Origin of the sequence: Xanthomonas sp. NCPPB 1068, from assembly GCF_041479385.2 — a bacterium.
Classification (GTDB): domain Bacteria; phylum Pseudomonadota; class Gammaproteobacteria; order Xanthomonadales; family Xanthomonadaceae; genus Xanthomonas; species Xanthomonas cannabis.
On sequence record NZ_CM192986.1, the window covers coordinates 1 to 57,671 of the forward strand.

Genomic DNA, 57,671 nt, shown 5'->3' on the forward strand with positions numbered 1-57,671 from the left:
ATGGATGCTTGGCCCCGCTGTCTGGAACGTCTCGAAGCCGAATTCCCGCCCGAGGATGTCCACACCTGGTTGAAACCCCTGCAAGCCGAAGACCGCGGCGACAGCATCGTGCTGTACGCCCCGAATGCCTTCATCGTCGACCAGGTGCGCGAACGGTACCTGCCGCGCATTCGCGAATTGCTGGCCTACTTCGCCGGCAATGGCGAGGTGGCGCTGGCGGTGGGTTCGCGCCCGCGTGCGCCCGAGCCGGCTCCCGCACCGGTGGCCGCGCCCAGTGCGCCGAGCGTTGCGCCGATGGTGCCGTTCGCCAGCAACCTGGATTCTCACTACACCTTCGCCAACTTCGTGGAGGGTCGCAGCAACCAGCTTGGCCTGGCGGCGGCGATCCAGGCAGCGCAGAAACCCGGCGACCGTGCGCACAACCCATTGCTGCTGTACGGCAGCACCGGCCTGGGCAAGACCCATCTGATGTTTGCCGCAGGCAACGCGCTGCGTGACGCCAACCCGGGCGCCAAGGTGATGTACCTGCGCTCGGAACAGTTCTTCAGCGCGATGATCCGCGCACTGCAGGACAAGGCGATGGACCAGTTCAAACGCCAGTTCCAGCAGATCGATGCACTGCTGATCGACGACATCCAGTTCTTCGCCGGCAAGGACCGCACGCAGGAAGAGTTCTTCCACACCTTCAACGCGCTGTTCGACGGTCGCCAGCAGATCATCCTGACCTGCGACCGCTATCCGCGCGAAGTCGAGGGTCTTGAGCCGCGGCTGAAGTCGCGCCTGGCCTGGGGCCTGTCGGTGGCGATCGATCCGCCGGATTTCGAGACCCGCGCGGCCATCGTGCTGGCCAAGGCACGCGAGCGCGGCGCCGACATTCCCGACGACGTGGCGTTCCTGATCGCCAAGAAGATGCGCTCGAACGTGCGCGACCTGGAAGGCGCACTCAACACCCTGGTGGCACGCGCCAATTTCACCGGCCGCTCGATCACGGTGGAGTTCGCCCAGGAAACGCTGCGCGACCTGCTGCGTGCCCAGCAGCAGGCCATCGGCATTCCCAACATCCAGAAGACCGTGGCGGACTACTACGGCCTGCAGATGAAGGACCTGCTCTCCAAGCGCCGCACGCGCTCGCTGGCGCGCCCGCGTCAGGTCGCCATGGCGCTGGCCAAGGAGCTCACCGAACACAGCCTGCCGGAGATCGGCGATGCGTTTGCCGGCCGTGACCACACCACCGTGCTGCATGCCTGCCGGCAGATCCGCACCTTGATGGAGGCCGACGGCAAGCTCCGCGAGGACTGGGAAAAGCTGATTCGCAAGCTCAGCGAATGAGGCACTGACGCCGATCGCGGTCCACGTGGAAAAAAGCGTGGATGAGTTGGGGTCAAATGCGGGAGAATCTGTGGATAACGTTGCCCTGCAATCCGGGCGGAAAACTATCCACAGGTTTTCCTACCAGACCAGGGGCATTAGTCCAACGGCTTTCGGGTGCTGAAATTCCTTTGGGAACAAAGAGTTATGGTGGTTATCCGCTGAAAACGGCCCTACCATCACCACCAAGCTTTTGATTTATCCATTATTTTTTAAAGCATAGGGGCACGGAACCACATGCGTTTTACACTGCAGCGCGAAGCTTTCCTCAAGCCGTTGGCCCAGGTGGTCAACGTGGTCGAACGCCGCCAGACCTTGCCGGTTCTTGCCAACCTGCTGGTGCAGGTCAAGGACGGGCAAGTCTCGCTGACCGGCACGGACCTGGAAGTGGAAATGATCTCGCGCACGATGGTGGAAGATGCGCAGGATGGTGAAACCACGATCCCGGCGCGCAAGCTGTTCGATATCCTGCGTGCCCTGCCCGACGGCAGCCGCGTCACCATTTCGCAGACTGGCGACAAGGTTACGGTGCAGGCCGGGCGCAGCCGCTTCACCCTGGCGACGCTGCCGGCCAACGATTTCCCGTCTGTCGACGAAGTCGAAGCTACCGAGCGCGTGGGCGTGCCGGAGGCAGCGCTGAAAGAGCTGATCGAGCGCACTGCGTTTGCGATGGCGCAGCAGGACGTGCGGTATTACCTCAACGGCTTGCTGTTCGACCTGCGCGAAGGGCTGTTGCGATGCGTGGCCACCGATGGCCATCGCCTGGCTCTGTGCGAAACCGAGCTTGAAAAGGCCGGCGGTGCCAAGCGTCAGATCATCGTGCCGCGCAAGGGCGTGACCGAGCTGCTGCGCCTGCTGGAAGCAGCAGACCGTGAGGTCGAGCTGGAAGTTGGCCGTAGCCATATCCGCGTCAAGCGCGGGGATGTCACTTTCACCTCGAAATTGATCGACGGCCGTTTCCCTGACTACGAGGCAGTGATTCCGATCGGTGCCGACCGCGAGGTCAAGGTCGACCGTGAAGCCCTGCGTGCGTCGCTGCAGCGTGCGGCAATTCTGTCCAATGAGAAATACCGTGGCGTCCGCGTCGAGGTATCGCCGGGGCAGCTGAAGATCAGCGCGCACAACCCCGAGCAGGAAGAGGCGCAGGAAGAGATCGAGGCGGACACCAAAGTGGATGACCTGGCGATCGGCTTCAACGTCAACTATCTGCTCGACGCGCTTTCAGCACTGCGCGATGAGCACGTCGTTATCCAGTTGCGTGATGCAAATTCCTCGGCCTTGGTGCGCGAAGCCAGCAGCGAGAAGTCCCGTCACGTCGTGATGCCGCTGCGTCTCTGACCTAGCGTTCCACGTGGAACACAAATGCCCGGCGAAAGCCGGGCTTTTTTATGCCCGAGTGCGGACAACACGAAATGCCGTAGGGCCATGGCTAAAGCCGACATGAGCGGGGATCCAGGTAGCTGCAATCCCACGAGCATGCCCGGGAGCAGTAGTTCTGGGCGTGCGCGTCTCCCGACAGTCGCCTGGTCGAAGCAGACAACGCAGGTTAGTTGAGTACATCAGCTTCTACGGGCAGAGCCGCGCTCTTGAGGTGCCAGCTTTTGCCGCCGAACCCGCTGGTCACAGGCCTACTCCCAACAGGTGCCTTCACTCCAAGCATCACGTGCCAGGTATCGGGTATGCGCCGATGACAGAGAGCCCGAGTGATGCGCATAGCAGGGGAAGCCTTGTCCCTCCGGCTGCTCCAGCGACGGCGGGTTTGCAATCCGTCTGTCCAGCACCGTTGGCGCAGTCCTCAAGCGAGGGGATTACCGCCCGCTGCGTCTACCAGCCAGAAAGGCGTGACTGGTCCAGTCCGTGCAGACTCATCTCGAATCGTGTTTTGGCAGAACCGGTCGCGCTGTCGGGGGAGCTATGAACAATCCAAGGAGCGTAAACCTGTTCATATTTCTGCAAACCGCCCGGGAGGATTGGAGCCTTCTTCCGGCGCAAGGAAATCCCCGGTTTAGTTATGCACACCCTGCTCAGCTTTTAAATCTATAAATAACTTAAGAGCTTTGTGGTGATGGTAGGGCCAGATTTCGCCGAAAAGTATACCAACCACTTGTTTCTAAACGAATTTCTTGGGTCGAAACCCTGTGGTCTAACCGGCTTTTGGTGATGTGTAACCTGTGGACAAGGGTCTGCCAACCGGTCGCTGTCGTTTTTGTCCCCAAGTTATCCCCAGGCGGCCCTCAACAATCGATCCCCCGTCGCCGCGCGGACGTCGGGTCAATCACGTATCCTGCGCACCGACCGGACGCTCCGGATCACAGCCCGGAGCACACTCAGCGATGCACGTAGTGCGGTTGTCCATCCATCGACTGCGTCGGTTCGAGACGGTCGAGCTGCACCCTGCCAGCGCGCTGAACCTGTTGACCGGTGACAACGGTGCCGGCAAGACCAGTGTGCTCGAAGCGCTGCACTTGATGGCCTATGGGCGCAGTTTCCGCGGGCGGGTGCGAGACGGCCTGATCCGCCAGGGCTGCAACGATCTGGAAGTCTTTGTGGAGTGGCGCGAGCGCAACGGCGAAGCGTCCGAACGCACCCGCCGCGCAGGTCTGCGACATAGCGGGCAGGAGTGGACCGGGCGGCTCGACGGCGAGGATGTCGCCCAACTGGGTTCGTTGTGTGCAGCGCTGGCGGTCGTCACCTTCGAGCCGGGGAGCCACGTGCTGATCAGCGGCGGTGGCGAACCGCGCCGTCGCTTCCTCGATTGGGGTTTGTTCCACGTGGAACCAGACTTCCTGGCGCTGTGGCGTCGCTACGCCCGGGCGTTGAAGCAACGCAACGCGTTGCTGAAACAGGGCGCGCAGCCACGACTGCTGGACGCTTGGGATCATGAACTCGCCGAGTCGGGTGAAACGCTCACGTCCCGGCGCCTGCGCTACCTCGAACGCCTGCAAGACCGCCTGGTTCCGGTGGCTGCCGCAATCGCCCCGTCGCTAGGCCTGTCTGCCCTGACGTTTGCACCGGGATGGCGACGTCACGAGGTCTCCCTCGCAGACGCATTGTTGTTGGCACGCGAGCGGGACCGCCAGAATGGCTACACCTCGCAAGGTCCGCACCGCACCGATTGGGCGCCCAGCTTCGAGGCGCTTCCCGGCAAGGACACCTTGTCCCGCGGACAGGCGAAATTGACCGCTCTGGCGTGCCTGCTGGCCCAGGCAGAAGATTTTGCCCATGAACGCGGCGAATGGCCGGTCATTGCATTGGATGACCTGGGCTCGGAGCTCGATCGGCACCACCAGGCGAGCGTGCTGCAGCGCCTGGCGGCCGCGCCGGCGCAAGTGATGATCACCGCGACGGAAGTGCCGCCAGGTCTCGCCAACGCAAGCGAACTGCTCACGTTGTTCCACGTGGAACACGGAGCCGTCTCCCGTCAACCGGCGTCAGGCTAAGACCACGGCCGACGCGGGCCGACTGGTATAATTTGCCCCGCTATCCCCCTTTTTCCACGGTGCGAAGCGGCTCGCTGCCGCTGGCGCCCGTGTTGTGGAGCCAACGGCACGCGCATGACCGACGAACAAAACATCCCGACGACACCCAACGGCACCTACGACTCCAGCAAGATCACCGTGCTGCGAGGCCTGGAAGCCGTCCGCAAGCGGCCCGGCATGTACATCGGCGACGTCCATGACGGCACCGGCTTGCACCACATGGTGTTCGAGGTGGTCGATAACTCGGTCGACGAAGCGCTCGCCGGCCATGCCGACGACATCGTGGTGAAGATTCTTGTCGATGGCTCGGTCTCGGTGTCCGACAACGGGCGCGGCGTCCCGGTCGACATTCACAAGGAAGAGGGCGTTTCCGCAGCCGAGGTCATCCTGACCGTGCTGCACGCCGGCGGAAAGTTCGACGACAACAGCTACAAGGTGTCCGGCGGCCTGCACGGCGTGGGCGTCTCGGTGGTCAATGCGCTGTCCGAGCATCTGTGGCTGGACATCTGGCGCGACGGCTTTCACTACCAGCAGGAATATTCGCTGGGCGAGCCGCAATACCCGCTCAAGCAGCTGGAAGCCTCCACCAAGCGCGGCACCACCCTGCGCTTCAAACCGGCGGTCGAGATCTTCAGCGATGTCGAATTCCATTACGACATCCTGGCCCGACGCCTGCGCGAGCTGTCCTTCCTCAACTCCGGCGTCAAGATCACGCTGATCGACGAACGTGGCAAAGGCCGGCGCGACGACTTCCATTACGAGGGCGGCATTCGCAGCTTCGTGGAGCATCTGGCCCAGCTCAAGACCCCGTTGCACCCGAACGTGATTTCGGTGACCGGCGAGCACAACGGCATCGTGGTGGACGTGGCCCTGCAATGGACCGACGCCTACCAGGAGACGATGTACTGCTTCACCAACAACATTCCGCAGAAGGATGGCGGCACGCACCTGGCCGGCTTCCGCGGCGCCCTCACCCGCGTGCTCAGCACCTACATCGAGCAGAACGGTATCGCCAAGCAGGCCAAGGTCTCGCTGACCGGCGACGACATGCGCGAAGGCATGATCGCGGTGCTGTCGGTCAAGGTGCCCGACCCCAGCTTTTCCTCGCAGACCAAGGAGAAGCTGGTCAGCTCGGACGTGCGCCCGGCGGTGGAAAACGCCTTCGGAGCACGGCTGCAGGAGTTCCTGCAGGAGAACCCGAACGAAGCCAAGGCCATCACCGGCAAGATCGTCGATGCCGCGCGCGCGCGCGAGGCCGCCCGCAAGGCGCGCGACCTGACCCGCCGCAAGGGCGCTCTGGACATCGCCGGCCTGCCCGGCAAGCTGGCCGACTGCCAGGAAAAGGACCCGGCGCTGTCGGAGCTGTTCATCGTCGAGGGTGACTCGGCCGGTGGTTCGGCCAAGCAGGGCCGTAACCGCAAGAACCAGGCGGTGCTGCCATTGCGCGGCAAGATCCTCAACGTCGAACGCGCGCGTTTCGACCGCATGCTGGCGTCCGACCAGGTCGGCACGCTGATCACCGCACTGGGCACCGGCATCGGCCGCGACGAGTACAACCCGGACAAGCTGCGCTACCACCGCATCATCCTGATGACCGACGCCGACGTGGACGGCTCGCACATCCGCACCTTGCTGCTGACGTTCTTCTACCGGCAGATGCCGGAGCTGATCGAGCGCGGCTACATCTACATCGGCCTGCCGCCGCTGTACAAGCTCAAACAGGGCAAGAGCGAGCTGTACCTGAAGGACGACGCGGCGCTCAATGCCTACCTGGCCAGCAATGCGGTCGAAGGCGCGGCGCTGATTCCGGCGACCGACGAGCCGCCGATCACCGGCGAGGCGCTGGAAAAACTGCTGATGCTGTTCACCAGCGCCCATGAAGCGATTGCCCGTAACGCGCACCGCTACGACCCGGCGCTGCTTACCGCCCTGATCGATCTGCCGCCACTGGATGTGGAGAAGCTGCAGGCCGAAGGCGACCAGCATCCCACCCTGGATGCACTGCAGGCCGTGCTCAACCGCGGCACGCTGGGCACTGCCCGTTACCAGTTGCGTTTCGATCCGGCAACCGAGAACGCCCCGGCAACGCTGGTGGCTGTCCGTCGCCACATGGGTGAGGAATTCACCCAGGTGCTGCCGATGGGCGCGTTCGAAAGCGGCGAACTGCGTCCATTGCGTGAAGTCTCGCTGGCCCTGCACGACCTGGTGCGCGAAGGCGCCCAGATCGTGCGCGGCAACAAGAGCCACCCGATCACCAGCTTCGCACAGGCACACGCCTGGCTGCTGGACGAAGCAAAGAAGGGCCGCCAGGTGCAGCGCTTCAAGGGCCTGGGCGAAATGAACGCCGAGCAGCTGTGGGAAACCACGGTCAATCCCGATACGCGCCGTCTGTTGCAGGTGCGCATCGAGGACGCAGTGGCCGCCGACCAGATCTTCAGCACCTTGATGGGCGATGTGGTGGAGCCGCGCCGCGATTTCATCGAAGACAACGCGCTGAAGGTGTCCAACCTGGATATCTGAGCCGCCTGCGTACCGGCACAGCGTCACGGCGCTGTGCCGGCGACCCGGTAGTCGCAGGACGATGATGAGCACAGCCCTCCCCCCTCCTCCGGCAGCGCGCCGTGCTGCCGGCCGGCCGCCCTTGCTGTCCGTGCTGACCGGCTTCGGGATCGACGTGTTGATCGCCGTTGGCCTGTTGCTGACTCTGAGCGTGGCAGGTTTTGCGGTCTGGGGCGCCATCCGTGGTATCGGCTACGTGCAGGCGGCCAAGCCGCAGGGCCTGACGCCCTCCTCTGCCGAGGTGATGGCGGCAGTCGGTCAGCCGGGAGTGGTGGTGCAGTTGCTCACTGCATTGGTCAGCACCGCGACGCCCGCTATCCTGCTGTATTTCTGGCGCCGCCGTGCCACCGCCGGTGAACAGGCCGCCTCGCGCGCCGCCGTGCGCCGTTCGTCCACCTGGGGCTGGACGGCGTTGATCGCTGCAAGCGTGTTCCTGCTCAGCAATCTGGTCAGCGTCGCTGCCTCGGCACTGGGCATCAAACCGGTGCCGACCAATCTGCCGCTGATGGAAGAAGCCATCAAGCAGTGGCCGCTGGCCCTGGCGCTGTTTGCGGTGGTGATCGCTCCGGCCTACGAGGAACTGCTGTTCCGTCGCGTCTTGTTCGGCCGCCTGCTGGCCGCTGGCCGCCCCTGGTTGGGGATCGTACTCAGCGGCGCACTGTTCGCCCTGGTGCACGAAGTGCCCGGCATCAGCGGAAACGGCCCGGCGGCCATCGCCCAACTCTGGCTGGTCTACGGCAGCATGGGTGCCGCCTTTGCCTGGCTGTATTGGCGCACCGGCACGCTGTGGGCGCCCATCGCCGCACACGGCATCAACAACGCAACCGCGCTGGCGGCGCTGTACTTTTTCGGCATTGGCTAGCACGACCGACTGTCGCAGCTGGGTTTCTGGCGCGCCCAATGGCAGGCCGGCCGCATTGCGCACTGGCGCAGACGCCACCATCCGCGCGCACGATCCACGCTCCAACACGTCCGGTTCCCTGCGTTTTCCTGTTCGATCCAGGCGGCTTGACGAAAAGTTAAGACGAGCCTGCCAAAATGTCCCCAGGGTTCTAGGGGGATCGAATGAAAGCCAGGCTGTTGATCGTTGTTGCCGTCCTTGCACTGACGGCGTGTGCCACCACAACTTCGCCGACCGGCCGCCGACAGGTGGTGGGGGGCGTATCGCAACAGCAGCTCGACCAGCTTGGCGCGCAGTCGTTCGCGCAGACCAAGGCAAAGGAAAAAGTCAGCACCGACGGCAAGCAGAACGCCTACGTGCAATGCGTGGTCAATGCGCTGGTGGCGCAGTTGCCGCCGCAGTGGCGCGAAACCCGCTGGGAAACCGCACTGTTCGTCGATGACGAGCCTAACGCGTTCGCCCTGCCCGGCGGTAAGGTCGGCGTAAACACCGGCATCTTCACCGTCGCCAAGACCCAGGATCAGCTCGCGGCCGTGCTTGGGCACGAGATCGGGCACGTGATTTCGCGCCACCACGAAGAACGCATCACCCGCCAGCTGGGCGCCCAGACCGGCCTGGGCATCATCGGCGCGCTCGCCGGGGCCGCCTATGGCGACGGCGCGGCCAGCGCGGTCAATCAGGTTGGCGGTATGACCGCCCAGACAGTGTTCCTGCTGCCTGGCTCGCGCACGCAGGAGAGCGAGGCCGATGTGGTCGGGCAGCGCCTGATGGCCCAGGCCGGCTTCGACCCGGCACAGGCAGTGACCTTGTGGCAGAACATGATGGCCGCCAGCGGCAGTCGTCAACCGCAATGGCTCTCGACCCATCCGGACCCAACCAACCGCATCCGCGAGCTCCAGGCCGACGTCAACCAGCTCGAACCGGTGTATCAGCAGGCCAAGCAGAACGGACGCGTGCCGCGCTGTGGCTAGAGCAACTAACGGCAACTGCTGTGCCCTTGTTGACTCGTGCCGGCACTGACCTGGCATCAACGCGCCGCCCACTACACTGCGGCCGCGGGCGCAGCGAGCGGTCGCTTGCTGTTAGCCATGCTAAGACCTTTTTTCGTAACTTCCCTTGCCGCACCACAACATGGAAACCGTTTTCGGGAACTGAGACTTTCTGCTAAGTTTGCCGGCTCAGATTTTTCGTACAGCGTCCATTCCGCTTTTCGCACCGCCCAACGGCGGCTCGTCCGAGGTGAAACATGAAACTGCTCAACCGCAAGCAAGCCCTGTTGTCCCTGTTCATCGCAGCGTCCCTGGGCGGGGCTGTCGTCACCGATGCGGTCGCGCAGTCGGACCGCTCGTCCGAGCGTGCCGCGCGTAAGTCCAAGGGCAACGGCAAGGCCGAAGAGCTGTACCCCCAGTCGACCCGTCAGGCACCGACCATCAAGCCTTCGTCCAAGTTGAGCAGCAAGCTGCAGAAGCTGATCGAAACCTTCAACAAGGGCGAAGACTATCCGGGCGTGCGCACCCAGGCCGACGAGATCCTGGCCAACAGCGCCGCCAACGAGGCCGACAAGGCGCTGGCTGCGCAGCTCGCCGCGCAGGCCGCCTACAACCTGGACGACACCGCTGCCGCCAAGACCTACCTGCAGCAGGCAATCGGCCTGAACGCGCTGGACAACAACGGCCAGTTCCAGTCGATGCTGATGCTGGCGCAGCTGCAGATGCAGGACGACCAGCAGGCCGAAGGCCTGGCCACGCTGGACAAGTATCTGGACGAGAGCAAGTCACAGCGTCCGGAAGACCTGATCCTCAAGGGCCAGGCGCTGTACCAGGCAGAGCGCTACAAGGAAGCGATTCCGGTGCTCAAGCAGGCCATCGCCGCCTCGCCCGAGCCGAAGGACACCTGGAACCAGCTGCTGATGGCGTCCTACGCCGAGGCCGGCCAGACCGGCGAAGCCGTCGCCGCCGCCGAGGCGCTTGCCGCCAAGACGCCCAACGACAAGAAAGCCCAGCTCAATCTGGCCAGCATGTACATGCAGGCCGACCAGATGGACAAGGCCGCAGGCGTGATGGACAAGCTGCGCGCTTCCGGGCAGTTGACCGAAGAGAAGGAATACAAGCAGTTGTATTCGATCTACGCCAACACCGAGAACAAGGAAAAAGACGTCATCGCGGTGATCAATGAAGGTATGCAAAAAGGCATCCTCAAGCCTGATTATCAGACATACCTTGCGCTGGCCCAGTCCTATTACTACAGCGAGGACGTGCCGAAGGCGATCGAGAACTGGCAGAAGGCCGCACCGCTTTCCAAGGATGGCGAGACCTATCTGAATCTGGCCAAGGTGCTGCATTCGGAAGGTCGCATCCCGGAGGCCAAGCAGGCCGCACAGCAGGCGATCGCCAAGGGCGTTAAAAAACCAGAAGACGCGAAGAAGATCATCAACCTGAAGTAAAAAAAGAAAATAAACCCCCGAAATCCCTGTGTTTTTAGTGGTTACAGGACTCGGGATTGGTATAAGCTTGGGAGTTCCTGCGGTGTCAAAGCCGTCCGAAAACCTGGGGATCATCACAGTGATCCGGGCCCCCACTGAAAGAGCCATTGGCGCATGACGGAACAACTCGTTATCCACAGGCATGACTATGATGCCGGGAACCAGGGTCTGAGCTGGGCCCGCATTATCGGTATTGCTTTTGTAATTGCCCTGCACCTCACTGCACTGATGATGTTGCTGATCCCTGCAGTGGCGCCGAAGGCTCCGGCAGAGAAGGAGCGCACCACCATGGTTACCCTGGTGGATGCACCGCCTCCTCCCCCGCCGCCGCCGCCGCCGCCGCCGCCGGAAGACAAGCCGCCACCGCCGGTCAAGAATCTGTCGCCGCCGAAGCCGTCACCGGTTCCGCCGCCGCCGGAAGCCCCGGTGGTCGACGTTCCCGAACCGCGTCCGAGCGATATCGTCACGCCGCCGAGCCCGCCGGCTCCGCCGCAACCGCCGAGTGACATCGGCGCCAGTGTCGATATCTCGTCCAAGAACATGAACCCGCCGAAGTACCCACCGGCTGCATTCCGTGCCGGCGTCCAAGGTGAGGTCATCCTGATCGTGGATGTGGATGCCAGCGGCAACGTGACCAACGTGTCGGTCGAAAAGTCCAGCCGCAACCGCGACCTTGACCGTGCCGCGATGGACGCAGCACGCAAGTGGAAGTTCAACGCCTCCACTGTCAACGGGCAGAAAGCCGCCGGACGTGTCCGCGTCCCGGTCAACTTTGCTCTGAACTGATCCCACGGGCCGGTCACGGCCGGCCCAGGATCCTGTCTTCCTTTCGCTCCACCCTTCATCACCACACACAACAAAGGTAAGCGTCATGCTGCAGGAATTCTTTATCGCCGCCGCTGCAGGGGGCTCCAATCCGTCGGCCGCTCTGTCGCAGATGGGCTTCGAGCACTTGATCACCGAAATGACCTCCAGCCCCGGCGACTTCGCCGTGTCGTGGGTCGTGTTGATCACCCTGATCGCCATGTCCGCCGCTTCCTGGTACTGGACTGTCATCAACATCTTCCGCGCCACCCGCCTGAAGAGCGCGGCTGACCGCGTCACCACCGCGTTCTGGGATGCCCCGAATGCACAGGACGCCATCCGCGCGATGGAAGAACAGCCGGCTTCCGAGCCGTTCTCGAAGATCGCACTGGACGCAGCGCAGGCTGCTGCTCACCACCAGCGCGCCGAAGGCAGCACCGGTGGCCTGGGCGAGAGCCTGAGCCGTTCGGAGTTCGTCGACCGCGCCCTGCGTCAGGCCGTGACCCGCGAAAGCACCAAGCTGCAGTCGGGCATGACCCTGCTGGCCACCGTCGGTGCGACCGCGCCGTTCGTCGGTCTGCTCGGTACCGTGTGGGGCATCTACGGCGCGCTGATCAAGATCGGTGCAACCGGTTCGGCCTCCATCGACGCCGTTGCCGGCCCGGTGGGTGAAGCGCTGATCATGACCGCGATCGGTCTGTTCGTCGCCATCCCGGCCGTGTTCGCGTTCAACTTCTTCTCCAAGGTCAACAGCTCGGTGATCGCCAAGTTCGACACCTTTGCCCACGACCTGCACGACTTCTTCGCCACCGGTTCGCGCGTTCGCTAATCCGGTTGTAAAGAACGCCTTCGCAACGATTTAGACGGAGCCCGTTATGGCCTTCAGTAGTGGAAACAGCGGCGGCCCGATGGCCGACATCAATGTGACGCCCCTCGTGGACGTGATGTTGGTGCTGCTGATCATCTTCATCATTACGGCACCGCTGATGTCCCACAAGGTCAAGGTGGAGCTGCCAGAGGCCAACTTGATCCAGAAGGAAGATGCGGAGAAACGCGCCGCGCCGATCACCCTGGCCGTCAAGGAAGACGGGTCGCTGTACTGGAACGATGAGCCGATCTCCAAGGAAGCCCTGGAGTCGCGCCTGTCCACCGCCGCACAGCAGACCCCGCAACCGCCGCTCAACCTGCGCGGCGACCGCACGACCAAGATGCGTACGATCAACGAGATCACCAAGATCGCGCAGGGTCAGGGCATGCTGGACGTCGGTTTCGTTGCAACCAAAGTGAAGGGGCAGTAAGCCATGGCATTTAGTACTGGTGGAAGCCGTGGGCCGATGGCCGACATCAACGTCACGCCCCTGGTGGACGTGATGCTGGTGCTGCTGATCATCTTCATCGTGACCGCGCCGATCATGACGTATCCGATCGCCGTGGATCTGCCGCAGCGGGTGCTCAACCCGCCACCGCAGACGACCGAACCGCCGCCGCCGATCGAGCTGCGTATCGACGCCAGCAACCAGGTGTTCTGGAACAACAGCCCGACGCCGGTTGATCAGCTGCAGCAGAAGATGGAAGAAGTAGTGCAGGCCGATCCGACCAATCAGCCGGAACTGCGCATCGATGCAAATCAGGATGCGGAGTACGAGGTGATGGCGAAGGTGCTGGCCGCTGCGAAGAACTCGCAGATGAAGAAAATCGGCTTCATGCAGCAGTAAACGCATCTGCAAGACCGCAACACAACAGTCATGACGCGACTGCAACGCCACCGGAAACGGTGGCGTTTTTTTATGCCTGCTGCGTGACCCGAAGTGCTTGCCGCCAATCCGGCAGATTGCTCACTGATCGATCCGGGCGATGATCGAACGCCGGCATCACCCGGCCAAACTCAGGCGCTAGCGCGGGCGGTATCCAGGAGCCGGACGTAGGCGCGCACGGTCGCATCCAATCCTTGATACAGCGCTTCGCTGATCAGGGCGTGGCCGATGGACACTTCCAGCACGCCCGGGACAGCGGCGAGAAAATCGCCAAGGTTGGCTTGCGACAAGTCATGCCCGGCATTGATGCCCAGCCCGGCGGCGCTGGCGCGCTGCGCGGCACCGGCGAACAGTGCGAGCGCTGCATCCGCTGGCCCGCCCGCATGCGCGTACGCGTACGGACCGGTATACAACTCGATGCGGTCTGCACCGAGCATGGCGGCGCGTGCGATGTCCGGGTTGCCCGCGTCGACGAACAGGCTGACGCGGCTACCGAGATCCTTGAACGCGGCGATCAACGCGGCAAGTTGGGTGGTGTCCTGCGCGAAATCGAAGCCATGGTCGGAGGTCAGCTGCCCATCACCATCGGGCACCAGCGTGACCTGTTGCGGCCGCGTGGCACGGCACAGCTCCAGCAGCCCCGGATAGCCGGTGCGCGGAGGGGCGAACGGGTTGCCTTCGATATTGAATTCCACGCCGTGCTCGCGCGTGAGTGCGCTCAACGCCAGGACATCGTCGGAGCGGATGTGGCGTTGATCCGGGCGTGGATGCACGGTAATGCCGTGTGCGCCGGCTCCCAGGGAGGTGCGGGCGGCCTCCACCACGTCCGGGTCGGTGCCGCCGCGCGAATTGCGCAGCACCGCGATCTTGTTGACGTTGACGCTGAGTTGGGTGGTCACGGTCGTGCGCTCAGGCCTGCGGCTCGCCATCGCGGGCGGCGGCCAGTGCCGCGGCCTTGCGGGCCTCGGCCACCTCGCGCAGCCGGCGCAGTTCGGCCGGGTCGATCATGCTGCTGGTGTCGCGCTGGGTGTCGTCCATGCGCGAGGCAAACCAGCCACGCGTCCACAACAGCAACAGCACCAGTGCCACCAACAGCGACACCACCAGCAACCACACGTGCGGCGTGCTGAACGCCAGCACGAGCGCACCTAGTGCCATAAGCAGAAACAGCCAGTGCATGACGAGCTCCCCGATGAGTGGCGGCAGTGTAGCGCTGCGTCCGGTTCGGTTCCACGTGAGCCGGGGGCGTTTCAGAGCAGTGGCGACAGCAGCCGCGCAAAGGCTTCGGGCAGGCGCGAACGCAGCAGCGGGCGATGGCGCGCAAAGCGCACCTCCTGGGCGTGTTGCAGGTCGGTGCCGATCAGGCCGGCCAGCTCGGCGGCCACTGCCTGGTCGCGGAACAGCATCGACAGTTCGAAGTTGAGGCGGAAGCTGCGGCTGTCGAAATTGGCGCTGCCGACGATGCTGACATCGTCGTCGGCCAGCAGTGCCTTGGTGTGCAGCATGCGCGGGCCGTACTCGTAGATGCGCACGCCGGCTTCGAGCAGCTCATCGAAATACGAGCGCGCCGCATAGGTCACCAGGCGCGAGTCGCTGACCCGCGGCACCAGCAGGCGCACATCCAGACCGCCCAGCGCAGCCGAGGTCAGTGCCATGCGCGCGGCTTCGCCCGGAACGAAGTACGGCGTCACCAGCCAGACCCGATGCCTGGCCTCGTGGATGGCGGCGACCATCAGCCGGTGGATGGATTCCCAGGAGGAATCTGGACCGGACACCAGCACCTGTGCATCGACCGTGCCCTGGGCGCGCGTGGGCATGTCCTCCGGCCACAACTGCTGGCCCTGGAAGGCGGCGCGCCCCTGCCGGGTGGCATAGAGCCAGTCTTCCAGAAACACCAGTTGCAGGCTGCGCACCACGTGGCCCTGCAGCCGCACATGCAGGTCGCGATAGGCATCGCCGCGCACCTGCTCGTTCTCTTCGTCGGTGACATTGATGCCGCCGGTGAAACCGACCCGGCCATCGATGACGATCACCTTGCGATGGGTGCGCAGATTCAGCCACGGCCGTTTGAACGGCTTGAGAAATTGCGAGGGATGGAACCAGGCAGTTTCCACGCCGGCCTCGCGCAAGGTGCGCAGCGCCCGGCGGGTCATGGCCGACGAGCCGATCGCATCCAGCAGCAGGCGGACCTTGACCCCGGCGCGTGCACGCTCCATCAGCGCAGCGCAGATCGCGGTGCCGCTGTGGTCGGGCTGGAAGATGTAGTACTCCAGGTGGATATGGTCGCGTGCGCTGCGGATCGCCTCGATGATGGCGGCATAGGTTGCCGCGCCATCCACCAGCCAGTGCACTTCGGTGGCGCTGCTTGGCGCAAGCCCGGTGGTGGACTGGGCGATCTTGGCCAGCTCGGTGCAGTCGGCATCTGGCGGGCAGACGCTGCTGTAGCTTTCCATGCCCGAGCGGGAGCGGCCGCGACGCAGGCGTTGCCGCTTCACCTTCTGCGGGCCGAGCCAGTAATAGATCAGCAGCCCCAGGTAGGGCAGCGCAGCCAGCGACAATACCCAGCTCAGCGTCGCCACCGGCTCACGCTTTTGCAGCACGATCCAGCCGGCGATCCATAGCAGGTAGAGCACGTAGGCGGCGAGGAGGAGCGCTTCGAGGTGGGGAATAGTGGCCAGCCAATCCCACGCGCCCTGGACCAGTGCGAGCATGTGCGGATTCTACGGGGCGTACGCGGCGCTGCGCTGACCGCGGCGCCAACGCACCGCACTGGCAGCGGTCTGAAAGCTTCATCGTGTTGAACGCCCGGTCGCGGCGGATGAGACGCGACCGCCCTACGATGGCGCAATGGCAAGCGCAATCAAGGGCCGCGGTGCGACCGGCCACCTGCCCGGACGGTTCGAGGTCACCACACCGCAGGCCGTGGACGACGGCTGGCACGTGGACGACAGCGAAGAGTTCGCTGCCGGTGTGTTGCGCACGCAGGTCACCGAAGAAACCGCGCGCAGCATCATCAGCCGCAACCAGTCGCCGGACATCGGCTTCTCGCAATCGGTCAATCCGTATCGGGGGTGCGAGCACGGCTGCAGTTACTGCTTTGCGCGGCCCTCGCACGCGTACCTCAATCTGTCGCCCGGGCTGGATTTCGAGACCAGGCTGTTCGCCAAGACCAATGCGCCGGATCTGCTGCGGCGCGAGTTGTCGCGACCGAGTTATGTGCCCAGCCCGATCGCGCTGGGCATCAACACCGATGCCTACCAGCCGATCGAACGCAAACGCGCGTTGACGCGTCGGTTGATCGAGGTGCTGTGGGAGACGCGGCATCCGTTCACGCTGATCACCAAGAACGCATTGGTCACCCGCGACCTGGATCTGCTGGCCCCGCTGGCGCGCGAGAACCTGGTCAACGTGCATTTCTCGGTGACCACGCTGGACCCGCATCTGTCGGCCAAGCTCGAACCGCGTGCGTCCGCGCCGCATGCACGTCTGCGTGCGATGCGCACCCTGCACGAGGCGGGCGTGCCGGTGGGGGTGATGGCAGCGCCGGTGATCCCGTGGATCAACGACCATGAGCTGGAAGCGATTCTGCAGGCCGCCGCCGAGGCCGGCGCCAGCAGTGCCGGATACGTGCTGCTGCGGCTGCCACACGAAGTGGCGCCGTTGTTTCGCGACTGGCTGCAGACCCATCACCCGCAGCGCGCGGCGCACGTGATGAGCACCATCCAGCAGCTACGCGGCGGCAAGGACTACGACAGCAGCTTCGGTACCCGCCTGCGTGGGCAGGGCGTGTATGCGGACCTGCTGGCGCGCCGTTTTGCGCTGGCCCACCGCCGCGCCGGCTTCGACACGCGTGAGATGCCGGCGCTGGACTGCAGCGCCTTCCGCCGCCCCGCTCCACCGGCCAAGCCGGTGCCGCAATCGCCGCAAGGCAGTCTGTTCTAGGGGCGGGGAATCGGGATTGGGGAATCGAGAATCGGAACAGCAAGAGCCGCGCTGCTGCGAATTGCTGTTGCCGTTGCGATTCCCTACTCCCGATTCCCTATTCCCCGCCGTACAAGGCCCCTGCCGACTGGAACAGGATCCAGCTGGTGGCGATGAACTTGTCGCCGCCGACCGGGCGGTTGCCACGGTGGGTATGGGTGAAGGCAGTGGGAGCGATCAACAGGCTGCCGGTGCGCGGGCGCGCCTTGCGCTGCTGGAACAGGAATTCGGTTTCGCCCTGCTCGAATTCGTCGTTGAGGTACAGCGTCCACAGCAGGTGCCGGTGCAATGTGTCGGCACTGGCATCGCGTGGATACAGCTCGCAATGCCAGTACGGGTAGCCGCCCTGATCGGCGGCATACCACTGCAGATTGATCGCGCCCGGACGCAGGCAGGTGCGTGCCAGGTCACCCAGCGCCTGGTCGCTCATTTGCGCGATGTCTTCGGCCACCAATCGATGCGGGGTGCCGTCGGCGGTGGTGACCTGCAGCATCAACGGCGAGATCAAGGCCTGTGGATAGTGCCGCAGATAGCTCAGCACCCCGTCGAAGACCGCCTGTTGAAGGCGCGCTTCGACGTCTGCCCATTCGGCGATGCCGCTGATGCGCAGGTCGCGGCTGTGCTTGAGGTCTGGAAACACGCCGCCACCGATGCGCCCGGGATGCAGCTGCTGGCTGTCGCGCATGCGGTGCACGATGGCCGCGCAATCGGCGCGCGAAACGGCGTTGTCGGTGACCTGGATGAAGTCGGGTTGGCTCATGCGCACGACCATAGCAATCTGCAGCACCCCTGCACAGCTCGCCTGTCCCCCCTGCGCTGCCGCTACGTGTGTCGCTTTGTATTCGTGGACGAGTGACACCGGCGCACGGCCTGACGCCGCGTATGCGCGCGCATCGCGACAAAAAAAACCCCGCCGAAGCGGGGTTTTTCAGCATCCAACGCGGGTTGCGACGATCAGAACTTGTAGTTGACCGATGCAGCCAGGATGTTGCCCTGCACATCATAGGTACCGGCCAGACGGTCGCCGGTGGCGCTGACCGTGTCGCTGCTCGGGTCGCTGACGAACAGGTGGGTGTAGCCGAAGTTGTACTCGGCCTGCTGCGACGGACGCCAGCTCAGACCCACCGACAGCCACTTGCGGCTGTTGTCGGGCACGCGCACGTCGCGGTGTTCGGCAGTGGTCGGGGTCTGGTCGAACGCTACGCCGCCACGCAGGGTCAGCGTCTCGCTCATGCGGTAATCGGCACCGATCGAGGCGAAGGTGGTGTCGCGGTACGAGAAGTCCAGCACGGTGTTGGGCTGGTTGGAGGCGAAGTCCAGCGTCACCTGGTCGAACTTGCTCCAGGCGGTGCGGGTGACGTCGGCCATGATCGACCACTGCTCATTCACGTTGTGCGTGAAGCTGGCGGTGGCGCTGGCCGGCAGCTTGACGGTGGCGCGGCCACTGGTGTCGATGAAGGTGCCTGGGGCGGCACGTGCGAACACGGCCGACGCATTCGGCGGAATGGTGAAGTCGACATCCGCGCCGGTGATCTTGTGCTCTACCTGCGAGCGGTAGCTGAAACCGAGGTGGGTGTTCTCGTCGATGCTGAACAGGCCACCGAGGGTGAAGCCCACTTCGGTGCTGTGGCCCTTCATCTTCAGCGAGCCGTCGGCGTTGCCCGGTGCAAAGCCCGGAACGCGCGAACGCGCCAGGATCGAGCCGGCATCCACTGCGTTGCCCAGTTCGATATCCAGGCGCTCGGCGAACACCGACGCACCGAAGGACACGTACGGGTTCACGTCGTAGGAGAACGCCACGTTGAAGTCGATTGCCTGCAGCTCGGTCTTGGTGCCGTGGTAGCGGCCGACCCAGTCACGGTCGTAGTCGGTCTTGAAGCCGAACGGCACGGTGAGCGAAGTGCCCAGGTGCATGTTGTCGTTCTCGCCGAACGGCACGTGGAAGTACATCGCCGGGACCGGCGCGATCATGCCGGCATCGCCGCCGTTGCCGCCGGACACCGGGGCGCCGTTGGCGTAGGTCGCGGTGTCGGGCTGGAACTTGGCCGAGAACTGGATGGCGCTGACGTCGGCCTGGAACAGGCGGCCGTCGAGCTGGCGCATGCCGGCCGGGTTGTTGACGATGATCGAGGCATCGTCCGGGGCGCTGCCCGAGCCTGCAAACGCGCGGCCCAGGCCCTTGGCGCTGTTTTCCTTCAGCTGAAATGCGGCGCCGTGCGCCTGGCCAACGGCCAGCACACCGGCAATCCCAACGGCCAGCAGGGTGGCGCGGCTAAGAGTGGAAGCGGTAGACATAAGTTGTAGCTCTCCGGATAAGGACTGCAATGGTCGGTTCAGCGCCCGCGCCCAGCACCAATCCAGTGCCTGGAGCGCGCCGGAGACCCCCCCCCGACATACGACGCCGTACGCAGTATACCCACGACGATTAACCGAACAATAACGACCGGCACGCTGAACGCGCCGGTGGGTTAGGGCTGGGTTCAGGACGGTGGACCGGCTATTGTGCGTCTCCGATGTTCGTCTCCCTCCCCTCCCGCAAGAAACCCACCCCACGCTGGGCGGTGCCTCTGCTGTTCGCCGCGGTATGGCTGGCCTATCTGTGGTCGATCAGCCGCCCCGGAGAGGCGCGCAATACGCTGTGGCTGGACTGGGGCGCATTGTCCAGCGGCGTCTCCAACCTGGGCGACTGGTGGGCGACCCTGCGCGACGGCAGCGTGCTGCGGTTGTTCACGGCGCTGTTCCTGCATGCGGACTGGTCGCATCTGCTCGGCAACCTGGTGTTCCTGTTGATCTTCGGGCTGCCGGCCGAGCGCATCCTGGGGCCGTGGCGATTGCTGCTGCTGTTCCTGCTCGGTGGGGCCGCGTCCAACCTGGCGGCGATCTTTGCGATCGGCACGCCGGACCGGGTGATCATCGGCGCCTCCGGCGCAGTGTCGGCGCTGATCGGCACCTACCTGGCGCTGTTTCCCGGCGCCAAGCTCGGCGTGGTGCTGCCGCTGGGCGTGTTCCTGGAATTCATCCGGGTGCCGGCACCCCTGCTGATCGGGGCGTGGGCGCTGCTGCAGGTGGTGTTTGCCTACATCGGCCCGGCCTTCGGCATGGTGGCGTGGTCGGCGCACATCGCCGGCTTCGTGTTCGGCATCGTCTACGGCTTGTACGTGCGCGCGGCGATCGCACGGCGGCTGCGCAAGCGCCACGGGTTCTAGCGCAACGCGCACATAGGTGCGTGTCGGCGCGCTCTGCGCACGGTTGCCGACCACCTGGCGCTGCATGCACTGCAATGGCGCGCCTATAATCGGGCGCATGTCCAAGCCCCTGTACAAAGTCACCTTCCTCAATCACGGCAAGGTGTACGAGCTCTACGCGCGTGAGGTCACCGGCAGCCATCTGTGGGGCTTCAACCAGATCGGCGAGCTGGTGTTCGACGTGCACGACGGGCTGGTGGTGGACCCCACCGAAGAACGCCTGCGCGAAGAGTTCGGCAACACCAAGACGCTGCACCTGCCGATGCAGAGCATCGTGCGGATCGAAGAAGTGGAGAAGAAGGGCCAGTCGGTGATCCGCGACGCGGCCACCGGCGACAAGGTGGTCACTCCGTTCCCGCTGCCGGGCAAACCGCGCTGATGCGCATCCTGGTGCCCGACGACTATCAGGGCGCCGTGTGCCAACTGCCCTGCCTGCAGCGGATGCAGGGCCATGATGTGCAGGTGCTGGGGGCGCTGGCCACCGATCCCGACGAGCGCGCCGAGCAGCTGGCCGACGCCGATGCGCTGGTGTTGATCCGCGAGCGCACCGGCGTGGATGCCGCGCTGCTGCAACGGCTGCCGCGACTGAAACTGATCAGCCAGACCGGGCGCGTGGGCGCGCACGTGGATGTGGCTGCATGCACGCAGTCTGGCGTCGCGGTGGCCGAAGGTGTCGGCTCACCGGTGGCGCCGGCCGAGCTGACCTGGGCCTTGATCCTTGCGGCCAGCCGCCGTTTGAGCGAGTACCAGCGTGCCCTGCATCAGGGCCGCTGGCAGGCGCTGGGCGACCCTGGCTTGGGCCGTGTGCTGCACGGCCGCACCCTCGGTCTCTGGAGTTACGGACGCATCGGCCAACGCGTGGCCGGGTTCGGACGCGCATTCGGCATGCAGGTACTGGTGTGGGGCGGCGATGCGTCCTGCGCGCAGGCTGTGCGCGACGGCTTTGCGATCGCGGGCAGCCGCCAGGAATTGTTTGAACGTAGCGATGTGCTGTCGCTGCATCGGCGCCTGACGGCGCAAACGCGTCACGACGTCACTGCGCAGGATCTGGCGCACATGCGTGGCGATGCGCTGCTGGTCAACACCAGCCGCGCCGAACTGATCGCCCCCGGCGCCCTGCTGGCCGCGCTGGATGCTGGCCGGCCCGGGCAGGCGGCGGTGGATGTGTTCGAGCACGAGCCGGTGCTCGACCCGCGCGATGCGCTGCTGCGACACCCGCGGGTGCTGGCCACCCCGCACCTGGGCTATGTGGAACGCGACAGCTACGCGCTGTATTTCGAAGCGGCATTCGACAACGTGCTGGCGTTTGCGGCCGGCACGCCGCGCAATCTGGTCAATCCGGACGCGCTGGCCATCGCGCGCTGATGCGGTTCATGCGTGGCGAGTGGGCTCACGTCAGCCGATGACACAGGTCCGATGCCACCGGCCGATGAGATCGGGCGGTGCAGACAGCGCGGCAGGTATACGCGGACGTTGAGCGCGCATGACGTTGAGGCGGCGCCGTACCCATGCCGCTGGTCATGCGCGCACCATTGGGCACGCTACGAACCGGAGTGATCGCGCAAGTTGCGTGCATGCCCGGGCAGGTGACGAGGCATGAACACGTGCGCATTGCAGATTCCAATGCGCAGGCGGGTATCAGCCGACCTGCGCTTGCACCAGCTCGCTGCTTACTTGGCCGGTTCGGCCGGAGCCGGCGTGTCTGCCGGCGGTACCGGGTCCGCAGAGGGAGCGGGCTTGGCTTTCTCGGCGGGTTCTGCCGGCTTGGCCTTGTCGGTCGCCGCCGGGCGCGGCGCTGCCGGCTTGGCCTCGGAGGCGGGCTTGGTCGCTGCCCTGGCCTTCTGGGCGGCCTGGGCCTTGGCCTTGCGGGCCGCTTGCGCCTTGGCCGCCGAACCGGGCTGCTTGAGTTCGGCCAGCGCCGCGGTGATCGGGCCGTCGCCCGGCAACACATCGCCGGCGCTGTAGCCTTCTTCGCCCTCGTCGTCGCCACGCAAATGGCCGGGCAAGGTGGCTTCGCTGTAGTCGGTCAGGCTGGCCGGCACATCGGCGTCGCCCGGCTGCGGTTCGGGGGTCAGGAGCACTTCCGGCACGATGCCGCTGGCCTGGATCGACTTGCCGCTGGGCGTGTAATAGCGCGCGGTGGTGAGCTTGACCGAATCGCCGTTATCCAGCGGCAGCACGGTCTGCACCGAGCCCTTGCCGAAGGTGCGGCTGCCGATGATGCGCGCGCGCTGGTTGTCGCGCAGCGCGCCGGCCAACACTTCCGAGGCGCTGGCCGAGCCGGCGTCCACCAGCACCACCACGGGTGCGCCGCCGAGCAGATCGCCCGGGGTGGCGTCGAACTTGGCATCGCTGATGGAGATCCGCCCGCGGGTGCTGACGATGTTGCCCTTGTCGAGCAGATCGTCGGCCACCTGCACCGCCGAGGTCAGCAGGCCGCCCGGGTTGCTGCGCAGGTCCAGCACCAGGCCGCGCAACTTGCCGCCGGCCTGCAGCTGCTTGAGGTTCTTCTGGAAATCGGCACCCGTATCGGCCTGGAAGGTGCTGATGCGGATGTAGCCATAGCCGGGCTCCAGCAGCTTGCTGCGCACGCTGGCCACGCGGATGGTCTGGCGCTGCAGGGTCACATCGAAGGGCTTGGGCGCCTTGTCGCGCACGATGGTCAGGGTGACCTTGCTGCCGGATTCGCCGCGCAGCGGCTCCATGGCCTTGCTGGCATCGATCGGCTTGCCGTCGATGGCCACGATGACATCGCCGGCGCGGATGCCGGCACGCGCGGCCGGGGTGTCATCGATCGGTGCGATCACCTTGAGCGTGTTGTCCTGTTGCTGCAGCAGCTCCACGCCGATGCCGTCGTAGGCGCCGCTGGCCTGCTCGTCGAAGGCCTCGGCGTCTTCCTTGTCGAAGTAGGTGCTGTGCGGGTCCAGATCCGACAGCAGGCCACGCACGGCGGCGTGCATCAGCTTCTTGTCTTCGACCGGGTCCACGTAGGCCTGCTTGACCCCGTTGTACACCGCCACAAAGCGGCGGATCTCGTCCAGCGGCACCTTTGAGACGGCGGCTTCATTGGCTTCCGGGTCGTCCGCAGTGGCCTGGGCAGCGGCGGCGGGACGGGCGGTCTGCGCCCAACCAGGCGACGCGAACAAGGCCAGCGACAAGGCAACGGACAGGACGGCTACGCGCATGAAGCACTCCGACAAAGAAATAAGACGCCCCGCACGACGGAGCTGACCGGATTATGCGCGAAGCAGCGGTAAATCCGCGTTGAATCGCGCGCCGGCCACGCCGGCAGTTCGACAGCCGCCAGCGGGCAAGGCAGCGCAGCATCGGAGGACGTCGGCACCATCGTGGAGACCACGGCATCCGACTGACGTGGTGAACCTGCATGCTGCCGACACGCCGACACGCCAGGAACGTTGCCCGCAACAGCGATGTGTCGGTAAGCGATGTCCCGGCGAACGCCTGGCTATCATCGTGCGTCGCGTGCTGCTGCCGCGGCCAAGCACTACCGCCGTTGCAACCAGCTCGAAGGATCGACCGGCTGGCCATTACGCCGCAATTCGAAGTACAGCGCCGGCACGCCCTGCCCGCCCGAGCTGCCGACCTTGGCCACCGCCTCGCCGCGCTTGATCGCTGCGCCGGCGTCGCGCAACAACGTGTCGTTATGCGCATACAGGCTCATGTAGCCGTTGCCGTGGTCCACGATCAGGATCATGCCGTAGCCGGTCATCCAGTCGGAAAACACCACGGTGCCGTCGGCCACTGCGGTCACCGTGGTGCCCTTGGGCGCGCCGATCAGCACGCCCTTGCTGGTGTGGCCATCGGGCAAGGTGGCATTGAAGCGTGCCAGCAGGTTGCCCGACACCGGCCAGCTCAGCCCACCGACCTTGGGCGCCGGTGCAGTGGCGACCACCTTGGGCGGCGTCTTGCCGGGACGCTCGGGGCGATCAGATTTGCCACGCTTGGCCTGCGCGGCGGCTTCGGCAGCGGCGCGTTTGGCGGCGGCGCGACGTTCGGCCTCGGCCTTGGCGGCAGCCGCGCGCAGGTTGGCCAGCAGCTGTTCCAGCGATTTGGCGTCCTGGCCCAGCGCCTTTTCGCGTTCGGCGCGCTGTTTGTAGCGATCGTCCAGCTGCGCGACCGTGGCCGCCTGCTGCGAGCGGTCCTTCTGCAAGGTCGCGGCCTGGGCCTTTTGTTGCGCGCGCGCCGCATCCAGTGCCTGGCGCCGGGCGGCGATGTCCTGTTCCACCCTGGCCAGGGCATCCAGCTGCGTGGCCAGCGCCTGGATGCGCTGTGCGCGGGCGTTCTGCACGTAACGGTGATCGGCCAGCATGCGGCTGGCATCGCCCACCGTGTCCTGCGACAGCAACACCTTCAGCGGCGCGTTGCGACCGACCTGGTCGGCTGCGCGCAGCAGCGCCGCCAGCTGCGCACGCTGCGTCTGCAGGCCACGCTGCAATTGCGCGCGGTCCTGCTGCAGCGTGGACAGGCGCTGCTCCTGTGCGCGCATAGCCGCTTCGGTGTCGCTCAGGGCACGCGCGGTCTTTGCCACCTTTTCGTCGGCCTGGCGCAGTTGCTGGGCCGCGGTGCCGCGCTTGCCTTCCAGCGCGCGCCGATCGGCGCTGATGGTCTTGAGTTCATCGCGCAGCTGTTGCAGCTTGCGCTCGGTCTCGCGCTGGCTTTGCGCCGCCACTGCGCCGCTGCCCAGCAGCGTGCACGCCACCAGCGCGGCTGCCAGCCAATGGCGCGCGCAGCCAATGGCTGGGGCAAGCGATGGGCGCGGCAGCGGGACGGGCAACGGGGGCAACGGGGGCAACGAAAGATCCAGTGACTTCAGGCAGGTGCGCGATTGTAGCCACCCATGGTGTGATCACCGCCACGCCCCAGACAGCCGCCACCGCGCGAGGTTCAGCATGAAGCCCCAATCTCTTCTCCTGGCGTTGTCCCTGCTCAGCACGAGCGCCTGGGCCGACGAGGACATCAGCAAGGTCAATGGCCGCATCAGCGCCGAACCTGGCCGCAGCTACGGCGATCTGGAAACGGTCAACGGTTCCATCGAGGTGGGCGCCGGTGCGCAGACCAGGGACGTGGAGACCGTCAACGGTGGCATCCGCATTGGCGAGAACGCGCGCACCGGCGGCGTGGAAACGGTCAACGGCTCGATCACCGTGGGCCAGAAAGTGACCGTGTCCGGCGGCCTGGAAACGGTCAACGGCAGCATCCTCACCGAGCGCGGCAGCCAGATCAGCGCCGGGGTGGAAACCGTCAACGGCAGCATCGGCCTGGTGGCAACCGAACTCGGCAAGGGGATCGAGACGGTCAACGGCGACATCACCGTCGGGGTGGATTCGCACGTACACGGCGGCATCAAGGTGACCAAGCCGAACTTCGGCTTTTCCTTCAAGCCGGCGCGCAAGCCGCGGGTGGTGATCGGTCCCAAGGCCGTGGTTGACGGACCCCTGGAGTTCGAGCGCGAGGTCGACCTGTACGTGCATCGCACCGCCAAGGTCGGCGCGGTCACCGGCGCCACCGCGCGCAGCTTCGATTCGGACGTGGCGCCCAAGGACTGACGCGCTCACCACGCGCACGCTCTAAGATCGGAACTCTGTCGCACGAGGAGTTCCGATGCCCCGCAAGATCCTGTTGTGCCTGGCCGCAACCCTGGCCCTGGCCAGTTGCAAGCGCGACGCTGCCGACACGCCGGCCACACCGGCGACGCAAACGCCGGTGGACATCGCACCCAGCGCACCGGTCAGCCGGCACGCGTTCTCGCCGGAGCTGACCGCCGGCGACTTTGCCGAGCTGGTCAAGACACTGGCTTCGGACGACTTCGAAGGCCGCGGCCCGGGCACGCCCGGCGAAGAAAAGACCGTGACCTACATCCGCGACCAGATGCAGCGCATCGGCTTGCAGCCGGGCAACGGCGACAGCTGGTTCCAGGATGTGCCGATGGTGGAAACCACCGCCGATGCGGCCACCGCACCGAGCCTGCGCAGCGGCGAGCAGACCCGCACCCTCGTCTTCGGCACCGACATCGTGGTCGGCACCCGCACCGGCCAGCCGGAGGTCAAGCTGGACAACAGCGAGCTGGTGTTCGTCGGCTACGGCGTGGATGCGCCCGAGCAGCAGTGGAACGATTACGCCGGCCAGGACTGGAAGGGCAAGACGGTGGTGATGTTCGTCAACGACCCCGGCTTCCACACCGGCGATGCCAAGCTGTTCGACGGCAAGCGCATGACCTACTACGGGCGCTGGACCTACAAGTTCGAGGAAGCCGCACGCAAGGGCGCGGCCGCCGCGTTGATCGTGCACGACACGCCTGGTGCCAGCTACGGCTGGGACGTGGTGAAAAATTCCTGGTCCGGCCCGCAATACGACCTGCCGGCCAAGGACGACCCGGACCCGCGCCTGCCGGTGCAGGGCTGGATCAGCGCCGACACCGCCAAGCAGCTGTTCGCCAATGCCGGGCTGGACCTGGCACAGGCCTACAAGGACGCCAGCAAGCGCGGCTTCAAGCCGGTGCCGTTGAAGGCCAGCTGGTCGGTGGACCTGAAGAGCACCATCGCGCAGAAGACCTCGCGCAACGTGGTCGGCGTGCTGCCCGGCAGCAGCCATGCCGACGAGGCGGTGCTGTACATGGCGCACTGGGACCACTTGGGCAAGCATCCGGGCGAAAGCGGCGACAACATCTACAACGGCGCGGTGGACAACGCCACCGGCGTGGCCGGGATTCTGGAAATTGCCGACGCCTTCGCGCACCAGGACCCCAAGCCGGCGCGCTCGGTGGTGTTCGTGGCGGTGACGCTGGAAGAATCCGGCCTGCTCGGCTCCAAGTACTACGTGGCCAACCCGAGCTTCCCGCTGGACAAGATTGCCGCAGTGATCAACCTGGATGCGATGTCGGTGGCCGGGCGCGCGCGCGATGTCACCGTGGTCGGCATGGGCAGCTCGGAGCTGGAAGACATCCTCAAGCCGATTGCCGCGATGCAGGGCCGCAGCCTGCACGCCGAAGCCACCCCGGAAAGCGGCTCGTACTTCCGCTCGGACCACTTCAACTTCGCCAAGGCCGGCGTGCCGGCGCTGTATGCCGATGGCGGCGAAGACCTGCGCGAGGGCGGCACCGCTGCCGGACGTGCCGCGGCCGAGGACTATGGCCGCCATCGCTATCATGCCCCCGGCGACGAATACGACGCAGCCACCTGGAAGCTGGACGGAACCATCGAAGACCTCCAGGTGGTCTACGGCGTCGGCAAGGAGGTCGCCGCCGGCGAGCGCTGGCCCAACTGGTATCCCGGCAACCCGTTCAAGGCCGCCCGCGACCGCATGATGGCCGACAAGCCAGCCGCAGGCACGGCGGCGGCGGCCGAGCAGGCCGATGGCGACGCGGACGCAGCGCGCATGAGCACGCCAGGCGCCAAATCGAAGGACACCGCGCCTGCCCGCTGAGTCATGCGGATGCGCTGCCGGCCCCACGGCGGCGCATGGGTGGCAAGTATCAGTGCGGTAGATGACCAGTGGGTGCCGCCAACGCAAAGGGCCTCCCGATCGGGAGGCCCTTTTTTTACAGCGACTGCGTGCGCATTGGTCGCAACCGTTCGCAGGCTGGCGGCTCAGTCGCCGCTAACAAAGCGGCTAGGCGGCCTGGCTGTCGCATCGTGCACGCTGCACCTTGCAACAGCGCACCGCCCTACCCGCTCAAACGCCTACGCGTCGATGCACGTTGAGCGTGCTCAGTCGTTATCCACGCTGACCACATGCCCATCGTCGGGGTCGACGTGCAGCTCGACCTTTTGCCCGTTGCGCTTGGCGTCGGCCTTCCACAAGCCGTCCTTGAATTTCAGGTCGTGCACGTCGGCATAGCCGCCGGTGGACAGCGCGGCGCGGACATCGGCTTCGCTCAGGCGCGAGGTGGTCTGGTCGCCATACACACGGCCAGTCACCGGGTCGATGTGGACATCCACATCCTTGCCGTCGCCGCTACGGGCATCGGCCGTCCAGACACCGTGCTCGAACTTGACGTCGTGCACCTTGGTGTAACCCTTGGCGGCCAGCATGCTGGTGACTTCGTTGGAAGTCAGTGCCTTGGCCGGCTTGGCGGCTTCCTGTGCGACGGCGCCTTGCGAAACGAGCGCCAGCGCGCCGATCAGTGCGGTGGTCATCATGCGATGTGCCATGAGAGGCTCCTGCTGTGAAGTGCCGCCATGCTCGCCGCGGGTGGATCGTGACAGGGTGAAAACCCGGCCTCTTCCATGCGGGAAATTCAGTTAACTGACATCACCATGGGCTGTTTCACCTGCCCTGCACTGTCGATTTACATCCTTGCGCCTGGCGGATTTGCCGAGCGGGTTTCCGTCACTTCAGCGTGCTCAAAAAAGCCGCCTTGCGGCGGCTCGACGATACGGGTCTGGTCAGCGTGTTTTACCCGCAACCGGTACGCGGGCGGCAGCAACCGGTGCGCGCGTGGCGCGTGCCGCCTGCGGCGAGAGGATGGTCATCTGCGGTTTGTCGGTGCCGTCCTTGTTCGGATGCACGTTGTAGGCATACGACAGGTTCCACCACGAGCCGGCGGCCCACCAGGTCCAGCCCAGCCACACGTCCGCATTGCTTTCCATGTACCCGAGCATGCCGCGTAGCGCCTCGTTGCAGACCGCGTTGTTGGCGGTGCCGAATTCGCCGAGGAAGCCGCGCTTGCGATTGATGCGCAACCATTCGGTGAAGTTGCGCAGGCGCTCGGCGCCGATGGTGGAGCTGACGCAGACGCTGGACGTGCCGCTGGAATCGATATCCAGATATTGATGCACTTCGAACGCATACCGATTGAGCGGATCGTAGATGGAGGCCAGTGCGGTGGCGTTGGAATACCCATCGTTGGTCGGCGAATACCAGCTGTGGGCACCGGTCCACAACGCGCCGGGCACCAGGATCAGATTGGTGGCGCCGGTCCTGCGGATGGTATCGATGGCAGCCTGCGCCGCGCCCGCCCACTCGCTGGCGGAGATATTGTTCGGCTCGTTCATCAGCCCGAAAATCACCGCGTTGTCGCCGTTGAATGCCAGCCCCAGGCGCCGCCACAGATCGGTGAACGTGGCCACCGGAACTTCCGGCCCGCCGATCTTGTAGCCGTAATACTTGGCGTAGTTATGGATATCGATCACCAGATACATGCCAGAGGCCTTGGCACGCGCCACGGCCTGCTGCACCAGTGCCAGCTGTACCGGGTCCAGTTCGCCGCGCGCGCTGGGTTGCAGGCGTTCCCACAGGATGGGCAGGCGGATCGTATTCATGCCGACACCAGCGAAATACGTGTAATCGCTGGCAGCGGCATACATATAGTCCTTGTTGAGTACGCCGGGTTTTTTCGACGATGCGAATTCGGCGCCTGACAGGTTGACGCCGGCATACGTGAGCACGCGCGTTTGCGCGTTGGCCAGCGGCAGAATGCACAGCATGGAGAACAACAGCGCGCCACGGATCAAATTGAGCAGCGCAAGAGGCACAGCAGACATGGAACAACTCCTTCGACGGCGGGGGGCGATGCGTGCGACCCGCTGTGGACGATCTGCGCGAGGTGCGCCGCATCTGTCCCTTCCAATGCATCTGCTGTGCCCAAATGCCTAGCCGAGTAAATGTGAAGTAAATGTGTGCACTGGATCGCAGTCACAGATCTCGAAATGGTCTGCGCGTAATAGCGCGTTGATACGACCGCCGCCATTGCAAGGTGGTCTAGCGCCTTCGCTGCTGCGGCGACGGCGCGAATTGTCGAGATAACGTCGTACGGACGCGCTTGCTGCCGATCACATGGCGCCAGTGCACTGGCGCCATGACGCCGCCATGCGGCTGGCGCACGGTGGAGGCGAGGTGCTGCAGGTCACGGCGGTGCCTCGCACCTCCGCGTGGGACTAAGGGATCCTGGTCACCCGCCTGGCATGCGGGCTCAGGATCGACATCTGCGGCTTGTCACGTCCCTGCGCGTCCGGATGCACGTTGAAGGGGTATTTGCCGTTCCACCATTTACCCGCAGCCCAGAAGGTCCAGCCGGTCCATACATCGTTGTTGGTTTCCATGTACTTCAACATGCCTTCCAGCGCGGCATTGCAGGTGACATTGTTGCCGGTGCCGAATTCGCCGAGAAAACCGCGTTTTTTGTTGATCCGCAGCCACTGGGTGAAACTTTCCAGGCGTTTGACGCCGATCTCCTTGCTGACGCATCCGCCAACGGTGCCGCTGGAGTCCGTATCCAGGTACTGGTGCACTTCGATCGCATAGCGGTTGAGCGGGTCGCGCAGAGTGGCGAGCGCCACCGCGTTGGATTGCCCGGCCACTGTGGAGTACCAGCTATGCGCGCCGCTCCATAGCGCGCCCGGGACTAGGATCAGGTTATTGGCGCCGGTCTTGCGGATGGTGTCGATGGATGCCTGCGCGGCGGCAGCCCAGGACTGCGGGTTGATGTCGTAGGGCTCGTTCATCAGCCCGAAGATCACCGCGTTGTCGCTTTTGAACGCAATGGCCAGGCGTCGCCATAGATCGGTCAGCGTGGCGATGGGCACCTTCTGCGTGCCGACCTTATTGCCGTAGTACTTGGCGTAGTTATGCACATCCACGATCAGGTACATCTTCGCCGCCTTGGCGTTGGCGACGGCCTGCCGGAGCAACGCCAGCTGCGCCGGATCCAGTTCGCCGCCGGCCTTGGGTTGCAGACGCTCCCACAGGATGGGCAGGCGAATGGTGTTCATCCCTTTGCCGGCGAAATAGCTGTAATCGCCAACAGCCGGGTACAGGTAGTCGACGTTGAGCACGCCGGGTTTTTGCGAGGACTTGATTTCCGCGCCGGAGAGATTGACGCCGGCATACTTCAGGCCGGTCGTGCCTTGTGCATGCGCAAACGGCATGGCAGCGAGCAATAGCATGGGCAGCACGCAGCGACGCAGCGCATGCGTGTGGGAAGTGGGGGACAGCATGGGGGAACTCCTAAAGACCGACAGAGGGCGATGCGTCGCGTTGTTGGCGCGCGTGCGCCACGATGACGCATCCGTCACCACAGTAGGCGTATGCGCGCACGCAAACTACGGATGCTAGGTATCGGACAGCGAAGCTGTGCGGTCAATCGCAGTTACACGGCCGGGGGCGCGTCGATCCGGTCGATGCATCGCATGGATTCAGATGTGCGCCTTGATCGCCTCACGGCGGCGCAATGCGGCGATCGATCCGGCGCCAGCGAACGCTGCCGTGTTTGCTGGCGGCGCGGGAAAAGTCACCTGCACTGGTCGAGGTGATCGGTGTGGCGGTGCCGCCGCCACGAACATCGCCATCACGGCTAGCGCGTCGCAGTGCAACGTTGGCGCAAAAGAAATGGCCGCAGCTGCGCGCTGCGGCCACCGTCCCGTGCAGGCGAGGCCGGTTACTTTCCGGCGCGGCGCGCGTACTTGCTCAGGATGCGCATCTGAGGCTTGTCGCTGCCGTCCTTGCCCGGTTGCACCGTGAACGGGTAATCCGGCTTCCACCACGCGCCGGCAGCCCACCAGGTCCAGCCCAGCCACACGTCGCTGTTCTGTTCCATATACGTCAGCATGCCTTCCAGTGCCTTGTCGCAGACCGGATTGTTGGCCGTGCCGAATTCGCCCAGGAAACCTTTCTGCTTGTTCTCGCGCAGCCACGCGGTGAAGCCGCGCAGCTTTTCTTCGCCCACCGAATCGCTGGTGCACACCGGCTTGGTGCCGCTGTAGTCCTTGTCCAGATACTGATGCGCTTCGAAGGCCAGGTTGTTGCCGGGGTCCTTGAGGATTTCCAACGCCTTGGCGTTGGAGACGCCGTAGCTGGTGCTGCGCCAGCTGTGCGCGCCGGTGTAAGCGGTGCCCGGCACCAGGATCAGATTCTTGGCGCCGGTCTTGCGGATCGCGTTGATCGCGCCCTGCGCGGCGTTGGCCCAGTCCGGGGCTGAAATGCCGTTGGGCTCGTTCATCAGCCCGAAGATCACCGCCTTGTCGTCCTTGAACTCCAGCGCCAGCCGGCGCCACAGATCGGCCAGTGCGGCAGCGGGAACCTCGTTGGTGCCGATGCGCTGGCCGCCGTACTTGGCGTAGTTGTGCAGGTCCAGAATCAAGTACTGCTTGTTGGCCTTGGCGGCTTCGAGCGATTTCTTGATCAGTCCGAGCTGCGCCGCATCCAGGTTGCCGTTGAGCTCGGGCTGCAGGCGCTCCCACAAAAAGGGCAGGCGCATCGTATTCATGCCCTTGCCGGCGAAGTAGCTGAAGTCCGACGCGGACGGGTAGGTGTAGTCCTTGAACAAGGTGCCGGGCTTCTTGCGCGAGTTGAACTCGGCACCGGACAGATTGACCCCGACATATTTCAGGCCGGTGGACTCTTTTCCGGGACGGCCAGGTTCCTTGGCCTGCGCCAGCGGCAGGGCCGCCAGCAAGGTCAGTGCAAGCGCGGCATTGCGCAAGAATGGGAGCAGCGGGGGAGCGCGAAACATGGAAGCCTCCTTCGGCATCGACGTGGGTGGCCGCGGGGGGAGGGCACGGCCAGCAGGAGATGGTGCAGGGCGATCGGCTGCCCGATGAGCCTAGAAGCTTGCACGTTAGCGTGCCATTCACGCGCGCACCCTGGATTTGATCGCGCAAAAACCCGGCGCAGCGCATGATGCGCCGGCGGTAGCGTTCGCAAGAGGACACACAAGACGCACTGTCGCATGAGCGCGACGGGACGCTGTCTTAAGCTACCGCCACTGTTTTCCTGTCGCCCGCATCTGTTGCGGGTGACGCAACGTCCCGGAGTATTCCATGAGCCAAGCCCACGCCTTTGCCGCCCAAGCCGCCGACCAGCCGCTTGCCCCGTTCGTGTTCGAACGGCGCGCGCCCGGCCCGCATGATGTGCAGATCGACATTGCCTACTGCGGCGTCTGTCACTCGGACCTGCACACCGCACGCAATGAATGGCACAACACGCTGTACCCGTCCGTTCCCGGTCACGAGATCGTTGGCCGCGTGACTGCGGTGGGTGATGCCGTGACCGACTTCAAGGTTGGCGACCTGGCCGGCGTCGGCTGCATGGTCGACAGCTGCCGCAGCTGCGCCTCCTGCCAGGAGGGCGAAGAGCAATATTGCGAAGCCGGCTTTACCGGCACCTACAACGGCCCGATGTTCGGCGGCGGCGAGAACACCTACGGCGGTTACTCCGACCATATCGTGGTCGACCAGAAGTACGTGCTGCGCATCTCCCATTCGGACAACCTGGCTGCGGTGGCACCGCTGCTGTGCGCCGGCATCACCACCTATTCGCCGCTGGCGCACTGGAAGGTGGGCCCCGGGCAGAAGGTGGGCGTGGTCGGCCTGGGCGGCCTGGGCCACATGGCGGTGAAGATCGCCAAGGCGATGGGCGCCACCGTGGTGCTGTTCACCACTTCCGAGGGCAAGCGCGCCGACGCGCTGCGCCTGGGCGCCAGCGAGGTCGTGATCTCCAAGGACGAGGCGCAGATGGCCGCGCAGTACAACACCCTGGATTTCATCCTCAACACCGTGGCCGCGCCGCACAACCTGGACCCGTTCCTCAACGCGCTCAAGCGTGATGGCGCGATGGTGCTGGTGGGCGTGCCCGAGCAGTCGCATCCGTCACCGAGCGTGTTCAACCTGGTGATGAAGCGCCGCACCCTGGCCGGCTCGCTGATCGGCGGCATCCGCCAGACCCAGGAAATGCTGGATTTCTGCGCCAAGCACAACATCGTCTCGGATATTGAAACGATCCGCGCCGACGAAATCAACGAGGCCTACGAGCGCATGCTCAAGGGCGACGTGAAGTACCGCTTCGTGATCGACATGGCCTCGCTGGACAAGGCGGCCTGATTCGCGATTGCGGCAGGGTGTGATGCCACCATCTGCACTGCAATACAACGCAGATGGTGGCATTGCGCTAGTGGGGTAGCGCAGCCGCGCAGCGCACTGCTCCGGCATCTCGAAGCCCCCTGGATTTTCCATCTGCTACGACTGCATGGCCATGCGCAGACGGCACTCTTGCGGTGCCCTTGCGCTGCCGCAGCGAACTCGATGCCAGTCTGTTCTCTCTGCAATGGAGAGGGGCACGCCATCGAATCGCAACTTATTCGATCCCGGACACGCTTAGGCCTGCGCAGAAGCCTCGGTGTCGGCAGTCGAGATCAGCAGACAGGCTACGAGCAATTAAGAGCGGGCCCCGAATCTCAGGCCGCTGCCGGCTCCTTGACCTGCGCCTTCACTCCGAGCATCTGCACGATGCTTCCTGCCGCGTCGCGGCCTTCGGCCACAGCAGTGACCACCAGGTCGGCACCGCGCACGCAGTCGCCGCCGGCGAACAGGCGCGGGTTGCTGGTCTGGTAGGGCAGGCGGCCATGGCCATCGGATGGGGCGACGATGCGCCCGTTGCTGCCGGCCTCCACGCCTTGCGATGCCAGCCAGTCGGGCAGGGTGGGCGAGAAGCCGAAGGCGATGATCACCACGTCCGCTTCCAGCAGCGATTCGCTGCCTTCCACCGGTACCGCATTGCGGCGGCCGCTGGCGTCGGGTTCGCCCAGCCTGGTTTCCACCACGGTCACGCCGATGGCTTCGTCGTCGGCGCCGGATTCGATCGAGAGCGGCTGGCGGTTGAACAGGAAGCGCACGCCTTCTTCGCGTGCGTTGGCCACCTCGCGCGCCGAGCCCGGCATGCTGGCCTCGTCGCGGCGATACGCGCAGGTGACTTTGGCCGCGCCCAGGCGAATGGCGCTGCGCACGCAGTCCATGCCGGTGTCGCCGCCGCCCAGCACCACCACGCGCTTGCCGTTGAGGTCGGGCAGGGCGAGCTGGTCTTCCCAGCCGGCGATCGGCCGGCCATGCGGGTCGTTGCCGCTGACGATGCGGCTGTTCTGCACCAGAAACGGCAGCGCCGGCAGCACGTTCTTCAGGTCCTGCCCGGGCAGGCCGCCGTCGGTGTAGCGGTACGCACCGGTACCCAGGAATACCGCGTCGTATTCGCCCAGGAGCTGCTCGATGCTGACGTCCTTGCCGATCTCCACGCCCAGGCGGAACTGCACGCCCATGCCTTCCAGGATGTCTCGGCGCTTGCCGATCACCGACTTGTCCAGCTTGAAGCTGGGGATGCCGAACTGCAGCAGGCCGCCGATCTGCTCATAGCGGTCATAGACCACCGCCTCGATACCGGCACGTACCAGCCGGTCTGCACACGCCAGCCCGGCCGGGCCGGCGCCGATCACCGCCACGCGGTGGCCGCTGGGCTGCACATTGCCCAGGTCCGGGCGCCAGCCCATCTTGAAGGCGGTATCGACGATGTACTTTTCCACCGCGCCGATGGTGACCGCGCCGAATTCCTCCAGCGTGCAGCTGCCTTCGCACAGGCGGTCCTGCGGACACACCCGCCCGCACACTTCCGGCAGCGGGTTGGTGGAATGGCATAGCGCGGCGGCTTCTTCGATGCGGTTCTCCTGCACCAGCTGCAGCCACTGCGGGATGGCGTTGTGCACCGGGCATTTCCAGCTGCAATACGGGTTGCCGCAGTCCAGGCAGCGGCCGGACTGGTACTGCGCGTCGGCCTTGTCGAACTTGCCGTACAACTCGCCCCAGTCGCCGGAGGTACGCAGCTCCACCGGGATGCGCGTGGGCATGGTCCGGGGCAGGTCGAGGAATTGGAAGGCTTGCTTGCGGCTCATAAGAAAATCCGTGGCTGATTCCCTTCTCCCGCCTGCGGGAGAAGGTGCCCCGAAGGGGCGGAAAAGGGGCGGCGGGGCCTGTGCCCTCACCCCCAACCCCTCTCCCGCCAGCGGGAGAGGGGAGCACTGCGACGACTCTGACGATGTGCTGCCAGCATTGCGACTGCGGTCCTTCTCCCGCACGCGGGAGAAGGTGCCCCAAAGGGGCGGATGAGGGGTGGCGGGCCTGCGCCCTCACCCCCAACCCCTCTCCCGCTGGCGGGAGAGGGGAGCACTGCGACGACTCTGACGATGTGCTGCCAGCATTGCGACTGCAGTCCTTCTCCCGCCTGCGGGAGAAGGGAGCACAACTCAGGCGGCGCGCCGCAGCGACTCAGTGAGCGACTCGATGCTGGCGGCCTTGGGTTTGACCAGCCAGAACTTGCCGATGTAGTCGCGGAACTCGTCCAAAATCTGCTGCGCCCAGATGCTGCCGGTGAGCTCGCGGTGGCGGCTGATCAAGGTGTGCAGGTGCTGGCGATGGTTCTCGAAGCCTTCGGCGGAGACGCGGTGGATGTCGATCAGCTCGTGGTTGTAGCGGTCCACGAAGTCGCGCTCGATATCCAGCACATAGGCCAGGCCGCCGGTGAAGCCGGCGCCGAAGTTCAGGCCCACCTTGCCCAGCACCAGCACCACGCCGTCGGTCATGTATTCGCAGCAGTGGTCGCCTGCGCCTTCAACCACCGCCAGCGCGCCGGAGTTGCGCACCGCAAAGCGCTCGCCCGCGCGCCCGGCCGCGAACAGCTCGCCGCCGGTGGCGCCGTACAGGCAGGTGTTGCCCACGATCGGCGTGCTGCGCGCCTCGAAGCGCGCGCCGCGCGGCGGGCGCACCACCAGCCGGCCGCCGGCCATGCCCTTGCCGACGTAGTCGTTGGCTTCGCCTTCCAGCTCCAGCTGCAGGCCACCGGCATTGAACGCGCCGAAGCTCTGCCCGGCGGTGCCGCGGAAGCGCAGGTTCAACGGCGCATCGCTCATGCCGTGGTTGCCGTGCACGCGTGCGATGGCACCGGACAGCCGCGCACCGATCGAACGGTCGGTGTTGTGGATCAGGAAGCGATGGTCGCCGCCGCGCTTGTTGGCGATCGCATCGGCCAGCAGGCCGTCCATCTGCGTGGCCAGGCTGTCCGGCGATTCGTACAGGCGCTGGGCGGCGCAGTGGCTGCCGTCGTAGCGCGCATGGGTGAGCAGGCGCGACAGATCGACCTTGACCCCGGCGCGTGGCGAGACCTCCAATTGCTCCAGCAGGTCGGTGCGGCCGACGATGTCGTCCAGCGAACGCACGCCCAGGTACGACAGCCACTGGCGCACTTCGTCGGCCAGCAGGCGGAAGAAGTGTTCCACCCGCTCCGGCAGGCCGGTGAAGTAGCCGGCACGCAGGCGCTCGTCCTGGGTGGCCACGCCGGTGGCGCAATTGTTGAGGTGGCAGATGCGCAGGTACTTGCAGCCCAGCACGATCATCGGCGCGGTGCCGAAGCCGAAGCTGTCGGCGCCCAGCAACGCGGCCTTGACCACGTCCAGGCCGGTCTTCAGGCCGCCGTCGGTCTGCAGGATGGTGCGGCCGCGCAGGTCGTTGGCCACCAGCGCCTGGTGCGACTCGGCCACGCCCAGTTCCCACGGCACGCCGGCATAGCGGATCGAGCTGACCGGGCTGGCACCAGTGCCGCCGTCATGGCCGGACACGGTGATCAGATCGGCGCCGGCCTTCACCACACCGGCGGCGATGGTGCCGACGCCGGCATGCGCCACCAGCTTCACCGACACCAGCGCGGTGGGGTTGACCTGCTTGAGGTCGTAGATCAGCTGGGCCAGGTCTTCGATGGAATAGATGTCGTGGTGCGGCGGCGGGCTGATCAGGCCGATGCCGGGCTTGGCGTAGCGCAGCCGGGCGATCAGTTCGTTGACCTTGTGGCCGGGCAGCTGGCCGCCTTCGCCGGGCTTGGCGCCCTGGGCGACCTTGATCTGCAGCACTTCGGCGTTGACCAGGTATTCCGGGGTCACGCCGAAGCGGCCGGAGGCCACCTGCTTGATCTTGGAGCGCTTCTCGGTGCCGTAGCGGGCCGGGTCTTCGCCGCCTTCACCGGAATTGCTGCGCCCGCCCAGCCGGTTCATCGCAATGGCCAGCGCTTCATGTGCCTCGGGCGACAACGCGCCCAGGCTGATCGCGGCGCTGTCGAAACGGCGCAGCACATCGGCTGCGGGGGCGACTTCATCCAGCGGGGTGGGGGTGTCGGCACGCTTGAGCTGGACCAGATCGCGCAGCGTCGAGGCTGGGCGCGAATGCACCGCGTCCACGTACTTCTGCCAGTCGCCGGCATCGCCGGTACGCGTGGCGCGCTGCAGCGTCATGACCACGTCGGGGTTGTACATGTGGTACTCGCCGCCGTGCACGTACTTGAGCAGGCCGCCCACTTCCGGCTTGAGCTGGTCGTTCCAGGCGCGTGCGGTGAGCTCGCGCGCCTCGGTGTCCAGTCGCGCCAGGCCCACACCGCCGATGCGTGCAGGCGTCTCGGCAAAGCACAGCTCCACCACGTCCGGGTCCAGCCCGACGATCTCGAACAACTGCGCGCCGCGATAACTGGCGATAGTGCAGATGCCCATCTTGGAGATGATCTTGGACAGGCCCTTGTAGATGCCCTTGCGGTAGCGGCGGCCGATCTGCGATTGCTCGCCGCCCTTGCTCAACTGCAGGATGCCGCGCCGGCCCAGGTCGAACAGGGTCTGGTAGGCCAGGTACGGGTACACCGCGGTGGCGCCGAAGCCGAGCAGGCAGGCCATGTGATGCGCATCGCGCGCGGTGCCGGTTTCGATGATCAGGTTGACGTCGCAGCGCAGGCCCACCTTGCACAGGTGGTGATGCACCGCGCCGGTGGCCAGCAGCGCATGCGCCATCGGCCGGTCCGGCACCGGGTAACGGTCCGAGAGCAGCAGCATCACCGCACCGGCGCGCGCTGCGGCTTCCACTTCCTGGCAGATGCGTTCCAGGCCGGCCTTGAGGCCTTCCTCCACGCTGTAGGACAGGTCGATCAGGCGGTTGCGCTCGACGTACTGCTCCATCTTCAGCAGCTGGCGCAGCTTGCGCTGGCTGAGCACCGGCGAGTTGAGGATGACGTGGTTCACCGTCTCCGCGCCGGCATGGAAGATGTTGGTCTCCTTGCCGAGCTGGGTGGTGAGCGACATCGCGATGCCTTCGCGCAGCGGGTCGATCGGCGGGTTGGTGACCTGCGCGAAGGCCTGGCGGAAGTAGTCGTACAACGGCCGGGTCTGGCGGCTGAGCACCGCCATCGGGGTGTCGTCGCCCATCGAGCCGGTGGCTTCCTGCTCGGTTTCCGCCAGCGGGCGCAGTACCTGTTCCACTTCCTCGGTGCTGAGCTGGAACAGCTTGTGGTAGCTGCGCAGGGTCTGCTCGCTGAAGGGTTCTTCCACCAGCGAGGGGTCGATCAATTCGGTCTGCAGGTAGGTCACGCCCTGCTGCAGCCATTGCTTGTACGGCGCGCGCGCACGGTTGATGCGGTCGATGGCGTCCGAATCGAGCAGGTCGCCGCGCTTGAGATCGATCGCCATCATCTCGCCCGGGCCCAGCTTGCCCTTGCGGGTGATGCGCTCGGCGGGCAGTTCCCACACACCGGCTTCGGAGGCCACCAGGAAATGACGGTCGGAGGTCAGCATCCAGCGGGCAGGGCGCAGGCCGTTGCGGTCGAGCATGCAGGCCGCATAGCGGCTGTCGCAGGCCACGATGCCGGCCGGGCCGTCCCACGGCTCGGTGTTGAGGCCATAGAACTCGTAGAACGCAGCCAGATCGGCGTCCTTGAACTCCAGCGACTGGGTCGCCGGCGGCACCAGGATGCGCAGCGCCTGCAGCAGGTCCATGCCACCGGCGATCAGCAGCTCCAGCATGTTGTCCAGGCTTTGCGAATCGGAGCCGTGCATGGAGATCACCGGGTCGAATTCGGCGATATCGAAACGCGGGGTCTGCCACACCTTGCTGCGCGCCTGCGCCCAGCGCCGGTTGCCTTCGATGGTGTTGATTTCGCCGTTGTGCGCGAGCAGGCGGAAAGGATGCGCCAGCGGCCAGCGCGGCAGCGTGTTGGTGGAAAAGCGTTGGTGAAACACGATTGCGCTGGAGGACAGGTCGCTGCGCTGCAGGTCCGGGTAGAACGTGCTCAGCTTGTCCGGCAGCACCATGCCCTTGTAGCTGATGCCATTGGGCGAGAGGGTGGTGACGTAGAAATTTTCGACCGCATGCAGCGCCTGCTCGGCGCGGCGGCGCGCCAGGAACAGCGCCAGGGTGAAGCCGTCTTCGGTCTGTTCGGCGCCGGCATCGACAAACACCTGTTCGATGCGCGGCAAGGTGTCGCGGGCCAGCTGGCCGCACACGCTGTCGTCGGTGGGCACCACGCGCCAACCACGGAACTGCACGCCGGCGCTGTGCAACTGGGTTTCCAGTTCGGCGCGACATCGCGCGGCCTCGGCCTCGTCCAGCGGCAGGAACACCACACCGGCCGCGTAGCGCGTGCCCAGGGTGATGCCGGCATCGCGTGCCAGCCCGCGCAAGAACGCATCGGGTTTGCGGATCAGCAAGCCGCAGCCATCGCCGGTGAGCCCGTCGGCCGCCACACCGCCGCGGTGGGTCATGCGCGAGAGCGCCGCAATCGCGGTATCCACCAGCGAGCGGGAAGGTTGGTCGTCCAGCTGGGCGACCATGCCAAAACCACAGGCGTCGCGCTCATCGCGCACGCTGTTGTAGAGACCGTAGTCGTGGAGCCCTTGGCGAGTGCGGGGGGCCATGTGTGCCTCGTTGCGATCTAGGAGAGCGGCGACGACGTTGCAGCGCTCGATCCGTGGAGCGTTTCGAAGAGGTCACCGGATGATCGACTAGACCACAGTTGATGCGGTGCCGCAATACACCGTTACAGCTGCAACGAGACCGGCTGAAAGCCCTTGTGCCAGCTGGCTTGGCGCCTGTCCGGCGACAGGCGCCAGGGCATGCTCAGCCGCAGCGCACCGAAGCGATGGCGTTCTTGGCGTCCACTTCCAGATTGAGCCGTTCGCCGTTGAATTCCATGGTGGTCATCTGACCGGGCTTGAGCACGCGCACCGACTTGGCGCCCGCATCGCTGCGTGCCTGTTCGCTCACCGCATCGGTCAACGCCTGACCCACCAGCGATTGCACCTGGGTGGCATCGCAACTGCCGATCGGCGGGGCGTCCGGCGCGGCATCCGGCGCAGGCGCAGAGGCTTGTTCGGCCGCATGCTGGGCAGTGGCGGTGACCGCTTCCTGCTCATCGGGTTGCGGCTTGTTGCAGGCGGTCAATGCAGTCAGCACGACCAGGGTGCAGGCCAGGCGGGCAATAGGCAGGACAGCGCGCATCGATGACTCCAGCAAAGGGGGATGCCCCAAGCATAAGCACAAAGTCGCGCGACGGCATCGCGTGCCCACACGGCGTTGTCGTTGCGTTGACGCGGCCTAGTCCTGCCCGGCCCAACAATCGGCGCCAGTCCCTCGACGTGTGCGCAATGAAAGCCAAACGTGTTCTTCGCAATGCCGCCACCACGGCCAGCACCGTCGGCAAGCTCGCCAGCGTCGCCACCGGTGCGGCGGTGGCCGGCGCTGCCGTCGCCACCGTGGCCGCCGTCGCGCAGGCCAAGGCCACCGCACGCGCGGCCGGGCTGATCTATGTCAACGACCAGCAGCCCGGCATCAGCCGGCGCAAGGCAGGCAAGAGTTTCAGCTACCGCAGTGCCGACGGTGATCGCATCGCCGATGCGGACACCTTGCAGCGCATCCGCTCGCTGGCCATCCCGCCGGCGTACACCGAGGTATGGATCTGCGCCAAGCCCAACGGGCATCTGCAGGCCACCGGCCGCGATGCGCGGCGGCGCAAGCAATACCGCTATCACGCCGATTGGGCGCAGGTGCGTGGCGAAGGCAAGTTCGAGCGGGTGATCGCCTTTGGCACCGCATTGCCCAAACTGCGGCGGCGCCTGCGACGCGATCTGGCGCTGCCGGGCTTCCCGCGCGAGAAGGTGCTGGCGATCGTGGTGGCCTTGCTGGCCGACACCCTGGTGCGCGTGGGCAATGCCGAATATGCGCGCAGCAACCGCTCCTACGGGCTCACCACGCTGCGCAACCGGCACATGGAGTTTCTCAAGGGCGGGCGTGCACGGCTCAAGTTCCGCGGCAAGAGCGGGCAGGATCACGAGATCGAGGTGGACGACAAGCACCTGGTCAAATTGATCCGTGAATGCCAGCAACTGCCGGGGCAGTCGCTCTTCCAGTACCGCGACGACGATGGCCAGCTGCAGCCGGTGGACTCGGGCGAGGTCAACGACTACCTGCGCGAGGCGATGGGCGAGGACTTCACCGCCAAGGATTTCCGCACCTGGGGCGGCACGCTGGCGGCGCTGCAGCGCCTGGCGCGGCTGCCGTTGCCCGAGCGCAGCAGCGAGCGCGCGCTCAAGCAGGTGCAGAACGATGTCATCCGCGAGGTGGCTGACGCGCTGGGCAATACGCCGTCGGTGTGCCGCAAGGCCTACATCGACCCCTGCGTGTTCGAAGGCTGGCGCGCCGGCGAGCTGCAGGCCATGGCCAGTGGCGTGCGCGGCGAGCGGCAATGGGAGGCGGCCACGCTGAAGTTCCTCACCGCCTCACGCGCCAAGCTCAAGACGGCGACAAAGGGCGCTTCCAGGCGCAAGTGAGCGGAGCGACCCGGGACCGAAAAGCCGCGATGCTTTTCGATTCCCGATTCCCGATTCCCGATTCCCGATTCCCGATTCCCGATTCCCGATTCCCGATTCCCGATTCCCGATTCCCGATTCCCGATTCCCGATTCCCGATTCCTCAGCCGCAATACACCGCGGTGATGTTGTTGGTCGGGCCGGTTTCGATGCTCAGGTGGTCGCCGCCGCTTTCGCTGGCACCCTGCGCCGGGTCGGCCAGGCCGCTGGCGGTGGTGCCGCCGGTGGTGCGTTCGCCGCGGCGCACGCTCACCTGCAGGCTGTCGCTGTCCACGCGCGCGCGCTCGATGGTCTGCGCGGCTGCGGCCAGGCCCACGACGCCGCGGACCTTTTCGATATGGCATTGGCCGGAGATGACGCCATCGATGGGTTGCACCTGCGCGACCTGGTTGGAGGCACAGGCCGAGAGCAGCAGCACGGCGGCGAGCGGGGCGAGGGTGCGAATCATCGGGCGTCTCCAGCGGAAGAATGGCGCAAGCGTGAAGAATCCGTTGTTGGTGTGGCATGAAGACGGCTGCGCCGGCATTGGCTGATGTGTGGCCCGGGTGCGCGTGCCGTTGGCAAGGCGCTGGCCACCGCGTGATGCGTGGGCTGGGCATGCAGGTGGTTGTCGCGGTGGTGCGTCACCTTCTTTGATGCGGTGGTCGGCGCGTTACAGCGCCTGGCCCTGCTGCCCGTCGCCGCGCGTTGACGCTATCGATCACCCGGTGTTGCGCAGCGCCGCCGGCACGACCGTGCGGTGTGGTGAAACAACGCGGCCGCGCTGCAGGCCGTCAGGGCATCTGCAACGCGGCTGGCAGGCACCGGTGCACCGCAAGCGCATACGACACGCGCGTGCGGTGCAACCGGTTCACCCTTGCGCCGTGGCCTCGCGCACAAACGCTTCGTAGGTGCGCAGCGGGCGCCCCAGAATGGCCTGCAGCGTGTCCACCGCACCGTCGGCGGCGTGCATGCCGCCGCGCTGGATGCCGGCCATCATCAGGCGCATGTCGTACGCCAGCCAGGACGGGCCATAGGTGGCCAGCTGCGCTTCGAAGGCGGCCACGTCATCCCCGGCATAGGCGATCTCGCGCCCAAGCGCTGCGCTCCACACCTTTGCAGCGTCCGTGCCGGTCAGTGCCTGCGGGCCGACCAGCTCGAGCGTGACGCGCTCCAGCGCCGCAGTCGCCCGGTCGCGCCGCAGCAACTCGCTCACGGCGATCGCGGCGATGTCGCGGGTATCGATCATGGCCACACCCGCCGCGCCGATCGGCATCGGGTAGAGGCCGTGGTCCTGGATGGTCTGCTGGACCGTGGCATCGTTCTGCATGAAGTAGGCAGGCCGCAGGATCGTGGCGGGCATGTCCAGCTGTTCGATCATGCGTTCGACCGCGTGCTTGCCGGTGAAATGCGGCACGTTGGTGAACGTGTCGGCATGAATCACCGACAGATAGACGATGCGCTCGATGCCCGCCTCCTTGGCAAGGTTCAAGGCAATCAGCGCCTGGGTCACTTCGTCGGGGGTCACCGCGTTCAACAGGAACAGGGTGCGTACCGATGACAGCGCTGCGCGCAACGATGCCACGTCGGTGAGGTCGGCCACGACCTCGGTGACACCTGCGGGAAAGGTGCGCTTGCCGGCCTGGCGCACCAGCGCGTTGACCCGGGCGCCGGCCTCGGCCAGGCCCTGGACGACGAGGGAACCGATGGTGCCGGTGGCACCGGTGACAAGAATGCTCATGTGACTCTCCTGTTGTGGATGATGGGTGGATGCGGGGAACGGGTAACTCAGCGCGACAGGTCCGCCACGACCTTGCCGGCGCGTGAGGCGGTGCGATTGCGTTCGATGGCCTGCGGGATCTGCGCGAAGCCGACGACCTCGCTGACCGTGGAGGTCTGCGCGCCGGTCACGACCTCTGCGGCCAGCGTCTCCAGCAGTGCGACGTCCGGCTGGTTGACGAACCACAGGCCGCGGCGACCGGGAGGGGTACGGGCCAGGATGTCCGGCGAGCTGGTGCCGACGATTGCACCGTGCGGCGCCAGCACCTGCCAGGAACGGTCCAGTACCTCGCCGCCGACGTAGTCCAGGACCAGGTCGATGTCATGCACGAGGGTTTCGAAGCGCTGCGTCCGATGGTCGATGACCTGGTCTGCGCCCAGGCTGCGCACATACGCCAGGTGTGGCGTCGCGGCGGTGGCAATCACCTCGGCGCCCGCGCGCTTGGCGTACTGCACGGCGTGACCACCCAGCCCGCCGGCGGCGCCATGGATCAGGATGCGCTGCCCGGCCCGTAGCGGCCCCGCATGGTGCAGGCTCTGCCAGGCAGAGACGGCGGCCAATGGCAGGGCGGCGGCCTGAGGAGCATCCATCCCGTCCGGGATGCGGGCCAGCCTGGCCTCGTCGACGGCAACGTATTCGGCGTACGCACCGAGCGTGGCCAGCGTGCCCATCACTCGGTCGCCGACCTGGAAGCGCGTACTGCCGGGCCCGATGGCTGCGACCACACCGGCCAGTTCGGCGCCCAGCACGATCGGCAGCGGCAGCGTAAAGACCTCGCGGACCAGCCCGGCGCGGACCTTCCAGTCGATGCCGTTCACGCCGGCGGCATGCACGCGCACCAGCACCTGGCCTTGTGCTGCCAGCGGTGTGGGGACGGTGGCGAGCTCGGCGGCGTCGGCGCCACCGTAGGCCCGGATCAGGACAGCGCGTTGGGTTGTGGTGTTCATGGCAGTGCTCGGGGTGAGTGGCGGTGAACAGACCTTATGCCGTTGCGGTTCCAAGACGAAGACGCCACGATGTAGACGCCCCGTCTCAAAGCTGGAACACCATGGACCTCAATGCACTGACCGACTTCTCGCTGGTGGCCGCCAACCAGGGCTTGGGCAAGGCCAGCCGCGCCAGTGGCCGGTCGAAGGCGACCCTGTCGCGACGCATTGCCGAGCTTGAGCACCAGCTGGGCGTGCGGCTGGTGGAGCGCAGCGCGCGTGGCCTCAGGCTTACCGACGCCGGCCAGCTGCTGATGGAACGCACGGAACTGCCGCTGCTCGAACTGGCCGAGGCAATGGCCGCTGCGCGCGAGGGCAGCGCCGTCCCCCGCGGACGTCTGCGCGTGGCCGCGCCCGTGCTGTTCTCGCAACTGGCGATGGGGCGCATCGGTGCGGACTTCTGCGCGGCCTATCCGGAGATCACCCTGGACGTGGTGGCCGAAGACCGCACGGTCGATCTGGTGGAAGAGCAATTCGATGCGGCCATCCGGATCAACCCCAGCCCGGACAGCAACCTGGTCGGCCGGTGCTTTGCCAGGGACCGCCTGGTGGTGGTGGCCGCACCGTCCATCGCGATGCCGTCAGGCGATGCAGTGCATCAGGTGCCAGGCGTGGTGATGTCGAGCTTCGAGCCCACCACCTGGACGCTGGATGGGGGCCGCCTGGTCCTCGAGCCGATTCCGCGGATGCGGCTTTCCTCGTTCCTGATGGTCCGCGACGCCGCCATCGCCGGCGGCGGCGTGGCGCTGCTCCCGCAGTCGATCGCATGGGAGCAACTGGCGCGCGGCGAGTTGATCCAGTGGGGCACCATCGCCAATGCCGAACCCGCACTGTGGGTGCTGCACACCTCCAGGCGGCTGGCGGCGCCCAAGGTGCGCGCCTTCGTGGACTTCATGTGCGACAGATACCCGGAGGGGTCGCTGGTGTTGAAGGGGTAGGCGTGCCGATGAACGCACGTCGCTCCGCTTCCTGCGCACAGTGTGTCTCTCCGGCCTCCAACGCCCTGCTGCAGGGAGGCCGGGGCCTGCGAGTGCAGCAGCGACCCTTGAAAGCGTCGATCGTTTTCAGCCCACACCCCGGTGCCTGCGCTGGAGATCGGGCTACCCCAAGGCAGTGGACCAATCGCCCTCTCACCCCGATGACCCGCCGCGTACGGCATTGCGCGCGCACTCCTTAATTGCGGCAACGGCTTGCAAACGCAGCCGGTTTTTCTGGTCGCCACGCAAACGGCTGCGCATTATCCAGCCAATTTCGAATCAAAAATGCAGATAACGGACCCACCCATTTTTTAACCGAGCCGGGCATTGATAAAGCAAATCTGCTCATCTACAGTTGAGCCCGCAATTTCAATGAATTACTTTAATTCTCGCAGCTCACTCACCACCAAGTCGGGGCTGATTTGAGATAGATCGTAAAAGGCGAAATTAACAGGTGACGTCCGAAGTTAACCCCGATGAAACCACCGCAGTAATCGATGAAACGCCTGACCACCATGCGAAACAACGCAGCATAGGCAGCGCCATGCGGCGCGTCATGGCGCCGTTTTGGACAATGCAGTCATCACGCAAAGCCTGGGTCGCGGTCATGTTCATTCTTGCGAGCATGGCTGTCGAGGCGATCCTCGGCGTTCAGATTACAAAGTTGAATGGCGAACTATCGGGACAGTTCGTCAGTCGCAACGAGCAGGAAATACTTCGCGTTGCGGGCCACTACTTCCTGTTCGTCTGCATCATGACAGCCAACTTCGTGCTGTTCGAATGGCTGCGCCAGTCCATCATGATCGATTGGCGCAAGTGGCTGGTCGGCCGGTTTCAGAGCCGCTGGTTGGACAACGCCAACTTCTATCGGATGGAGCGCCAAGGCGGGGCCGACAATCCCGACCAGCGGATTGCAGACGATACCTACCAGCTCGTCGACCACTCGACACTGCTGTTCACCACTGTGGGCCAGGACCTGATGAGACTGGTGGGCTATGCCACGGTCCTTCTCTCCTTGGGTGGGGCGCTGGATCTGCGGTTCCTGGGCGTCTCGTGGGTCGTTCCGGGCGGCACGTTCCTGCTGGCCTTGGTGATATCGATCGTGGTGACCGCATTGGGCTTTGCCATTGGCCGTCCTCTTGTAGGGCTGAGCGTGGCGCAGCAGCGCAAGGATGCAGACTTGCGATTCGCCCTGGCGGCGATGCGCTCGAACGCTGAGCAAATCGCGCTATATCGCGGCGAAGGCGCGGAGCTGCAGCGGACATCGCGTCTGTTGGCCCCCATCGCAGACAACTGGCACCGCATTATTCGTTTCCAGGTTCGCCTTGTCGGTTTCCAGTCCGGCTTTCAATCGTTACTCGTGTTGAGCATGCCGCTGGTCGGCATACAGGCTTATTTAAACGGCAGCCTGAGTTTTGCGAATCTGTACGTCGTGGGATTCGCGTTCATGATGGTCATCAATGGTTTTACGACCCTGCTGAATCTGGCCGCATCGGGTGAATATTATCGTTGGGCGTCTGCCGTGCACCGGCTCGATGCCTTCGACATCGAACTTGGCAAACCGGAAGCGCGCGGCATCGCATTGACGGAGCGGGAGTCCGTCACCGGTGGCCCGTTGCTGGAGACCTCGGGATTGCAGCTAGCCAGGCCAGACGGCACTGCACTGGCAGCACCAGGCGACCTTGCCTTCCACGCGGGCGAGCGCTGGCTGGTGCGCGGGGAATCCGGCGTTGGCAAAAGCATGATGATGCGTGCCATCGCAGGGCTGTGGCCGCACGGATCAGGCAGCGTGTCCTTCAACGCGCAAACGCGCGCGCGCACGCTGTTTCTGCCGCAGAAAAGTTACGTCCCCACCGGCACGCTGATCGACGCCCTGTCTTATCCCGCGCCTCGTGGAAGCTTTACGCATGAACAGTGCAGGCAGGTACTGCGCTGGGTGCACCTTGAGGGCCTTACGGAAAAGCTCGACACCACCGCTGTCTGGCAGCAGCAACTTTCTCCCGGCGAGCAGCAGCGGCTGGCCTTTGCGCGCGTGTTCCTGCATGCACCGGAGGTCGTGTTACTGGACGAAGCGACAAGCGCGCTCGACCCCGCCAATGAAATGCGTCTTTACGCGCTTCTGGATGAGAAACTGCCGGACGCGCTTGTCATCAGCATCGCTCACCGTGACGCCCTTGAGGCATTCCATTCCAGGTCGGTTCGCCTGACTGCAGCATCGCAGGTGCTGGCATGAGCGGCCAGATCTCGCCAGGCGCTGCTAGCGCCCAGGGGGCCGGGGGCAATCGCCACCTGCTGATTGCCTTCGCAAAACTGGTGGCACCGTTCTGGCGCACGCGTGCCTCCACCAAAGCGTGGGTGTTGCTTGCACTTTTCGTCGGCTCGCTGCTACTTCAGGCCAAGGCCGCCGTGTTCCTGAATGATCGTTCCGGGGTTCTAACAAATGCCCTTGTCGCCAAGGACCTCACCAAACTGCAATCCACGGCACTGGTCTTGCTGGTCATCACGTTGGGGACAGTCCTTCTCGACATTTCCCAAAGCTATTTGCGCATGTGGATCGAGATCGACTGGCGCGTCTGGCTGACTCGGCACTTTGCCGATCGCTGGTTATCGCAGTACAACTATTACCGGATGGAGCGGGATGGCTCCGTCGACAACCCGGATCAGCGGATCTCCGAAGATGTTTTTCTGATGGTCGATCAGACGCTGGCGCTGTTCTCCGACGTTGCGTACCAGATCACGCGGGTGATTGCGTACAGCACCGTCTTGTGGGGTCTTGGGGGCGCCCTTAGACTGACATGGAAGGCAACGTCTCTTTCATTGCCCAACGGCATCTTCTGGTCCACCTGGATCATTATGCTCGGCTTTCTGGCCACGATGATTGCAGTCGGCCGCCCGTTGGTGAGGCTGAACATCGACCGCCAGCGCAAGGAGGCGGATTATCGTTTTGCAATGGCCAACATCCGGATGAATGCCGAGCAAGTTGCGCTTTACGATGGCGCTCGGGCTGAAGCGGTCCGCCTCAACGGATTATTTGACCGGATTGTCCTCAACTGGCGGTCCATCATGATTGCGACGGCAGCAATGATGCTTGTCGTCATGTTCTACCAGCGGTTGGTGGGCTTGGGGATGAATATTCCCGGCTACAGCCAGTACATGCGCGGCGAAATAGACTACGGAAAGTTCACCCAGATCAGCGCCGCCGTGATGGCAATCGCCATTGCGCTTTCGTGGTTCGCCAGGCAGATGCAAAGCGGTAGTTTCTTCATCTGGGCTTCTGCCGTGAAGCGACTCGGTGCCTTCGATGTCGAACTTGGCAAGCCGGAAGTGCGCGGCATCGTGCTGACGGAGCGGCAGTCTGACGCCAACGGTCCCTTGCTGGAGACCTCGGGATTGCAACTTGCCAGGCCCGATGGAAGTGCGTTGGCAGCTCCAGGTGACCTGGTTTTCCGCGCAGGCGAACGCTGGCTGGTGCGCGGGGAGTCCGGCGTTGGCAAAAGCATGATGATGCGCGCCATCGCAGGGCTGTGGCCGCACGGATCAGGCAGCGTGTCCTTCAACGCGCAAACGCGCGCGCGCACGCTGTTTCTGCCGCAGAAAAGTTACGTCCCCACCGGCACGCTGATCGACGCCCTGTCTTATCCCGCGCCTCATGGGACCTTTTCGCATGAACAGTGCAGGCAGGTACTGCGCTGGGTACACCTTGAGGGCCTCACGGAAAAGCTCGACACCACCGCTGTCTGGCAGCAGCAACTTTCGCCGGGCGAGCAGCAGCGGCTGGCCTTTGCGCGCGTGTTCCTGCATGCACCGGAGGTCGTGTTACTGGACGAAGCGACAAGCGCACTCGACCCCGCCAATGAGACGCGTCTCTACGCGCTTCTGGATGAAAAACTGCCGGACGCACTTGTCATCAGCATCGCTCACCGTGACGCCCTTGAGGCATTCCATTCCAGGTCGATCACTCTTGCTCGATAGGAGGAAAGCGATGGATGCTATCGGTCGCCCTTGGTTTTGATGGCGACCAGCGGCAGCGTTTGCGAAGACTTCACCGTCTCCATCGAGATATAGGCGCTTACCCGTGTCATATCGACCTTGCGGATAAGCGTCTTGTAGACCCGGTCGTAGTCTTCGACTGCGGGCAACACGATCTTGAGAATATAGTCGACGTTGCCGGTCAGTCGATACGCATCAACAATTTCAGGTATCTCCGCCAAGGCGGCATGAAACTTCTCGGTCCATTCATCGGTGTGCTGACTTGTCCCGATCATCACGAAAATCGTTGTCGGCAGCCCGAGTTTGAGACGGTCAAGCACGGCGACGTTTCCCTTGATATACCCCGCATCCCGCAGCTGGGTCAGGCGACGAGAACATGCCGATGGCGAAAGGTGCACGGCCTCGCCCAGCTCAGCCAACGGCGTATCACTGTCCAACTGCATGATGTTGAGAATGGCTAGGTCACGGCTGGTGAGCATGGGTGCTTCGGGTCGTCGCGGTGGGGCTGCATGTTACGTGCTTTGCAAGCACGTTGCGCTTCGGCGGGGTAGGGCGCAAGGGAAGCGCGAAGTTAACGGGCGTCGCGCAGAAAACGCACGCCAGATCCGCCTTCGTACAGGTATCGTTTGGGGGCCCGGTGCAGCGACATCTTGGTCGGCGTCCTGAGGTCGCACAGCAACGGGTGAGCAACATCCCTGTCCCGCTACCGATGTTTATGTCCAAGGCCCGGAACCTGCGCGGTGACACCCTGCGAGAGCAGTTGGAATGCGTGTCGCAGGGCGGGGCTGGACCAGCGCGTCTGGCCGGGGGCCGGTCGGGCTGCTCACATGCGCTGGCTGGAGCGCGTCACAGGCGCCTGGCCGCCACCTCACTCACTGCGTCATCCACTTTTTCAGGGGTTTCAATGACGTTTCGCAACGCTGCCGACTTGGACTTTGCTCAGGATGTGATCAGATCCGACGTGCCCGTGTTACTGAAGTTTTCCGCAGGTTGGTGTGGCCCGTGCAAAGCGGTTGCCCCGGTCATAGAGAGCATTGCCGGCGAATATGCCGATGAGATGACATTTGTTTCGGTTGATATCGACCAAAGCCCGGAGATCGCCCAGGCTCATGGTGTCAGGGGCGTGCCCGCGTTTGTGGTGATAAAGGATGGAAAGGTCACGCAGCAGCTCTTCGGCCTGCAGACACGGACGACGCTAGCCGAAATGATCGAGACGGCCATCGGGGCTGAGCAGTGACGGCAACTGCCGAAAACGCGGGGTTGCCACTGACGAGGTTTGCGGCCGCTGTTGCCAATGGCGGCTTCTACCCAGACCCGGGTGACCCCGCCAATCGAGGTGGCTATCGCGGGATGCTGTTCTGCGCGGTTGGCTCTGAAGACGAGGCCTTGTTTGCAGGTCTCACCAAGATCCCTTTACCAATGGTCTTGGTCATGACGCCTATCATCCAGAGCCTGCCTGCAGCCGCGGCACAGGATGCCGCCATTCACTGGCTGCAGCCTCGCGCGCAGGGCATGGACGACCTTGCTGCCGAGCGCGTCATCGTCGATTACCTGGAGAGCGGCGCCATCCGAGAGCGTGTCGCGGGGCACCAGGGCGCAAGCCAGGTGCACGCGGCGTTGCTTCGACTCCATCAGATGGCGGCCTCTGGTCGCCTGCCAGGGCAGGGTGAATGGCGCGCGGTGCGGAAGGAGGCAACTGCCTTGTTGCGTGGCCTGGAAGAACACGATGCCAAGGTGCTCTCCTATCTGGGAACGGCGGCATGGCCGGTAACGTCTGCGCCGGAAGTGATTCGTGACCTTTTGAATGACGAAGCGGAGGCTCGCGCAGCGATGGCAGGCCGCGATCGAAACCTGCGGGTGCCAACGAGTGCCGACTGGGACACCTTCCGTACGCAGATCGATGAACTCAAGGCGTCTGGCAAAGCAAGGAAGAGGCATTTGCGGTGATAGACAGCGTTCTGCACGATCGGCCTCCAGACGTTTGGGAGCGCCTGACCGCCTCCAACGCCTTGGGTCGTGAAACCAGGGGGCATGCGGCGCAGTTCATGCGGGCACTTCTGGATAGACAGTTCTGACAATGCGTCAGAGAGAACGCGACAGGCGCGGCCCGCTCGAGGGCTGGTCATGCAAGTTAGCCCCCACGCTACCCCGTCGTTCAATCAGGATGGCATCGAACACAGGGGCCATGTCCGGTCAGCATTGACCGGACCGTCGATGGCCGGCGTGCACGCAGGGCTCGAACGCAATAGTGCTCAGGCGATGAAGGCCACCTGTTGCCCACGCCCCCCGGCGTTCCCTGGGCGCCCATGGCTGCTGCCTAATCCCTCCACAGCACAGCCGGCGCCCGCCCTGCCCCCTGCCATCCGACCTATTGACGACAGCTGTAGTCACGTCTACGGTAGCGACAACTGTAGTCAGGGAGAGCGGCATGCGCGGCAAGACCATCGGGGACCAGGAGCTGGCCCTGCTGCAATACATCGAAGAACAGCGGCACGCCAGCGTGGGCGAAGTGGCGGCCGCGTTCGGCGAGCCGCGCGGGTTGGCGCGCTCTACCGTGCTGACCATGATGGAGCGGCTGCGTGCCAAGGGCTTTCTGCGCCGCAAGCAGGTAGACGGCATGTACCGCTACAGCGCCACCGCCGGCCAGGACGATGTGGTGCGCGGGGCTGTGGGGCAGTTCGTCGAGAAGACTTTGCAGGGCTCGGTGTCGCCATTTGTGGCGTGGATGTCGCAGCGCGCCGAAGTCAGCGATAGCGAACTGGCCGAACTCGAAGCGTTGGTCGCCAAGCTGCAATCGCAGCGCAAGGAGGATTGAGTCATGTCGCCCCTGATCGAAGCGGTGTTATGGAAGCTTGGCGCCACCAGCGTGCAGACCGCGGTGCTGGTGCTGGTGGTATGGGCGTTGTGCCGCGGCGTGCGCCGCTTGCCGGCGGCCACGCAAACCTGGCTGTGGTGGTTGGTGGGCGTGCAGGCAGTGGTCGGCCTGGTATGGAGCAACCCGGTGCAGCTGCCGGTGCTGCCGGCGCATGGCGTGACCACTGCGCTGGGCTCGTCCGGCAGCCTGGCGCCGATGGCAAACGCCGCCGCCGCGGCATCCACGGCCGCGCATGCCGGCGCCACCGCGCAGGCAATGCAGGTTGGCGCCTGGTCGCCATTCGCCGTGGCGGTGCTGGCGCTGTGGGCGGCGGGGGTGCTGGTGCTGGCCGCCGGCACGGCGCGCGCGTATCTGCGCAGCCGTGCGTTGGTACGTGCGGCGCAGCCGTGCACCGACCGCGCCTTGGTGCAGGCGTTGCAGATGGCTTCTGAAGCGCATGGCTTGTCGCACCCGCCGGCCCTGCGGCTGTCGTCGCAGATCGATTCGCCGCAGTTGATCGGCCCGTGGCGACCGGTGTTGCTGTTGCCTGCGGCACGCCTGCCGCACATGGCCGACGACGATCTGGACATGGCGTTGACCCACGAGTTGATCCATCTGCGCCGCCGCGACCTGTGGTGGGGCCTGCTGCCGGCGTTGGCACAGCACCTGTTCTTCTTCCACCCGCTGGTGCATCTGGCCGCGCGCGAATATGCCATTGCCCGCGAAGCCGCCTGCGATGCGGCTGTGGTCGCCGGGCACCGCCATTGCCGCCATGACTACGGTCGCCTGTTGCTGCAACTGGGCGTTGCGGCGCGTCCACGCGGTGGCGTGGCGAGCGCTTCGCCATCGTTCCTCAGTCTGAAACGCAGGTTGTCGATGTTGCAGGACACCCGCGCGTTTCCGCGGCTGGCTGCTGCGATGATCCTGGCCGCGGTGGCTGTCTGCGGTGTGCTGCCATTGCGTCTGGTGGCCATGCCGGTGCCGGCGACGTCCCCACGCATGCGGCCGGTGGTGGTGACTGCCCCGGTAGCGCCCACCGCGGCAAGCGCCCCTGCCAGCAGTGCCGCAGACGCTACTGCGCCAATGGATGCATTGCCCGCGTCGGCACAGCCTGCGGAAGCCGCCGCCCCCGCTGCGCACGGTGTGATTGCCGATGTGCTGGGCGCCGAGCCGCTCCACGACGAAGACGCAGACCCAACCCAAAGCAGCTGGAATCTCGACCTGGACCGGATCCGACGCGATGCCACCCGTGACGCGCAAGCCGCGGTGCACGATGCGCTCGCTGCCAACGACCACGACCTTGAACTGCAGCAGGACCGGATGCAGGAAGCACAGGACGCCTTGCAGGAAGCGCGCGAGCAACTGGCGGCGTTGGGCCCGGAGCTGGCGCAGGCCAAACAGGACGCGCAACAGCAGGCGCGCGAAGCCGAGCAGCAGATCCGCGACATGGCGCAGCAGCATCGCCAGGCGCAATACGCGTACGCCGCTGCGGTGCGACAGGCGGCTGAGGTGTCCCGGCAGCAGGCCGAGATGGGCAAACAGGCCGCACGCCAGGCCCGAGCCGAGGCTGCGCGCGGGCAACGGGAAGCCGCGCAAGCGCAACGCGAGATGGCGCAAGCGCAGGCAGACGCCGAACAAGCGCAAGCAGAGGCAGAACAGGCGCAGGACAACCAGGAGTCATGAACCAGGCCGCCGCGCTCACCGTCAGGCAGGTGTGGCCGGTGCCCGGCGTCGGCATGGACCACGTGCCCGCTCCGGCTCCGGGCGTAGCGCTCTGCCGAGCGCACCATCCGCACCGGCTGACGGCCGCTCGCAGCGTCTTGCCGGCTGCTGCAGGTAGCGAAGGGATGCAGCGACCGAACATTAAAGAGCCAAGTGTTGTGAGGTCGCTGCAGACGGCGCGTCACCTCAGCACGGGTCACTGGTAGCTACACAGCGGCAACGCGTGGCGTGCAGCCACGCTCCAGTTCCGGCCGTGCACGGCCGGTAGACAGGCGGCCGCAGTCAGCACGTCCTGACGCCAGCATCGGCCGATGCAATGCGCCGACATCGCGTCGGGCAAGGCAGCAACCGCACCACCATGGGCCCGCCACAGCCCGCACTCCCGCGCGACGACGCCTGCAGCGTCGGCAACGCCGTGGCCGCGTGATCGCTGTTTCCATCCGCCGGCGTGTCTTGCGCAGGCGGCACCAATCGACCTGTGCCTTTCGTGGAGATCTCACATGATCCAGACCACTGTTCCAGTGCTGTGCCTGCGTTCGGCGTTGCTGCTGGCGCTTGCTGCAGCTGCCGGCCCCGCCGCGATCGCAACCGCCTCTGCGGCGCCTGCGGTTGCCATGGTGCGCACCTTCCTTGCTGCGCCGTTGCTGGCGGCTCCCGCCAGTGCTTCGATGATGCCGGTTGCCTCCATCGCGCGTGTTTCGCCTGTGGGCAGCGCAACGACTGTACCGACAGCACCTGATATGACCTTCGCGCAGGCCTCGCCTGGTGTTTCTGCATTGCGCGCGCCGGCGATGTCTGCAGTCGCGCCGGTCGCATCCGTGTCGCCTGCACGTGCAGCTGCATCAGCACGGCCTGCGGTTAGTGCAGTACGCGCGTTGCCAGCTGCACCTGCGCCGACAACGCCGATTGCACCCCCGGCACCGGTTGCACCAGCAGCACCTGCACGCCTGCCTGCAAGCGTGAACAGATCCTGCGGTAACGCGACCGCAAGCATTCCGTCCGAAGGCGACGCCTACGTGCTGGTGCACGGCGATCGCCAAGTGATGCACGGCACGCCTGATGATCTGCAGACGGCGCGTCGCTACGCAGGCAACGGCGCGCGCGTGCTGTGGTTTCGGGCCAATGGGAAGCAATACCTGGTCCGCGATCCAACACTGCTGCATCAGCTGGGCGTGGCGCATCTGCGCAGCCAGCAATTGGCCGACGCACAGGCCAGAGTGGCCGCACGTCAGCACGCCTTGAGCGAGCGGCAAGCCGCACTCGCCGCGCGGCTGTCTGCCAACGCGGAACCGCGCCTGCTGCAGGCTTCGGCGGGCACCGCATCGGCCGCCGCATCCAGCTCGGCGCAGCAGCAGGTGGCAACGCCCGATGCACTGCAGGCACTGGCGCAGCAGCAACATGCCCTGGCACAACAGCAGGCCGGGCTGGCACGCCAGCAGGCCGGTGCATCCAGGCTGGCGACGCGGCAAGCCTTGAAGGTGTTGCGTGAGGCCTTGCGAAGCGGCCGCGCGACGCGCATCGCCGGTTAGCCGCACCGCACAGGCCGCGCAGCTGCGTGCGGATGTATCGCGCGCACGCGGCGCTCGCCGATACTGTGCGCAGGCACAGACGGCGAGCAGGCAATGACGTATCGGGTAGTGGTGCTGGGTGGGTTCGGGCACTTCGGTGCGCGCATCGTGCGCGCGCTGGCAGCCACAGCGCAGATTCACGTCATTGCAGCGGGCCGGCATCCGGGCGATGTGCATGCGACCTGGCCCGATGCTGCGCCCGGGCAGATTTCCACCTGCAGGCTGGACACGCATGCACGTGAGTTCGCAACGCAACTGGCCGCCACCGGCGCCGATGCGGTGGTGCACACCGCCGGCCCGTTCCAGGGCCAGGACTACGCGGTGGCGCGCAGCTGCCTGCAGGCCGGCATGCATTACATCGATCTGGCCGACGGCCGTGCGTTCGTGCGTGACTTCGCCGGCGCGATGGACGCCACTGCACGCCAGGCGCAGCGCGTGGCGATCAGCGGGGCCAGCACCTTGCCGGCACTGTCCAGCGCCGTGATCGACGCACTGCTGCCGCGCTTTTCGGCGCTGCAGGAGATCCGCATGGTCATCGCGCCCGCGCAGGGCACGCCGTTGGGCCTGGCCACGGTGCGTGCGGTGCTGTCGTACTGCGGCACGCCTTTCCACTGGTGGCAGGCTGGTCGCTGGCAGCAGGTGGTGGGGTGGGCACGGCCCACGCGCGTGCAGTTCGCCCAGCTCGCCCCACGCCTGGCCTCGCCTTGCGACGTGCCCGATCACGAGCTGTTGCCGCAGCGCTATCCCGGCGTGCAGACCGTGCAATTCCGTGCGGCGCTGGAAGTGGCGTTCCTGCAG

Annotated in this window: 46 protein-coding genes (1 of these 46 running past the window's edge); 28 read left to right on the top strand and 18 right to left on the bottom strand. The window is 65.3% G+C overall.

Annotation, left to right across the window (positions count from 1 at the left end; translation table 11 throughout):
- From dnaA to ACCQ12_RS00055, 11 genes are all read left to right on the top strand, one after another.
- Positions 1-1,329, top strand: a complete 1,329-nt coding sequence (dnaA, locus tag ACCQ12_RS00005; RefSeq protein ID WP_355606125.1) for a chromosomal replication initiator protein DnaA — start codon at positions 1-3, stop codon at positions 1,327-1,329.
- Between the two features lie 276 nt (positions 1,330-1,605).
- Positions 1,606-2,706 (top strand): DNA polymerase III subunit beta, encoded by a 1,101-nt coding sequence (dnaN, locus tag ACCQ12_RS00010; RefSeq protein ID WP_039564807.1) that lies wholly within the window; start codon positions 1,606-1,608, stop codon positions 2,704-2,706.
- Between the two features lie 995 nt (positions 2,707-3,701).
- Positions 3,702-4,808, top strand: a complete 1,107-nt coding sequence (recF, locus tag ACCQ12_RS00015) for a DNA replication/repair protein RecF (RefSeq protein ID WP_372382612.1) — start codon at positions 3,702-3,704, stop codon at positions 4,806-4,808.
- A gap of 114 nt (positions 4,809-4,922) precedes the next feature.
- A complete protein-coding gene (gene gyrB / locus ACCQ12_RS00020; protein ID WP_372382613.1) occupies positions 4,923-7,367 on the top strand; it encodes a DNA topoisomerase (ATP-hydrolyzing) subunit B in 2,445 nt (814 codons plus the stop codon).
- Positions 7,368-7,431: 64 nt separating this feature from the next.
- Complete coding sequence (locus ACCQ12_RS00025; protein WP_372382614.1) at positions 7,432-8,268, top strand: CPBP family intramembrane glutamic endopeptidase; 837 nt, start codon at positions 7,432-7,434, stop codon at positions 8,266-8,268.
- Between the two features lie 203 nt (positions 8,269-8,471).
- Positions 8,472-9,278 (top strand): M48 family metallopeptidase, encoded by an 807-nt coding sequence (locus ACCQ12_RS00030; RefSeq protein WP_047695583.1) that lies wholly within the window; start codon positions 8,472-8,474, stop codon positions 9,276-9,278.
- A 275-nt stretch (positions 9,279-9,553) separates the two neighbouring features.
- On the top strand, positions 9,554-10,750 hold the full coding sequence (locus ACCQ12_RS00035; RefSeq protein ID WP_047695582.1) for a tetratricopeptide repeat protein: 1,197 nt from the start codon (positions 9,554-9,556) through the stop codon (positions 10,748-10,750).
- A gap of 153 nt (positions 10,751-10,903) precedes the next feature.
- Positions 10,904-11,575 carry an energy transducer TonB gene (locus ACCQ12_RS00040; RefSeq protein WP_039518127.1) on the top strand — a complete coding sequence of 224 codons (672 nt, stop codon included), beginning with the start codon at positions 10,904-10,906 and terminating at the stop codon, positions 11,573-11,575.
- Positions 11,576-11,660: 85 nt separating this feature from the next.
- Entirely contained in the window at positions 11,661-12,422 is a 762-nt protein-coding gene (gene exbB, locus ACCQ12_RS00045) for a TonB-system energizer ExbB (protein WP_005912445.1), read from the top strand.
- A gap of 46 nt (positions 12,423-12,468) precedes the next feature.
- Positions 12,469-12,891 (top strand): ExbD/TolR family protein, encoded by a 423-nt coding sequence (locus tag ACCQ12_RS00050; protein WP_005912447.1) that lies wholly within the window; start codon positions 12,469-12,471, stop codon positions 12,889-12,891.
- A gap of 3 nt (positions 12,892-12,894) precedes the next feature.
- Entirely contained in the window at positions 12,895-13,308 is a 414-nt protein-coding gene (locus ACCQ12_RS00055) for an ExbD/TolR family protein (protein WP_039411682.1), read from the top strand.
- A gap of 170 nt (positions 13,309-13,478) precedes the next feature.
- On the opposite strand, the gene ACCQ12_RS00060 is transcribed toward ACCQ12_RS00055, so the two are convergent.
- The 3 genes from ACCQ12_RS00060 to cls form a co-directional block, all read right to left on the bottom strand.
- Entirely contained in the window at positions 13,479-14,246 is a 768-nt protein-coding gene (locus ACCQ12_RS00060) for a pyridoxine 5'-phosphate synthase (RefSeq protein ID WP_372382615.1), read from the bottom strand.
- 10 nt (positions 14,247-14,256) lie between these two features.
- Positions 14,257-14,526 (bottom strand): hypothetical protein, encoded by a 270-nt coding sequence (locus ACCQ12_RS00065; protein ID WP_039411678.1) that lies wholly within the window; start codon positions 14,524-14,526, stop codon positions 14,257-14,259.
- 71 nt (positions 14,527-14,597) lie between these two features.
- Positions 14,598-16,058: a cardiolipin synthase gene (gene cls, locus ACCQ12_RS00070; protein ID WP_104580363.1), complete on the bottom strand. Its 1,461-nt coding sequence runs from the start codon at positions 16,056-16,058 to the stop codon at positions 14,598-14,600.
- A gap of 136 nt (positions 16,059-16,194) precedes the next feature.
- Between cls and ACCQ12_RS00075 the strand changes: the two genes are divergently transcribed.
- Positions 16,195-17,289: a PA0069 family radical SAM protein gene (locus ACCQ12_RS00075; protein ID WP_039564133.1), complete on the top strand. Its 1,095-nt coding sequence runs from the start codon at positions 16,195-16,197 to the stop codon at positions 17,287-17,289.
- Between the two features lie 97 nt (positions 17,290-17,386).
- On the opposite strand, the gene ACCQ12_RS00080 is transcribed toward ACCQ12_RS00075, so the two are convergent.
- Both ACCQ12_RS00080 and ACCQ12_RS00085 read right to left on the bottom strand, forming a co-directional pair.
- Positions 17,387-18,088, bottom strand: a complete 702-nt coding sequence (locus ACCQ12_RS00080) for a 2OG-Fe(II) oxygenase (protein WP_039411715.1) — start codon at positions 18,086-18,088, stop codon at positions 17,387-17,389.
- A gap of 194 nt (positions 18,089-18,282) precedes the next feature.
- Positions 18,283-19,623, bottom strand: coding sequence for an outer membrane protein transport protein (locus ACCQ12_RS00085; protein WP_372382616.1), 1,341 nt, complete (start codon positions 19,621-19,623; stop codon positions 18,283-18,285).
- Positions 19,624-19,841: 218 nt separating this feature from the next.
- Here ACCQ12_RS00085 and ACCQ12_RS00090 point away from each other — a divergent pair, with 218 nt between their 5' ends.
- The 3 genes from ACCQ12_RS00090 (at position 19,842) to ACCQ12_RS00100 (ending at position 21,938) form a co-directional block, all read left to right on the top strand.
- Complete coding sequence (locus tag ACCQ12_RS00090; protein WP_039411667.1) at positions 19,842-20,534, top strand: rhomboid family intramembrane serine protease; 693 nt, start codon at positions 19,842-19,844, stop codon at positions 20,532-20,534.
- Positions 20,535-20,631: 97 nt separating this feature from the next.
- Positions 20,632-20,952 carry a DUF1820 family protein gene (locus ACCQ12_RS00095; RefSeq protein WP_047697057.1) on the top strand — a complete coding sequence of 107 codons (321 nt, stop codon included), beginning with the start codon at positions 20,632-20,634 and terminating at the stop codon, positions 20,950-20,952.
- A complete protein-coding gene (locus tag ACCQ12_RS00100; protein ID WP_372382617.1) occupies positions 20,952-21,938 on the top strand; it encodes a D-2-hydroxyacid dehydrogenase family protein in 987 nt (328 codons plus the stop codon). Before ACCQ12_RS00095 ends, ACCQ12_RS00100 begins: the two co-directional genes overlap by 1 nt.
- Before the next feature lie 305 nt (positions 21,939-22,243).
- Here ACCQ12_RS00100 and ACCQ12_RS00105 read toward each other — a convergent pair whose 3' ends face one another.
- Entirely contained in the window at positions 22,244-23,758 is a 1,515-nt protein-coding gene (locus ACCQ12_RS00105) for a S41 family peptidase (RefSeq protein WP_372382618.1), read from the bottom strand.
- 320 nt (positions 23,759-24,078) lie between these two features.
- Positions 24,079-25,377 (bottom strand): murein hydrolase activator EnvC family protein, encoded by a 1,299-nt coding sequence (locus ACCQ12_RS00110; protein ID WP_372383676.1) that lies wholly within the window; start codon positions 25,375-25,377, stop codon positions 24,079-24,081.
- A 106-nt stretch (positions 25,378-25,483) separates the two neighbouring features.
- Between ACCQ12_RS00110 and ACCQ12_RS00115 the strand changes: the two genes are divergently transcribed.
- A complete protein-coding gene (locus ACCQ12_RS00115) occupies positions 25,484-26,140 on the top strand; it encodes a DUF4097 family beta strand repeat-containing protein (protein WP_047697050.1) in 657 nt (218 codons plus the stop codon).
- 55 nt (positions 26,141-26,195) lie between these two features.
- Entirely contained in the window at positions 26,196-28,016 is a 1,821-nt protein-coding gene (locus ACCQ12_RS00120) for a M28 family metallopeptidase (protein WP_372382619.1), read from the top strand.
- Positions 28,017-28,300: 284 nt separating this feature from the next.
- On the opposite strand, the gene ACCQ12_RS00125 is transcribed toward ACCQ12_RS00120, so the two are convergent.
- The 4 genes from ACCQ12_RS00125 to ACCQ12_RS00140 form a co-directional block, all read right to left on the bottom strand.
- Positions 28,301-28,744 carry a PepSY domain-containing protein gene (locus tag ACCQ12_RS00125; protein WP_047697046.1) on the bottom strand — a complete coding sequence of 148 codons (444 nt, stop codon included), beginning with the start codon at positions 28,742-28,744 and terminating at the stop codon, positions 28,301-28,303.
- Between the two features lie 234 nt (positions 28,745-28,978).
- Entirely contained in the window at positions 28,979-30,076 is a 1,098-nt protein-coding gene (locus ACCQ12_RS00130) for a glycoside hydrolase family 5 protein (RefSeq protein WP_372382620.1), read from the bottom strand.
- Between the two features lie 393 nt (positions 30,077-30,469).
- Positions 30,470-31,528, bottom strand: coding sequence for a glycoside hydrolase family 5 protein (locus ACCQ12_RS00135; RefSeq protein ID WP_372382621.1), 1,059 nt, complete (start codon positions 31,526-31,528; stop codon positions 30,470-30,472).
- Positions 31,529-31,968: 440 nt separating this feature from the next.
- Positions 31,969-33,042, bottom strand: coding sequence for a glycoside hydrolase family 5 protein (locus ACCQ12_RS00140; RefSeq protein ID WP_184441934.1), 1,074 nt, complete (start codon positions 33,040-33,042; stop codon positions 31,969-31,971).
- Between the two features lie 307 nt (positions 33,043-33,349).
- On the opposite strand from ACCQ12_RS00140, the gene ACCQ12_RS00145 reads away from it, so the two are divergent.
- On the top strand, positions 33,350-34,408 hold the full coding sequence (locus tag ACCQ12_RS00145) for an NAD(P)-dependent alcohol dehydrogenase (RefSeq protein ID WP_047697037.1): 1,059 nt from the start codon (positions 33,350-33,352) through the stop codon (positions 34,406-34,408).
- Between the two features lie 353 nt (positions 34,409-34,761).
- On the opposite strand, the gene ACCQ12_RS00150 is transcribed toward ACCQ12_RS00145, so the two are convergent.
- The 3 genes from ACCQ12_RS00150 to ACCQ12_RS00160 all read right to left on the bottom strand — a co-directional run bounded on the left by ACCQ12_RS00150 (position 34,762) and on the right by ACCQ12_RS00160 (position 41,650).
- Complete coding sequence (locus tag ACCQ12_RS00150) at positions 34,762-36,243, bottom strand: glutamate synthase small subunit GltD family protein (RefSeq protein ID WP_166744711.1); 1,482 nt, start codon at positions 36,241-36,243, stop codon at positions 34,762-34,764.
- A gap of 351 nt (positions 36,244-36,594) precedes the next feature.
- Positions 36,595-41,067 (bottom strand): glutamate synthase large subunit, encoded by a 4,473-nt coding sequence (gene gltB / locus ACCQ12_RS00155; protein ID WP_372382622.1) that lies wholly within the window; start codon positions 41,065-41,067, stop codon positions 36,595-36,597.
- A 202-nt stretch (positions 41,068-41,269) separates the two neighbouring features.
- Positions 41,270-41,650: an I78 family peptidase inhibitor gene (locus ACCQ12_RS00160; protein ID WP_047697031.1), complete on the bottom strand. Its 381-nt coding sequence runs from the start codon at positions 41,648-41,650 to the stop codon at positions 41,270-41,272.
- A gap of 56 nt (positions 41,651-41,706) precedes the next feature.
- On the opposite strand from ACCQ12_RS00160, the gene ACCQ12_RS00165 reads away from it, so the two are divergent.
- The gene (locus ACCQ12_RS00165; RefSeq protein WP_372383677.1) at positions 41,707-42,978 is read left to right on the top strand and encodes a DNA topoisomerase IB; all 1,272 of its coding nucleotides are present in this window, start codon (positions 41,707-41,709) and stop codon (positions 42,976-42,978) included.
- Positions 42,979-43,120: 142 nt separating this feature from the next.
- Here ACCQ12_RS00165 and ACCQ12_RS00170 read toward each other — a convergent pair whose 3' ends face one another.
- From ACCQ12_RS00170 to ACCQ12_RS00180, 3 genes are all read right to left on the bottom strand, one after another.
- Positions 43,121-43,465 carry a hypothetical protein gene (locus ACCQ12_RS00170; RefSeq protein ID WP_372382623.1) on the bottom strand — a complete coding sequence of 115 codons (345 nt, stop codon included), beginning with the start codon at positions 43,463-43,465 and terminating at the stop codon, positions 43,121-43,123.
- 402 nt (positions 43,466-43,867) lie between these two features.
- Positions 43,868-44,737 (bottom strand): NmrA/HSCARG family protein, encoded by an 870-nt coding sequence (locus tag ACCQ12_RS00175; protein WP_372382624.1) that lies wholly within the window; start codon positions 44,735-44,737, stop codon positions 43,868-43,870.
- Positions 44,738-44,784: 47 nt separating this feature from the next.
- Positions 44,785-45,723 carry an NADP-dependent oxidoreductase gene (locus tag ACCQ12_RS00180; protein ID WP_372382625.1) on the bottom strand — a complete coding sequence of 313 codons (939 nt, stop codon included), beginning with the start codon at positions 45,721-45,723 and terminating at the stop codon, positions 44,785-44,787.
- 101 nt (positions 45,724-45,824) lie between these two features.
- Here ACCQ12_RS00180 and ACCQ12_RS00185 point away from each other — a divergent pair, with 101 nt between their 5' ends.
- The 3 genes from ACCQ12_RS00185 to ACCQ12_RS00195 all read left to right on the top strand — a co-directional run bounded on the left by ACCQ12_RS00185 (position 45,825) and on the right by ACCQ12_RS00195 (position 50,711).
- Positions 45,825-46,700 carry a LysR family transcriptional regulator gene (locus ACCQ12_RS00185; RefSeq protein WP_372382626.1) on the top strand — a complete coding sequence of 292 codons (876 nt, stop codon included), beginning with the start codon at positions 45,825-45,827 and terminating at the stop codon, positions 46,698-46,700.
- A 493-nt stretch (positions 46,701-47,193) separates the two neighbouring features.
- Positions 47,194-48,972, top strand: coding sequence for an ABC transporter ATP-binding protein/permease (locus ACCQ12_RS00190; RefSeq protein WP_372382627.1), 1,779 nt, complete (start codon positions 47,194-47,196; stop codon positions 48,970-48,972).
- Positions 48,969-50,711 (top strand): ABC transporter ATP-binding protein/permease, encoded by a 1,743-nt coding sequence (locus ACCQ12_RS00195; protein ID WP_372382628.1) that lies wholly within the window; start codon positions 48,969-48,971, stop codon positions 50,709-50,711. The genes ACCQ12_RS00190 and ACCQ12_RS00195 overlap by 4 nt, the downstream gene beginning before the upstream one ends.
- A gap of 17 nt (positions 50,712-50,728) precedes the next feature.
- On the opposite strand, the gene ACCQ12_RS00200 is transcribed toward ACCQ12_RS00195, so the two are convergent.
- Positions 50,729-51,208 (bottom strand): Lrp/AsnC family transcriptional regulator, encoded by a 480-nt coding sequence (locus ACCQ12_RS00200; protein WP_047697019.1) that lies wholly within the window; start codon positions 51,206-51,208, stop codon positions 50,729-50,731.
- 425 nt (positions 51,209-51,633) lie between these two features.
- Between ACCQ12_RS00200 and ACCQ12_RS00205 the strand changes: the two genes are divergently transcribed.
- From ACCQ12_RS00205 to ACCQ12_RS00230, 6 genes are all read left to right on the top strand, one after another.
- Complete coding sequence (locus tag ACCQ12_RS00205) at positions 51,634-51,966, top strand: thioredoxin family protein (RefSeq protein ID WP_166751535.1); 333 nt, start codon at positions 51,634-51,636, stop codon at positions 51,964-51,966.
- Positions 51,963-52,676 carry a hypothetical protein gene (locus ACCQ12_RS00210; RefSeq protein ID WP_372382629.1) on the top strand — a complete coding sequence of 238 codons (714 nt, stop codon included), beginning with the start codon at positions 51,963-51,965 and terminating at the stop codon, positions 52,674-52,676. Before ACCQ12_RS00205 ends, ACCQ12_RS00210 begins: the two co-directional genes overlap by 4 nt.
- Before the next feature lie 481 nt (positions 52,677-53,157).
- Positions 53,158-53,544, top strand: coding sequence for a BlaI/MecI/CopY family transcriptional regulator (locus tag ACCQ12_RS00215; protein ID WP_047697013.1), 387 nt, complete (start codon positions 53,158-53,160; stop codon positions 53,542-53,544).
- 3 nt (positions 53,545-53,547) lie between these two features.
- Complete coding sequence (locus ACCQ12_RS00220) at positions 53,548-55,266, top strand: M56 family metallopeptidase (RefSeq protein ID WP_184441960.1); 1,719 nt, start codon at positions 53,548-53,550, stop codon at positions 55,264-55,266.
- A 998-nt stretch (positions 55,267-56,264) separates the two neighbouring features.
- Positions 56,265-56,834: a hypothetical protein gene (locus tag ACCQ12_RS00225; protein WP_372383678.1), complete on the top strand. Its 570-nt coding sequence runs from the start codon at positions 56,265-56,267 to the stop codon at positions 56,832-56,834.
- A gap of 93 nt (positions 56,835-56,927) precedes the next feature.
- Positions 56,928-57,671, top strand: the 5' portion of a protein-coding gene (locus ACCQ12_RS00230) for a saccharopine dehydrogenase family protein (RefSeq protein WP_372382630.1). 399 nt of this gene lie beyond the right edge of the window; 744 of the gene's 1,143 nt are visible here — the first part of the coding sequence; it begins with the start codon at positions 56,928-56,930; its stop codon lies off the right edge, out of view.

Excerpts from the sequence above, each read along its gene's own strand:
- ACCQ12_RS00220 (WP_184441960.1), top strand. The coding sequence starts at position 53,548 with ATGTCGCCCCTGATCGAAGCGGTGTTATGGAAGCTTGGCGCCACCAGC.
- ACCQ12_RS00130 (WP_372382620.1), bottom strand. The coding sequence starts at position 30,076 with ATGTCTGCTGTGCCTCTTGCGCTGCTCAATTTGATCCGTGGCGCGCTG.
- ACCQ12_RS00065 (WP_039411678.1), bottom strand. The coding sequence starts at position 14,526 with ATGCACTGGCTGTTTCTGCTTATGGCACTAGGTGCGCTCGTGCTGGCG.
- ACCQ12_RS00150 (WP_166744711.1), bottom strand. The coding sequence starts at position 36,243 with ATGAGCCGCAAGCAAGCCTTCCAATTCCTCGACCTGCCCCGGACCATG.
- ACCQ12_RS00195 (WP_372382628.1), top strand. The coding sequence starts at position 48,969 with ATGAGCGGCCAGATCTCGCCAGGCGCTGCTAGCGCCCAGGGGGCCGGG.
- ACCQ12_RS00185 (WP_372382626.1), top strand. The coding sequence starts at position 45,825 with ATGGACCTCAATGCACTGACCGACTTCTCGCTGGTGGCCGCCAACCAG.
- ACCQ12_RS00175 (WP_372382624.1), bottom strand. The coding sequence starts at position 44,737 with ATGAGCATTCTTGTCACCGGTGCCACCGGCACCATCGGTTCCCTCGTC.
- exbB (WP_005912445.1), top strand. The coding sequence starts at position 11,661 with ATGCTGCAGGAATTCTTTATCGCCGCCGCTGCAGGGGGCTCCAATCCG.
- dnaN (WP_039564807.1), top strand. The coding sequence starts at position 1,606 with ATGCGTTTTACACTGCAGCGCGAAGCTTTCCTCAAGCCGTTGGCCCAG.
- ACCQ12_RS00100 (WP_372382617.1), top strand. The coding sequence starts at position 20,952 with ATGCGCATCCTGGTGCCCGACGACTATCAGGGCGCCGTGTGCCAACTG.
- ACCQ12_RS00075 (WP_039564133.1), top strand. The coding sequence starts at position 16,195 with ATGGCAAGCGCAATCAAGGGCCGCGGTGCGACCGGCCACCTGCCCGGA.
- ACCQ12_RS00090 (WP_039411667.1), top strand. The coding sequence starts at position 19,842 with ATGTTCGTCTCCCTCCCCTCCCGCAAGAAACCCACCCCACGCTGGGCG.
- ACCQ12_RS00125 (WP_047697046.1), bottom strand. The coding sequence starts at position 28,744 with ATGGCACATCGCATGATGACCACCGCACTGATCGGCGCGCTGGCGCTC.
- ACCQ12_RS00080 (WP_039411715.1), bottom strand. The coding sequence starts at position 18,088 with ATGAGCCAACCCGACTTCATCCAGGTCACCGACAACGCCGTTTCGCGC.
- ACCQ12_RS00085 (WP_372382616.1), bottom strand. The coding sequence starts at position 19,623 with ATGTCTACCGCTTCCACTCTTAGCCGCGCCACCCTGCTGGCCGTTGGG.
- cls (WP_104580363.1), bottom strand. The coding sequence starts at position 16,058 with ATGCTCGCACTGGTCCAGGGCGCGTGGGATTGGCTGGCCACTATTCCC.
- ACCQ12_RS00120 (WP_372382619.1), top strand. The coding sequence starts at position 26,196 with ATGCCCCGCAAGATCCTGTTGTGCCTGGCCGCAACCCTGGCCCTGGCC.
- ACCQ12_RS00030 (WP_047695583.1), top strand. The coding sequence starts at position 8,472 with ATGAAAGCCAGGCTGTTGATCGTTGTTGCCGTCCTTGCACTGACGGCG.
- ACCQ12_RS00135 (WP_372382621.1), bottom strand. The coding sequence starts at position 31,528 with ATGCTGTCCCCCACTTCCCACACGCATGCGCTGCGTCGCTGCGTGCTG.
- ACCQ12_RS00025 (WP_372382614.1), top strand. The coding sequence starts at position 7,432 with ATGAGCACAGCCCTCCCCCCTCCTCCGGCAGCGCGCCGTGCTGCCGGC.
- ACCQ12_RS00140 (WP_184441934.1), bottom strand. The coding sequence starts at position 33,042 with ATGTTTCGCGCTCCCCCGCTGCTCCCATTCTTGCGCAATGCCGCGCTT.
- ACCQ12_RS00200 (WP_047697019.1), bottom strand. The coding sequence starts at position 51,208 with ATGCTCACCAGCCGTGACCTAGCCATTCTCAACATCATGCAGTTGGAC.
- gyrB (WP_372382613.1), top strand. The coding sequence starts at position 4,923 with ATGACCGACGAACAAAACATCCCGACGACACCCAACGGCACCTACGAC.
- ACCQ12_RS00205 (WP_166751535.1), top strand. The coding sequence starts at position 51,634 with ATGACGTTTCGCAACGCTGCCGACTTGGACTTTGCTCAGGATGTGATC.
- ACCQ12_RS00170 (WP_372382623.1), bottom strand. The coding sequence starts at position 43,465 with ATGATTCGCACCCTCGCCCCGCTCGCCGCCGTGCTGCTGCTCTCGGCC.
- ACCQ12_RS00050 (WP_005912447.1), top strand. The coding sequence starts at position 12,469 with ATGGCCTTCAGTAGTGGAAACAGCGGCGGCCCGATGGCCGACATCAAT.
- ACCQ12_RS00215 (WP_047697013.1), top strand. The coding sequence starts at position 53,158 with ATGCGCGGCAAGACCATCGGGGACCAGGAGCTGGCCCTGCTGCAATAC.
- ACCQ12_RS00160 (WP_047697031.1), bottom strand. The coding sequence starts at position 41,650 with ATGCGCGCTGTCCTGCCTATTGCCCGCCTGGCCTGCACCCTGGTCGTG.
- ACCQ12_RS00095 (WP_047697057.1), top strand. The coding sequence starts at position 20,632 with ATGTCCAAGCCCCTGTACAAAGTCACCTTCCTCAATCACGGCAAGGTG.
- ACCQ12_RS00040 (WP_039518127.1), top strand. The coding sequence starts at position 10,904 with ATGACGGAACAACTCGTTATCCACAGGCATGACTATGATGCCGGGAAC.
- ACCQ12_RS00105 (WP_372382618.1), bottom strand. The coding sequence starts at position 23,758 with ATGCGCGTAGCCGTCCTGTCCGTTGCCTTGTCGCTGGCCTTGTTCGCG.
- ACCQ12_RS00035 (WP_047695582.1), top strand. The coding sequence starts at position 9,554 with ATGAAACTGCTCAACCGCAAGCAAGCCCTGTTGTCCCTGTTCATCGCA.
- ACCQ12_RS00115 (WP_047697050.1), top strand. The coding sequence starts at position 25,484 with ATGAAGCCCCAATCTCTTCTCCTGGCGTTGTCCCTGCTCAGCACGAGC.
- ACCQ12_RS00055 (WP_039411682.1), top strand. The coding sequence starts at position 12,895 with ATGGCATTTAGTACTGGTGGAAGCCGTGGGCCGATGGCCGACATCAAC.
- gltB (WP_372382622.1), bottom strand. The coding sequence starts at position 41,067 with ATGGCCCCCCGCACTCGCCAAGGGCTCCACGACTACGGTCTCTACAAC.
- ACCQ12_RS00145 (WP_047697037.1), top strand. The coding sequence starts at position 33,350 with ATGAGCCAAGCCCACGCCTTTGCCGCCCAAGCCGCCGACCAGCCGCTT.
- recF (WP_372382612.1), top strand. The coding sequence starts at position 3,702 with ATGCACGTAGTGCGGTTGTCCATCCATCGACTGCGTCGGTTCGAGACG.
- dnaA (WP_355606125.1), top strand. The coding sequence starts at position 1 with ATGGATGCTTGGCCCCGCTGTCTGGAACGTCTCGAAGCCGAATTCCCG.
- ACCQ12_RS00180 (WP_372382625.1), bottom strand. The coding sequence starts at position 45,723 with ATGAACACCACAACCCAACGCGCTGTCCTGATCCGGGCCTACGGTGGC.